This is a genomic window from Pseudomonas sp. HMSC066A08 (genome assembly GCF_001813025.1).
Lineage (GTDB): Bacteria > Pseudomonadota > Gammaproteobacteria > Pseudomonadales > Pseudomonadaceae > Pseudomonas > Pseudomonas aeruginosa.
Genome location: NZ_KV811290.1, coordinates 180109 through 235236 on the forward strand (window position 1 = coordinate 180109; position 55128 = coordinate 235236).

Genomic DNA, 55128 nt, shown 5'->3' on the forward strand with positions numbered 1-55128 from the left:
CGGTAGGGCGAATAACCGCTTGCGGTTATCCGCCGGCACGTAGCGGGGCATCAGCCCGCCAGCATGCTCAGCATCACCGCCGCCAGCAGGCCGACGTACACCCGTGCATGCAGCGCATCGGGAATCCGCCCGATCAGCGGGGTCGCCAGGCGGATGCCGAGCCAGCCGCCGCCGGCCAAGGTGGCGAAGGCCAGCAGGTCGATGTAGCCGACGAAGCCTCGGCCCAGGCCTTGCTCCTGGTAGCCGGCCAGGACCAGGTAGGTAAGGGTGCCGCCAAGAGCCACCGGCAGGCTCAGCGGGTTGGCCATGGAGGTCGCCTGGGTCATGCTCAGCCCGCAGCGGCGCAGCAGCGGTACGGTCATCACGCTGCCGCCGACGCCGAGGAAGGTGGCGATCGCACCGATCAGCGTTCCGCCCAGGCGCGTCTCGCCGACACCCAGCGGCCGCGCCTGGCGTTCCTCGGCGCGGCTGAGGAAGCCGCGACGCAACAGGCAGTCGAGGATGGTGATGGCGAGGTAGGCGACGAAGGCCAGGCGGATGAAGTCGCCGCTGGCCAGCCCGACCAGCGCCGCGCCGAGCACCGCGCCGACGCCGATGTACGCGCCCAGCGGCCAGACATAGGCGCGCAGCAGGCTGCCGGCGCGCCGGTGGCGATAGGTGGCGAGGGCGGCGTTGACGATCATCACGCAGGTCGAGGTGGCCACCGCGACCTGCATGGCCGCCTGGGCCAGCGGGTCGTCGGCGGCGCGACCGAGTTGCAGCAGGTGGTAGAGCAGCGGCACCACCACGAAGCCGCCGCCAAAGCCGAACAGCACGGCGCTGACCCCGGTGAGGCAGCCGCAGAGAAAGAGCAGGAGATAGAACATGGCGGGTTTCCGGAGCGAGAGCGGAAGGCCAGCTTAGGCGTCCCGGGGCTGGCCCGCTTCGCGAGGTTGGCCAATACTGTTCGCGTTTCGGCCAGGTGCTTCGACCATGCGCAACGCTTCCATCGAGCAGTACGACGCCACGCCCCGGGCCGTGGTGGCCATGGGTACCGACTATCCCGACGGCTACCTGCTGCCCCGCCATCGGCATCGTCGCGCGCAACTGCTGTACGGTGCCAGCGGGGTGATGCAGGTGCGTACCGGCGATGCCGGCTGGGTGGTGCCGCCACAGCGCGCGGTGTGGATTCCGCCGGGCGTCGAGCACGAGGTGCGGATGCTCGGAGTGAGCACCCGCAGCCTGTACATCGAGCCCGGCAGCGCCACGGCGATGCCGCTGCACTGCCAGGTGCTGGCGGTCTCGCCGCTGCTGCGGCAACTGTTGCTGGCGGCGGTGGACATGCCGCTGGAATACGACACCGAAGGTCGCGACGGCGCGTTGGCGACGCTGTTGCTCCATGAGCTGGCGGCGGCCGAGACGCTGCCGCTGCACGTGCCCTTGCCGCCCGAGCCGCGCTGGCTGGCGCTCTGCGAGGCGTTCCTCGTCGAGCCCGACATCCGCGCCAGCGCCGAGCGCTGGGCCGGGTTGCTGCATACCAGCCTGCGCAGTTTCAACCGCACCTTCCGTCGCTACACCGGCCTCAGCTTCGGTGCCTGGAAGCAACGCGCCTGCGTGGTGCAGGCACTGGCGCGGCTGGCCGGCGGCGAAACGGTCACCGCCATCGCCCTGGACTGCGGCTACCAGAGCCCGGCAGCCTTCTCGACCATGTTCCGCCGGGTCCTCGGCCAGCCGCCCAGCGCCTTCCAGGCGGGCGCGCTCAGATCGCCAGGAGGTCCATGAAGCGGTTCACCGGCGTGGCTTCCAGCGATGCCTGGTGGCTGCACAGGTCGAAGATCCTCTGGCAGCGCTGCGGCGGGAAGCGCGTGGCCAGGTTGGCCTTGAACTTCTCCTGCAGCAGCGGGATGCCTTCGGCGCGCCGGCGGCGATGGCCGAGCGGGTACTCCACGGCGACCTGGCCGGTGCTGCTGCCGTCGTCGAAGAACACTTCCACGGCGTTGGCGATGGAGCGCTTGTCCGCCTCCAGGTATTCGCGGCTGTAGCGCGGCTCCTCGACGATCTCCATCTTCTCGCGCAAGCGGTCGATCAGTGGGTGGGCGGCGTGGAAGGCGTCCTCGTAGTGCTCGGCCACCAGGTCGCCGAAGATCAGCGGCACGGCGGTCATGTACTGCAGGCAATGGTCGCGGTCGGCGGGGTTGGCCAGCGGGCCGACCTTGGAAATGATGCGGATCGCCGACTCGTGGGTGGTGATGACGATGCGGCTGATCCGTTGCAGGCGGTCCTTCACCAGCGGATGCAGGCGCACGGCGGCCTCGGCGGCGGTCTGCGCGTGGAATTCGGCGGGGAAGCTGATCTTGAACAGCACGTTTTCCATCACGTAGCTGCCGTAGCCCTGGGGGAAGCTGAAGCGCCGCTTGTCCTCGGGCTTGGTCGCCAGGTCCTTGCTGGTGTGGCTGAACAGGACATCGTAGAAACCCCACTGCGGCGCGCTGAGCACGCCGGGAATGCCCATCTCGCCGCGCAAGGCGATGTCCGCCAGGCGCACGCCGCGGCTCGTCGCGTCGCCAGCGGCCCAGGACTTGCGCGAGCCGGCGTTCGGTGCGTGACGGTAGGTGCGCAGGGCCTGGCCGTCGACGAAGGCGTGGGAGAGGGCGGCCAGCAGTTGCTCGCGGTCGGCCCCCATCAGCTTGGCGCAGACGGCGGTGGACGCGACCTTGACCAGCAGCACATGGTCGAGGCCGACGCGATTGAACGAGTTCTCCAGGGCGATCACGCCCTGGATCTCGTGGGCCATGATCATCGCTTCCAGTACCTGGCGCATGCTCAGCGGCGCTTCGCCGTTGGCCAGGCGTTTCTGCGAGAGGTGGTCGGCGACGGCGAGGATGCCGCCGAGGTTGTCCGAGGGATGGCCCCACTCGGCGGCCAGCCAGGTGTCGTTGTAGTCCAGCCAGCGGACGATGCAGCCGATGTCCCAGGCGGCCTTGACCGGGTCGAGCCGGAAGGAGGTGCCCGGCACCCGCGCGCCGTGCGGGACCAGGGTGCCCTCGACCAGCGGGCCGAGGTGCTTGGTGCATTCCGGGAAGCGCAGCGCCAGCAGGCCGCAGCCGAGGGTATCCATCAGGCAGTTGCGGGCGGTGTCCAGGGCCTCCGTGGAATCGATGCGGTAGTCCAGCACGTAGTCGGCGATGTCCTGCAGGACGGCGTCGTAGTCGGGACGTTGGTTGAGATCGACGTTGGCACTCATCGCGTACTCCAGTGGTTCGTAAGTGGTGGGTTTCCTCTCGGGTCAGGCTGGGTCGGGGATGGTTTTTCTTGTCGTGGCTGCAAGACGCCCCGGCCTTTCGCGGTGGCGGAAGGCCGGAGCAAGGATAGGTCGGTTCAGAAGGCGTCGCCGGGTACGCGCACCCAGCCTTCCATGAGGATTCGCGCGCTGCGGCTCATGATCGCCTTGGTCACCGTCCATTCGCCGTTCGCCTGGCTGGCCTCGGCGCCCACTCGCAGGGTGCCGGAGGGATGACCGAAGCGTACCGCGCTGCGTTCGCCGCCGCCGGCGGCGAGGTTCACCAGGGTGCCGGGAATGGCCGCGGCGGTGCCGATGGCCACCGCCGCGGTACCCATCATCGCGTGGTGCAGCTTGCCCATGGACAGCGCGCGGACCAGCAGGTCGATATCGCCGGCCGCCACCAGCTTGCCGCTGGCGGTGCGGTAGTCGCGGGGCGGGGCGACGAAGGCGATCTTCGGCGTGTGCTGGCGGGTCGCGGCTTCCTCGGGGGTCTTGATCAGCCCCATGCGCAGGGCGCCGGCGACGCGGATCCGTTCGAAGCGCGCCAGTTGCTGCGGGTCGCCGTTGATCTCTTCGCGCAGCTCGGTGCCGCGGTAGCCGATCTCCTCGGCATTGACGAACACCGTGGGAATCCCGGCGTTGATCATGGTCGCCTTGAAGGTGCCGACCCCCGGCACCTCCAGGTCGTCCACCAGGTTGCCGGTGGGGAACATGGCGCCGCCGTCCTCGCCGTCGTCGGACGGGTCGAGGAACTCCAGCACGATCTCGGCCGCCGGGAAGGTCACTCCGTCCAGCTCGAAGTCGCCGGTTTCCTGGACTTGGCCGCCACTCACCGGCACGTGGGCGATGATGGTCTTGCCGATATTGGCCTGCCAGATGCGCACCTCGCAGATGCCGTCTTCCGGTATCCGCGCCGGATCCACCAGCCCGGCGTGCAGGGCGAAGGCGCCGGCCCCGGTGGAGAGGTTGCCGCAGTTGCCGCTCCAGTCGACGAAGGGCTTGTCGATGGAGACCTGGCCGTAGAGGTAGTCGACGTCATGGCCCGGCTGGCTGCTCTTCGAGAGGATCACGCACTTGCTGGTGCTGGAGGTGGCGCCGCCCATCCCGTCGATGTGCGCGGCATAGGGGTCGGGACTGCCGATCACCCGCATGAACAGCCGGTCGCGCGCCTCGCCGGGGACCCGGCAGGATTCCGGCAGGTCTTCCAGGCGGAAGAACACGCCCTTGCTGGTGCCGCCGCGCAGGTAGGTGGCGGGGATGCGGATCTGGGGTGGATGGGCCATGCGTCGTCGTCCTCGGCAATCGAATTCAGGGGCAGCGGCTGCGTTCGGCAGCTGCTGCCGGTCGTCGGCGGATGACGCTACGCGTCGTCCGTCCTACCAGGGTGTTTCGCCGGCGCCATCAGGCGCCGGCCGCCTCCAGGAAGTCCTGGGCGAAGCGTTGCAGTACGCCGCCGGCTTCGTAGATGGAGACTTCCTCGTCGCTGTCCAGGCGGCAGGTCACCGGCACTTCGAGCCGCTCCCCGTCGCGCCGGTGGATGACCAGGGTCAGGTCGGCGCGCGGCCGGCGAGCGCCGAGCACGTCGAAGGTCTCGCTGCCGTCGATTCCCAGGGTCAGGCGGGTGGTGCCCGGCTTGAACTCCAGCGGCAGCACGCCCATGCCGATCAGGTTGGTGCGGTGGATGCGCTCGAAGCCCTCGGCGACGATCGCCTCCACCCCGGCCAGGCGCACGCCCTTGGCCGCCCAGTCGCGCGAAGAACCCTGCCCGTAGTCGGCGCCGGCGACGATGATCAGCGGCTGCTTGCGCTCCATGTAGGTCTCGATGGCTTCCCACATGCGCATCACCTTGCCTTCCGGCTCGACCCGCGCCAGCGAACCTTGCCTCACGCTGCCGTCGGCGTTGCGCACCATCTCGTTGAACAGTTTCGGGTTGGCGAAGGTCGCGCGTTGCGCGGTGAGGTGGTCGCCGCGGTGGGTGGCGTAGGAGTTGAAGTCCTCTTCGGGCAGGCCCATTTTCGCCAGGTACTCGCCCGCCGCGCTGTCGGCGAGGATCGCGTTGGACGGCGACAGGTGGTCGGTGGTGATGTTGTCCGGCAGCACCGCCAGCGGACGCATGCCGCGCAGGGTGCGTTCGCCGGCGAGGGCGCCTTCCCAGTACGGCGGGCGGCGGATATAGGTGCTCGTCGGGCGCCAGGCGTAGAGCGGGTCGACCTTTTCGCGCTCGCCCTGGGTGATGTCGAACATCGGGATGTAGACCTGGCGGAACTGCTCGGGCTTCACCGCCGCCTTGACCACCGCGTCGATCTCCTCGTCGCTCGGCCAGAGGTCCTTCAGGCGGATCTCCTTGCCGTCCACCACACCGAGCACGTCGCGCTCGATGTCGAAGCGGATGGTCCCGGCGATGGCGTAGGCCACCACCAGCGGCGGCGAGGCGAGGAAGGCCTGCTTGGCGTAGGGGTGGATGCGCCCGTCGAAGTTGCGGTTGCCGGAGAGCACCGCGGTGGCGTACAGGTCGCGCTCGACGATCTCCCGCTGGATCGCCGGGTCGAGGGCGCCGGACATGCCGTTGCAAGACGTGCAGGCGTAGGCCACCACGCCGAAGCCGAGGGCTTCCAGGTGCGGCAGCAGGCCGGCTTCGCGCAGGTATTCGGTGACCACCTTGGAGCCGGGTGCCAGCGAGGTCTTCACCCATGGCTTGCGGACCAGGCCGAGGCGGTCGGCGTTGCGCGCCAGCAGGCCGGCGGCGATCACGTTGCGCGGGTTGCTGGTGTTGGTGCAACTGGTGATCGCGGCGATGATCACCGCGCCGTCCGGCATCAGGCCCTCGGCTTCCTCGGCGCGGGCCCGCTCGAGGTTGCCGGCGATGCCTTTCGCCGCCAGTTCGCTGGTGGCGACCCTGGCGTGCGGATTGGACGGGCCGGCCATGTTGCGCACCACGCTGGACAGATCGAACTTCAGTACCCGCTCGTACTCGGCGTCTACCAGGCTGTCGGCCCAGAGTCCGGCGGTGCGCGCATAGGCCTCCACCAGGGCGACCTGCTCGTCGTCGCGGCCGGTGAGGCGCAGGTAGTCGATGGTCTGCTGGTCGATGGCGAACATCGCCGCGGTGGCGCCGTATTCCGGAGCCATGTTGGAGATGGTCGCGCGGTCGCCGAGGGTCAGGCTGGAGGCGCCTTCGCCGTAGAACTCCAGGTAGGCGCCGACCACCTTCTGCTTGCGCAGGAACTCGGTCAGGGCCAGCACCACGTCGGTGGCGGTGATGCCCGGCTGGAGACGGCCGCTCAGCTCGACGCCGACGATGTCCGGCAGGCGCATCCAGGAGGCGCGGCCGAGCATCACGTTTTCCGCTTCCAGGCCGCCGACGCCGATGGCGATCACGCCCAGGGCGTCGACGTGCGGGGTATGGCTGTCGGTGCCCACGCAGGTATCGGGGAAGGCCACGCCGTCGCGCGCCTGGATCACCGGCGACATTTTCTCCAGGTTGATCTGGTGCATGATGCCGTTGCCCGGCGGGATCACGTCGACGTTGCGGAAGGCCTGCTTGGTCCAGTCGATGAAGTGGAAGCGGTCCTCGTTGCGGCGGTCCTCGATGGCGCGGTTCTTGGCGAGGGCCTCGGGGTCGTAGCCGCCGCATTCCACCGCCAGCGAGTGGTCGACGATCAGTTGCACCGGCACCACCGGGTTGACCTGGGCCGGGTCGCCGCCCTTGTCGGCGATGGCGTCGCGCAGGCCGGCGAGGTCGACCAGCGCGGTCTGCCCGAGGATGTCATGGCAGACCACCCGCGCCGGGTACCAGGGGAAGTCGAGGTCGCGCTTGCGCTCGACCAGTTGGCGCAGCGAAGCCTCCAGGGTCGCCGGGTCGCAGCGGCGCACCAGATTCTCGGCGAGCACGCGGGAGGTATAGGGCAGCTTGGCGTAGGCGCCGGGCTGGATCGCCTCGACCGCCTCGCGGGCGTCGAAGTAGTCCAGGCGGGTGCCGGGGAGCGGTTTGCGGTGTGCGCTGTTCATGGCTCGGACTCAATCACGGGGTGTTCGGAAGCGTGTCGCTCGCGCCGTGGCGCAGCCCACGCCGGCCTTTCGAATTCTGGGTGCGGCAACCGTCCGGCGCGCTCGCGTTCGGCGCGCCGGACGGCGTGGATCAGCGTTGCTCCAGCGGCACGAACGCGCGCTGCTCGACGCCGGTGTACTCGGCGCTCGGGCGGATGATGCGGTTGTTGGCGCGCTGTTCGAAGACGTGGGCGGTCCAGCCGCTGGTCCGCGAGCAGACGAAGATCGGCGTGAACAGCTTGGTCGGGATGCCCATGAAGTGATACGCCGAGGCGTGGTAGAAGTCGGCGTTGGGGAACAGCTTCTTCTGCTCCCACATGGTCTTGTCGATGGCCTCGGAAACCGCGAACAGGACCTTGTCGCCGACCTCGTCGGCGAGCTGCTTCGACCAACCCTTGATCACTTCGTTGCGCGGGTCGGAATCCTTGTAGATGGCATGCCCGAAGCCCATGATCTTGTCCTTGCGCTCGAGCATCTTCAGCAGCTCGGCGGTGGCTTCCTGCGGCGAAGAGAAGCGTTCGATCAGTTCCATCGCCGCCTCGTTGGCGCCGCCGTGCAACGGGCCGCGCAGCGAGCCGATGGCGCCGGTGACGCAGGAGTACAAGTCGGACAGGGTCGAGGCGCAGACCCGCGCGGTGAAGGTGGATGCGTTGAACTCGTGCTCGGCGTAGAGGATCAGCGAGACGTTCATCACCTTCACGTGCAGCTCGCTGGGCTTCCTGCCGTGGAGCAGGGCGAGGAAGTGCCCGCCGATGGTCGGCTCGTCGCTGTTGCAGTCGATGCGCTGGCCTTCGTGGGTGAAGCGGTACCAATAGGTCATGATCGCCGGGAAGGCGGCGAGCAGGCGGTCGGCGACGTCGCGCTGCTGGTCGAAGCTCAGCTCCGGTTCCAGGGTGCCGAGGACCGAGGCGCCGGTGCGCATCACGTCCATCGGGTGGGCGTCCTTCGGAATCCGTTCAAGGACTTCCTTCAGCGCCTGCGGCAGGTCGCGCTGGCCCTGGAGCTTCTTCAGGTAGGCGTCGAGCTGCTGCTTGTTCGGCAGCTCGCCGTAGAGCAGCAGGTAGGCGACTTCCTCGAAGATCGCCGCCGCCGCCAGGTCGCGGACGTCGTAGCCACGGTAGGTCAGGCCGGCGCCTTCCTGGCCGACGGTGGACAGGGCTGTCTGACCGGCAACCTGGCCACGCAGGCCGGCGCCACTCAGTACTTTTGCTTCAGCCATTGCTCTCTCCTTTCTTGAACTTTTTCTGGATGCTGCAACTCGGTTTCACGGGGTTCGCGGACCGGCGCTCAGGCGCACGCCGGGCTCGATGCTCAGGCGTTCTTCTTCTGCGCGAAGAGCGCGTCGAGCTTCTGCTCGAAGCTGTGGTAGTCGATGCGATCGTACAGCTCCATGCGGGTCTGCATGGTATCGATCACATTCTTCTGGGTGCCGTCGCGACGGATCGCGGTGTAGACGTTTTCCGCCGCCTTGTTCATGGCACGGAAGGCCGACAGCGGGTAGAGCACCAGGGACACGTCGGCGGAGGCCAGTTCGTCGGTGGTGAACAGCGGGGTGGCGCCGAACTCGGTGATGTTGGCCAGCACCGGCACCTTCACTGCGGCGGCGAATTCCTTGTACATGGCCAGTTCGGTCATGGCTTCCGGGAAGATCATGTCGGCGCCGGCCTCGACACAGGCGCAGGCGCGGTCGATGGCGGCCTGCAGGCCTTCCACGGCCAGCGCGTCGGTGCGCGCCATGATCACGAAGGAGTCGTCGCTGCGGGCATCGACGGCGGCCTTGATGCGATCGACCATCTCCTGCTGCGAGACGATTTCCTTGTTCGGCCGGTGGCCGCAGCGCTTGGCGCCGACCTGGTCCTCGATATGCATCGCGGCGGCGCCGAACTTGATCATCGATTTCACCGTACGGGCGACGTTGAACGCCGAGGAGCCGAAGCCGGTGTCGACGTCCACCAGCAGCGGCAGGTCGCAGACATCGGTGATCCGGCGCACGTCGGTGAGCACGTCGTCGAGGCCGCTGATGCCCAGGTCCGGCAGGCCCAGGGAACCGGCGGCGACGCCGCCGCCGGACAGGTAGATGGCCTTGAAACCGGCGCGCTTGGCCAGCAGGGCGTGGTTGGCGTTGATGGTGCCGACCACCTGCAGCGGGTGCTCGGTGGCCACGGCTTCGCGGAAGCGCTGGCCGGGGGTAAGGGACGTCTGGCTCATCACGGACCTCTTAGACGGTGGAGGAAGCGGAGGCGAGCTTTGCCGGCTGGGGTTCCAGCTGGCGCTCGATATTGCGGCGCGACGCACTGATGTGGCGGCGCATCAGCAGCTCGGCCAGTTCGCCGTCACGGTCGGCGATGGCGTCGAGAATGCGGTGGTGTTCGGCGAAGGCCTGGCGCGGCCGGTTCGGCGTGGTCGAGTACTGGATGCGGTACATCCGCACCAGTTGGTAGAGCTCGCCGCAGAGCATGCGGGTGAGGGTGGCATTGCCGCTGCCCTGGATGATCCGGTAGTGGAAGTCGTAGTCGCCTTCCTGCTGGTAATAGCCGCGCCCGGCCTGGAACGCCTCGTCGCGCTCGTGGGTGTCGAGCACCCGGCGCAGTTCGTCGATCTCGGCCTGGCTCATGCGCTCGGCGGCCAGTCGGCAGGCCATGCCTTCCAGGGACTCGCGGATCTCGTAGAGCTCGATCAGCTCGGCGTGGCTCAGCGACACCACCCGCGCCCCGACATGCGGCACCCGCACCAGCAGGCGCAGGCCTTCCAGGCGGTGGATCGCCTCGCGCAGCGGGCCACGGCTGATGCCGTAGGTGCGCGCCAGCTCCGGCTCGGAGATCTTGCTGCCCGGCGCGATCTCGCCGCTGACGATGGCGCTCTGGATCTTGCGGAAGACGTGTTCCGACAAGGTCTCGCCGTCGTCATGGGCAATCTCGAGAGGGGGCGGGTTCTGGGTCATGGTACGGGGTGTCCGGGTCGATGTGTCGACAATGTTTGCGAAAACTACCGCCTGGATTGCATGTGGTCAATCATTGGTCGCTTGATTGTCGACAATCGTCTAATGCTTCGCTGGTCTATGCTTTCTCCTCCAGCCGCTGTGCCAGGAGAGAGTTTCGTGGGCATCTATGACCGTTACGTGTTGCCGCGCCTGATCGACTTCGCCTGCGGCATGGGCGACGTGATGAAGCAGCGTTCGCTGCTGGTGCCGCGTGCCCATGGGCGAGTGCTGGAGATCGGCCTGGGCACCGGGCTCAACCTGGGCTTCTACGACGCGGCGAAGGTGTCGGCGATCGTCGGCGTCGACCCGGCCGCGCAGATGCAGGCGCTGGCCCGCGAGCGCGCGGCGCAAATCGGCATCCCGGTGGAAATGGTCGCCCTCGAGCTTGGCGCGATCCGCGCCGAGGCGGAAAGCTTCGACACCATCGTCTGCACTTTCACCCTTTGCTCCATCGCCGCGCCGCTGCCGGCGCTGGGCGAGATGCGTCGGGTGCTGAAGCGTGGCGGCGAATTGCTGTTCTGCGAGCACGGGCGCGCGCCGGACGCCTCGGTGCTGGCCTGGCAACGGCGCCTGACGCCCTGGTGGAAACCGCTGGCCGGCGGTTGCCACCTGGACCGCGACATGCCGGCCTTGCTGCGCGAGGCCGGCTTTCGCATCGACGAGCTGGAACAGGGCTACCTGCCGGGGCCGCGGCCGATGACCTACGTCTACCGCGGCGTCGCGCGCTGAATCCGGGCGGCGCTCAGAGCGCCTTGGGCAGGGGCGCGAACAGCGCGTCGATATCGGCCTCGTCGAGCTTCCAGCCGTCGCCGTTGCCTTCGCTGAACAGGCCGTCGGCGAGGGCGGCCTTTTCCTGCTGCAGGTGCTGGATCTTCTCTTCCACCGTGCCGCGGGCGATCAGCCGGTAGACGAACACCGGCTTGTCCTGGCCGATGCGGTAGGCGCGGTCGCTGGCCTGGTTCTCCACCGCCGGGTTCCACCAGGGATCGTAGTGGATCACGGTGTCCGCCGCGGTCAGGTTGAGGCCGACCCCGCCCGCCTTCAGGCTGATCAGGAACACCGGTACCTTGCCGCTCTGGAAGCGCTGTACCGGGGCGCGGCGGTCGCGGGTCTCGCCGGTCAGCAGGACGTAGTCGATGCCGCGCTGGCGCAGGGCGTCCTCGATCAGCGCGAGCATCGAAGTGAACTGCGAGAACAGCAGGACCCGGCGACCCTCGGCGATCAGTTCGTCGAGCATGTCGAGCAGGTAGGCCAGCTTGCCCGAGCTGAGCGCCCGGCCGCTGCGCGCGCCGTCTTCCTGGCGTTGCAGCAGGCGCGTGTCGCAGCAGACCTGGCGCAGCTTGAGCAGCGCCTCGAGGATCACGATGCGGCTGCGCGCCAGGCCGCGCCGGGCGATCTCCTCGCGGACCTTGCGGTCCAGCGCCAGGCGCACGGTCTCGTAGAGTTCGCGTTGCGCCTCGCTGAGTTCGACGAACTGGGTGAACTCGCTCTTCGGCGGCAGTTCCGAGGCCACCTGTTCCTTGGTCCGTCGCAGCAGGAACGGCCGTAGGCGCGAGGCCAGGTGGCTGAGGCGTGCCTCGTCGCCGTGCTTCTCGATCGGCGTGCGGTAGTCCTGGGCGAACTGGCGGGCGTCGCCGAGCCAGCCGGGCATCAGGAAATGAAACAGCGACCAGAGTTCGCCGAGGTGGTTCTCCAGCGGCGTACCGGTCAGGCACAGGCGATGCCGTGCCGCCAGCTCGCGGGCGGCGACGGCGGCCTTGGTGGTGGCGTTCTTGATGTTCTGCGCCTCGTCGAGGATCAGCAGGTGGAACCGCCGCTTGCCCAGTTCGGCGGCGTCGCGTGGCAGCAGGGCATAGGTGGTCAGCAGCAGGTCGTGCTCGTCGATACGGGCGAAATCGCGGCGCCGGCCGGCGCCGTGCAGGGCCAGCACGCGCAGATCGGGGGCGAAGCGCTCGGCCTCGTCCAGCCAGTTGGGGATCAGGCTGGTGGGCATCACCACCAGCGCCGGCGTGTCGAGCCGCCCGGCCTGCTTTTCCAGGAGCACGTGGGCCAGCGACTGCAAGGTCTTGCCCAGCCCCATGTCGTCGGCCAGCACGCCGCCGCTGTCGAGTTCGCGCAGGGTCTGCATCCAGCTCAGGCCTTCGAGCTGGTAGGGCCGCAGTTCCGCTCGCAGGCCTTGCGGCGGGGTCGCCGGACGAGCCTGGAAGCTGCGTAGGCGGCGGGCGAAGTCGCGCAGGTTGTCGCCGCCTTCCCAGGCCAGCGGCAACTCGTCGAGATCGGCCAGGCGCGCCGCGTCCGGTGCGCCCAGGCGCAGCTTGCGCTGCGGTTCGGGGTCGCCCAGATAGAAGTCGGAAAGCGCCGCCAGCACCGGCTTCAGGCGGCCGAAGGGCAGTGCCACGCGCAGCGGCGGGTTGAGTTCCAGGCGCAGCACCAGTTGCTCTTCGTCGGCGTGCCGGGCGAGGGCGCGCGGATCGAGCAGGGCCGGGCTGCGGCGGATCAGTTCGGTCAGCGCCGGAAGCAGGCTGACCCGCTGGCCGGCGACCTGGATGCCCAGTTCCAGCTCGAACCACTGGCGGTCATCGGCTTCCTCGACCTCGGCGTACCAGGCGTCGATGGGCGTCAGGTCGTAGGCGAAGTCGGCGCGGATGTCGATGAACCAGCCCTGCTGGCGCAGGCGCGGCAGGTCGTCCTGCATGAAGTGCAGCCAGGCGTTGTCGCCGGGCAGTTCGAACATCTCGCCGGCGCTTTCCTCGAGCGCGTCGCTGCGCCGGGTCGCCGGCTTGAAGCCGAGGCGGCGCAGGGTCTCGCGGTATTCCTGCTCGTGTGCCGGACGCCGTTCGATACGCCGCTGGGCCTCCCGTGGCTCGCTGCCGGGACGCCCGGAAACCGCCTCGCCGGCATAGATGAAGGCCAGCGCCGCGCGGTGCCGGGAAATGCTCTGCATGCGTCCGCTGCGCAGGTCGTAGCCGCTGTGCACGTGGCTGCCGAGGGTCAGCCGCGCATACGGCCGGGCCGGGTCGATGGCCAGGCTGAGCTGGGTGTCTGGGGCGGAGGGTGAAGTCATCCGGTATGTCCTTCGGCGAAACCAGCCGAAACCGCAAACAGCCGATATTACCAAGCTCGGCGCGCTTGCGCAGAGCGGAGATGGACGTATGGCGCGGCGGACGAATGCGACGGGGTACGACCCGCACTCGTCGGACCCCGGCAATCCCTGGCGCGACGCGACCTGGCGGTCGTCCGGAGCAAGTACAAATGCGAACGTAATTGAGATACAGTCGCAAACCTTCCGAATCGACGACCGCCTCGCCACCCGCGAGCGCGGCGTCGTCGTGCCAGCCAGACGAGGTAGCGACGATGCAAGGCCCTGTTTCCACCCGGGACGCCGCCCCATGACCAGCCAGGCCCTGGCCGGCGGCCTGTCCGTCACCGGCCGCATCCTCGTCGCGGTGCTGCTTGGCTACGCGCTGGCCTATGCGGTCACCGCCTGCCTGAGCATCTACCTGCCGCTGCCGCGTCCCGACCGGGTCTCGTTCGGCAGCCTCGGCTGCTTCGCCGTGTGGGTCGCGGCTATCGTCTACGCCTTCGCCGCGCGCAGCGCCTGGCGCGCCTGCTGGGTGCTGGCGCTGGCCAGCCTGGCGCTGGGCGGCCTGGCCTGGCTCGGCCTCGACTACGGAGCGCGTCCATGAACCTGCGTCAATCGATGTCCGGCCTGCATACCTGGTCGGGGCTGCTGGTCAGCTGGCTGCTGTTCGTCATCGTCTTCGCCGGCAGCCTGGCCAGCTTCGACAAGGAGCTGACCCGCTGGATGCAGCCGGACCTGCACCTGCCCGGCGCGCAGTCGCTGGGCGCCGACCAGGTGCGCGACTGGTTGCGCCAGCGCGCGCCCGATGCCCATGCCTGGTGGATGCTGCCGCCGAGCGCGCGGGCGCCCTACTGGAACGCCGGCTGGGAGCCGCGCGACGGCAGCGAGTTCAAGGTCTTCCAGCTGGACGCGGTGAGCGGCCAGCCGCTGCCGAAGACGGTCGGCGGCGAGTTCTTCTTCACCCTGCACTACGACCTGCACGCCGGCATGGTCGGCCTGTACATCGTCGGCATCGCCGGGATGCTGATGCTGGTGGCGCTGGTCAGCGGAACCATCGTGCACCGGCGGATCTTCAAGGACTTCTTCACCCTGCGCCCGCAGGCGGCGCGGCAGCGCGCCTGGCTCGACGCGCACAACGTGCTGGGGGTGATCGGCCTGCCGTTCCACCTGATGATCGCCTACACCGGCCTGGTGATCTTCATCGTCTACTACATGCAGGCGGGCCTGCAGGTGGTCTACCAGAACGACGGCGAGCGCTTCTTCCACGAAGTGCAGGGCTCCTACGAACGCGAGGAAGTCGGCCGTCCGGCGGGGCCGCCGGCGTCCATCGACGGCCTGATCGTCGAGGCCGGCAAGGTCTGGGGCGACGGCGGCGCACCGGGCTGGATCAGCGTCCACCATCCCTATGACGAGGCGGCCACCGTGGACATCCGCCGGCGCGACGCCTCGCGCATCCTCGACGACCAGCGCACGGTCAACTTCGATGCCTCCAGCGGTGAACTGCTGCATGCCCAGCCGTCCTATGCGCCCGGCTACGCTACCTACGGCTGGCTGACCGGCCTGCACATGATCCAGTGGGGCGGCCAGTTGGTGCGCTGGATGTACCTGTTGCTCGGGCTGTCCGGGGCGATGATGATCTTCGGCGGGCTACAGGTCTGGCTGGCCAAGCGCGAGGCTCGCGGCAGTCGTGGCGTTGGTCTGGTGCGGGCGCTGAACCTGGCGGTCTGCGGCGGCCTGCCGCTGGCCAGCCTGGCGCTGCTGTGGGGCAACCGCCTGCTGCCGACGCAACTGGCCGGCCGCGACGCCTGGGAGATCCGCGTGTTTTGCGCCAGCTGGGCGCTGGTCGCGCTGTGGGCCATCCTCCGCCGCAACAGCGGGACCCTCGGTCGCACGCAACTGCGCCTCGCCGCCGCGCTGGCGCTGGGCCTGCCGCTGCTCGGCCTGCTACGTAGCCCGGAAGGCAACCTGCTGGCCAGCCTGCAGCGCGGCGACTGGGTGCTGGCCGGCGTCGACCTCAGCCTGCTGGGCCTCGGCCTGCTCTGCGCCTGGCTCGGTTGGCGACGCCGACAAGCGTCGAGCAAGCCCGCCCGGCGACGCCTGAACGTCCAGGAGGTGGCCTGATGCTGCTGGTCTTCGGCCTCAACCTGCTGGCCTTCACCGCTCTCTGCCTGGCCATGAACCGCCACCACAAGAACCTCCTCGGCCACGAGCCGCCGGCTTCCCGGGTGCTTCTGCTACGCGGCGTGGCGCTGCTCGACCTGGGCCTGGCGCTGGCCTTCTCGATCCACCGGCAGGGCGTGGAGATCGGCATCGTCTTCTGGTCCTGCCTGCTGATGCTGGCGGCCGGCACGCTGGTCCTGCTGCTCGCCTGGCGGCCACGCTGGGCATTGCCTTGCGCCGCCGGAGTGCCGTTGCTCGGCGGGGTGCTGGCGCTGCTGCGCTGAAGGGCGCGCCGCCCATCCGTGCCTCGGGGGCGGCCCGGTCCAGCGTCTATGCTGGTGGTCGTGCTTTCCCCGGAGGTATGCGCCATGTACACGCCCGCCAGCAACACCGTCGCCAGCGTCATTCCCTGCCTGCGTTACCGTGATGCGCCGGCCGCCATCGACTGGCTGTGCCGGACCTTCGGCTTCCAGCGCAAGCTGGTGGTGCCCGGCGAGGACGGACAGGTGCTCCACGCCGAGTTGACCTACGCCAGCCCGAACGGCGCCAACGGCATGCTGATGCTCGGCTCGAGCGTCCGTGACAACGCCTACGGCCGGCTGATGCGGCACGTCGACGAAGCCGGCGGCAATACCCAGAGCCTCTACCTGGTGGTCGCCGATCCCGACGCCCTGTTCCGCAGCGCCCAGGCCGCCGGCGCCGAGATCGTCATCGACATCAAGGACGAGGACTACGGCGGTCGCGGCTTCACTTGCCGCGATCCGGAGGGCCACGTCTGGAGCTTCGGCAGCTATGATCCCTGGGCATGAGGCCCCGTCCATTCACCACAGGAGACGCTGCATGAAAACGCTCACGCTGATCGATGGCCAGGAGGTCGCCGCCATCGGCCAGGGTACCTGGCATATCGGCGAGCAGCCCGGCGAACGCAAGCGCGAGATCGCGGCGCTGCGCGAAGGCATCGAGCTGGGGATGACGTTGATCGATACCGCCGAGATGTACGCCGAGGGCGGCGCCGAGGACGTCGTCGGCGCGGCTATCGGGGGACGCCGCGAAGAGGTCTTCCTGGTCAGCAAGGTCTACCCGCACAACGCCAGCCGCAAGGGCCTGCCGGCGGCCTGCGAGCGCAGCCTGCGCCGGCTCGGTTGCGAAACCATCGACCTCTACCTGTTGCACTGGCAGGGCCGGTATCCGCTGGAGGAAACCATCGAAGCCTTCGAGCGGTTGCGCGACCAGGGCAAGATCCTGCGCTGGGGCGTGTCCAACTTCGACCTGGGCGACATGTACGAACTGGACGGCAGCACCTGTGCCGCCAACCAGGTGATGTACAACCTGGAGGAACGCGGTATCGAATACGACCTGCTGCCCTGGTGCCAGGAGCGCGGCATGCCGGTGATGGCCTACTGTCCGGTGGGGCAGGGCGGCCGGCTGCTACGGCACCCGGCGCTCGGCGAGATCGCCGCGCGCCACGACGCCAGCAGCGCCCAGGTCGCCCTGGCCTGGCTACTGGAGCAGGGGGTGATCGCGATCCCGAAGGCGGTGACGTCCGCTCACATCCGCCAGAATGCGGCGGCGGCCGACCTGGAACTGAGCGCCGACGACCTGCGGGCGCTCGACCAGGCGTTCCCGCCACCTACCCGCAAGCGAAACCTGGCGATCGTCTGAATGGAGTACGGGAGAAACGGCCTGCGTTTGTTTCCCCTGGCCGCAGGAATATGACGAAGTTGCCGAGGAAATATTTAAAAAGGAATAAGTAAATATTTATTTCCTGTGTGGGAACTTTCTTCAACTTAACCTGTATTTTTCGCTGTCCCACAAAAAAGCCCCGTCGGGGACGGGGCTTTTCCTTGCATTCGCGCTGATGCTTGCATGATTCAGGCAGCCAGTGTTTTCTTGCGAACTCGATTGATCACTTCTTCCATTTTGCCGGAGTCGTCGTACTGCTCCGGATACAGGCGCTCGCTGTGGCAGGCCACGCCATGCTGGTCAACGATGGTGAAACTGAAGTTTCCTTTACGAGTTGCCTGGATCAGGCAGTCGAACGGCGCAAATGCGGCGGTTAGGGTGCGAATTGCATCCTGAGTACGATGTTGAATAGACATATTCTTATGTTCCTTTACTTTCACGCTTATGGAGCAGCGTATATTGCAAATGTTCCCGCTCCGTGACAGTGCCAAGAAAGCTTTGTGTCGGGGGAACGTACTGGTTATGCCGGCTTTTTTCGAAAAGAGCAAGCTGGCAGTTCAGGTACTAATCAGAGGATCGATTGGCAGGAAAGTTTCCAGGCCAGGATCCTGATCAATCTGCGGGTGGTATTGCGGGACGCCGGTCTTCCCATCGGCCCTGCGTGGCAGGGGATTGCTTCAGAAGAGTGGCGACCGAAGAACCATCGGAAGGCTGTAACCCTGATGGTAGAGCCCTTTTCATCTGTGGGCCCGGTCGTGGGGTAAAGCCTGATTGACTTTCAGTTTGGTACGCAGTCCCGGATTGTATGTCTTTCGACGAAGAAAGGCCAGGATATTTTTTGAGCAGATGTCGTCCCGGCGGCGGGAATGTTTGAGCATTTGTTTCGGCGGACGCTTGCCAACCGGGCAAAGGTTATGGGCCTGGCGTCGGCGGCGCGTGGCAGGATTGCCGTTCCATCGCCGCGCCGAGGTTTATCCATGCCGTCGCCCGCTCGCACGCTGCTCGTGGCCTTCGTGTCCGCCTGGTTCCTGCTGGGTGGGCTGGGCCACTTCGTCTTCACCGATTTCTTCGTCGGCATCGTCCCGCCCTACGTGCCCTGGCCGCTGGCGGCGGTGTGGGTCAGCGGGGTCTTCGAACTGCTCGGCGCCGCCGCCCTGCTGTTGCCGGCATGGCGCCGGCTGGCGGCGTGCGGGCTGTTCATCCTGACCCTCTGCGTGACCCCGGCCAACCTCTACATGTGGCAGCACCCCGACCTGTTCCCATCCTTCCCGCCGACGCTGCTGGCCGCTCGCCTGGCGCTGCAGGCGTTCCTCCTCGCCTGCATCCTGGCGCTGATGCTGGCGCGGGACGAGGCGTCGCTGGCACGGCGCTAGGCGCAGGCGAAAAAAAGCCACTGTGCGGGGGTGGACAGTGGCCGGGAATGCCAGGAGATGGAGGAGCAATCGGACCTGGCGTGGATAGAGTAGTAGCCGCTCTGTCGAGGGTCTGTATGGCTATTGGTGAACTTTGTGAAGAAGTGCAAAGTAGAGCGGCCAACGGACGAACGGTGTTGCACGCGGCGGGACGCTCGCGGTAGTTTTTTCCCATGATCACGTTTCCCGTGGTCGCCCTCGAAGCCCGGCCCCAGCGCCGGGCTTCGTCGTTTCTGCCCGCCGCGCAACCGGACGCAGCGGGCGGCGACCGGTGCGAAAGGCTCTGGGGTGCGCCCGTATGGCCTCCGGCCAACTTAAAGTTCGGTTGTGCCGGGTGCTGTCATAACGCCATCGTTCAGTGGCCTCGGTGAGCCCCCGTACCCCCAGTTCGCTGGGGCTTGCCTTTGGTGTATCCCTTTTGCCCGGCCGCGTGCCGGGCTTTTTTATGCCCGGTCTTCTTCGTTCCGGTTTAGCCGGGGCCCGCGTTTCCTCGGCCGGCCCCTGAACCTCATCGCTGCATCGACGTCCCTAGCTACAGGCGAGCCTGTGGCCGGGGGCTTTCCATCATCCGCAAAAAGGTGAAAACCATGCTGACCATCGACTACAACAGTTATCGCACCACTACCCCCTACGGCAAACGCGTGCGCTTCCTGGTGCTGCACTACACCGCGCTCGACTTCGCCGCCTCGGTCAAGGCGCTGACCACCGGCGCCGCCAGCGCCCACTACCTGATCCCGGCGCCGCACGACCCCAGCTACAAGGCCGCCGGGTTCAAGGGCCAGCGCATCTTCAACCTGGTCGCCGAGGAAGACCGCGCCTGGCACGCCGGCGTCAGCGGCTGGGCGCGCCGCGACAACCTCAACGACACTTCCATCGGCATCGAGATCGTCAACCTCGCTCGCGACGACGACGGCGTGTTCACCTTCCCCGACTACGAGCGCTCGCAGATCAACGCACTCAAGCAACTGGCGAAGAACATCCTGCAGCGCTACCCGGACATGACCCCGAAGAACGTGGTCGGCCACTCCGACATCGCCGTCGGGCGCAAGTCCGACCCGGGGCCGAAGCTGCCCTGGAAGGAACTCTACGAGGCCGGTATCGGCGCCTGGTACGACGACGCCACCCGCGATCGCTATCGCGAAGGCTTCGAGCGCGACGGCCTGCCGCCGCGCGCCGACCTGCTGGAGGCGTTCCGCCTGTACGGCTATGCGCTGCCGGCGACGGTCGACGACGCCTACTTCGCCAGCCTGCTGCGCGCCTTCCAGATGCATTTCCGCCCGGAGAACTACGATGGCGCGCTGGATGTGGAGACTGCGGCGATCCTCTACGCTCTGAACGAGAAATACCCGGCCTGAGCCACCAGCCACGAGCGGCCGCCCGATGCGGCGGCCGCTTCCTTGCCCAACTCCATGGAGCACTTGCCATGACTGCCGTCGCACAGGTCGTCGCCAAGGCGGAAATGCTGATCCGCCGCCCCATCGCCGAGGTCTTCGAGGCCTTCGTCGATCCGGCCATCACCGCCAGGTTCTGGTTCAGCCGTGGCGATGCCCGCCTCGAAGCCGGGAAACGGCTGCGCTGGCACTGGGACATGTACGGGGTTTCCCAGGAAATCGAAGTGAAGGACCTGCAAACGAACCGCCGCATCCTCATCGAATGGCCGAATGGCGATAGCAACCCTTCCCAGGTGGAGTGGTTGTTCGAGGAACTGCCCGGCGCCGGGACCTTCGCCAGCATCCGCAACAGCGGTTTCGTCGGCACCCCGGAAGAGGTCATCCCGCGGGTGGTCGACGCCACCGAAGGTTTCACCCTGGTGCTCGCCGGGCTCAAGGCCTACCTGGAGCACGGCATCGCCCTGAACCTGGTGGCCGACCGCTTTCCCCGCGGTCTCGATGGCTGAGCATTGCCTGAGTGCGCGTCCCGCAGCGCGCTGCGTGCCCTCAGGCAATGCTCAGCCGAACGCGAAGTCGGCCAGCAATTGCAGGTTCAGGCCGACGATCGCCAGCGCTACCGCCCAGGCCAGCCACCGGGTCCCGGCGCCGATCGCCAGCGGGCCCATCAGGCGCCGGTCGGAAACGAACCGTAGCAGCGGGATCACTGCCAGCGGCAACTGCATCGACAGGACCACCTGGCTGAAGATCAGCAGCCGCGCGGTGCCGTCCTCGCCGTAGAGCAGGGTCACCAGCAGCACCGGCAGCACCGCGACGCCACGGGTCAGCAGGCGCCGCGCCCAGGGCGCCAGGCGCAGGCGGAGGAAGCCCTCCATGACGATCTGCCCGGCCAGGGTGGTGGTGACCGTCGAGTTGAGGCCGGACGCGAGCAGCGCCACGGCGAACAGCAGCGAGGCGAGTTCCAGGCCGAGCAATGGCGAGAGCAGCGCGTGGGCCTGCTCGATATCGACCACTTCGGTGTGCCCGTTGCGGTGGAACACGCTGGCGGCGACGATCAGGATCGCCGCGTTGACCAGCAGCGCCAGGGTCAGCGCCAGGCTGCTGTCGGCCACCGCCCAGCGCAGCGCCTGGCGCTTGCCGGCAAGGCTGCGCGGGTAGGCGCGGCTCTGCACCAGTGAGGAATGCAGGTAGAGGTTGTGTGGCATGACGGTCGCGCCGACGATGCCGATCGCCAGGTACAGGGCAGCCGGGTCGCTGAGCACCCGCGGGCTCGGCAAGAACCCTTGGAGCACCTCGCCGAGTTCGGGGCGCGAGAGCAGCAGCTGTACCGCAAAGCAGGCGAAGATCAGTGTCAGCAACGCCACCACGAAGGCCTCCAGCGGCCGCTGGCCACGTCCGATCAGGACCAGCACCAGCAGCGCGTCGCCCACGCAGAGCAACGCGCCCCAGGCCAGCGGCAGGCCGAACAGCAGCTTCAGGGCGATGGCGGTGCCGATCACCTCGGCCAGGTCGCAGGCGATGATCGCCGTCTCGCAGGCCAGCCACAGCAGGCGGCAGGTGCTCGGCGAGTAGCGTTCGCGGCAGGCCTGGGCCAGGTCCAGGCCGCTGGCGATGCCCAGGCGCGCGGACAGCGCCTGCAGCAGCATCGCCATCAGGCTTGAGAGCAGGATCACCGAGAGCAGCAGGTAGCCCAGCTGCGCGCCGCCGGCGACGTCGGTGGCCCAGTTGCCCGGGTCCATGTAGCCCACCGCGACCAGGTAGCCGGGGCCGGCGAAGGCCAGCAGGCGGCGCCACCAGTGGCCGCCGCCGGGGACTTCGACCGGCTGGGGGCGGCCGGGCTCGGCGGCCTGGGTGGCCGGGGTCTCCTTCGCGGACATGACGAAGCTCCTGCCGGACGCGTGCCGGCGCTGCTCGCGCGCCTTTCCCGGCGCGGCGTGGCACGTGGGTAGGCGAGCGGTTCAGGGGGGCAGGAAGGAGGAAGTCGGTCAGGCCGAGGCCGCCAGTTGCCGGTGCAGGTCCGGCAGGTCGCTGGCGATCAGGTCCCAGTCCTGCTCGGCGGCGAGGTCCTGGGTCTGGTCGGGGCCGTATTCCAGCGGCCGGGCGATGAACGCGGTCTTCAGGCCGAGGGCGCGCGCGGCCTTGAGGTCGTAGTTGTGCGCCGCGCAGAGCATCACCTCCTGCGGCGGCAGGTCGAGCAGGCGGCAGGCGCCGAGGTAGACCTGCGGGTCGGGCTTGTAGTGGCCGAACAGGTCGGCGCACAGCAGCATGTCCCAGGGCAGCCCGGCGTGCCGCGCGACGTCGAGCATCAGCGCGGTGTTGCCGTTGCTCAGCGCGGCGAGCCAGTAGTCGGCCTTCAGTGCGTGCATCCCGGCGAGCGTGTCCGGCCACGGCCGCAGGCGGTGCCAGAAGCCAGTGATGCGTTGCAGCAGGGCCTCGTCCAGCGCCAGGCCGAACTCTCCGGCCAGGGCTTCGAGACTCTGCCGGTGCAACTGGTCGAGGTGCTGCCAGGGCGCCTGGCCGTTGCGTACCCGGTCCATCGCCGGCTTGTATTGCTGGCGCCAGCGGTCGGTCAGTTCCACGCAGGGCAGGGTTCCGCCGAGTTCGCGCTCCAACGCCTGGAACTGCTCGATCAGGCTGGAACGCCAGTCCACCAGGGTACCGAACACATCGAACAGGATCGCGCGCATCATGCCTCCTCGGCCGTGGCCGTCATCGCTTCAGTGCTTCTGCGGCAGCGCCGTGGGCAGGCCGCGGCCGCTCCAGGCGGTGACCACAAGGGCTACCGCCGCCATCAGGCAGAGCGCCAGCCAGCCGGGGACGAAGCTGTGGCTGAAGTCCTTGAGCAGCCCCAGTGCCGGCGGCGCGAGAACGATCGCCAACTGGTTGATGGCCATCGCCAGGCCGAGGGCGAAGCCGGTCTTGCCGACCGGCGCGGTATCCGCCACATAGGCCACCCAGGGACCGTACCAGCCGAAGCCGAAGAAGCCCAGCCAGGCCACTACCAGACCCATCCCCAACGGTGATTGCAGGGGCTGCAGGACCAGCGCCAGCAGGCCGAGGATCACCGCGCCGAGGCAGACCATCACCGGGAAGTAGCGCCCGGCGCGGCAGCGGTCGCTCCAGGCGGCCAGCAGGATGCGCCCGGCGACGCCGCTGCCCTGGGCGACGAACAGCAGGGTCGCGGCCATGCCGATGCCGATCTCCAGGGTCTCGTGCAGGTAGAGCACGGTGAACACCAGGATGCCGTACTGCACCGAGATCAGCGCCACCCCGGAGCAGACGATGTTCTTCATCGCCGGGTCGGCGATCATCGCCAGCCGCGACTTCACCACCGCGCCCAGGTCGCGTTCGGCGGGGTTCGCGCCGGGCGCCGGGGCGTCCGGCGGGGTGCGGTAGAAGAGCATGAAGGCCAGCGCGCCGAGGAAGGCTACCAGGCCGCCGGCGAGGAATGCGCTGCGCCAGCCGTAGATTCCCGCCAGGTACGGCAGCAGCGCGGCGGACAGCGCGCCGCCCAGCGGCAGCCCGGCCTGGCGGATGCCCATGGCGAAGCCCAGCTGGGTCTTGGCGAACCAGCGTGACACCGACTTGCTGCCGCCCGGCTGCGCCGTGCTGTAGCCGGCGCCGACGACCACCAGGAACAGCAGGATGGTCAGGTAGTCGCTGGCCCACAGCGAGGCGCAGAGGGCCAGCGCGACGATCAGCGTGCCGAGGCCGACCACCAGCCGCTCGGAGTAGCGGTCGAGCAGCTCGCCGGCCACCAGCAGGCCGACGATCGGCACCAGCTGCGCCGCCGACACCAGCAGGCCGATCTGCAGCGACGAGAGTTGCAGGTCGTTCTGGATGAACACGGCGATCGCGCCGATGCCCTGGACGAAGAAGCAGGCGCAGGCCTGGGCGAAGGTGGCGATCAGCAGGATGACCCAGCGGTAGCGCTGGGTCGGGTTCGCGGCGAGGGCGGCGGTCACTGGACGAACTCCCGTGCGAGGGTGAAGTTGGCTTCGCCGAGCGGATGCAGGCGCTGCAGCGACAAGTATTCGCCGAGGGTGCGTTCCATGCCCATGCGCTGGAAGATCCGTTCGCCGTCGAGCTCGGCCTCGGCGCCGTTGGCGCGCAGTTCGTCGAGGGCCTGGCGCAGCAACTGGCAGTTGTCGCTGAGCGTCACCCGGCCGTCATCGTCCACCGCGTAGGGCGTGTCCTCCATGCCGACCCGCAGCACGTCGACCTGGCTGTCCGCCTGCGCGGCGTAGGCGGCCAGCCGGCGCACCGCGCAAAGTGGGGTGCCGGCGCGAAGGCCGACGTCGAGCGGCCGGAAGTGCTGCGCGGCATGCTGCGGCATCACCGCCGCGCCCACCGTGATGCTGACCTTGCGCTTGCGCACGTCGGGTTCGCCGATGTCGTACTCCAGGCTCTTGGCGCTCTCGATCACCGCGCGGAACTGCTGGTAGGTGTCCGGGAACGGCAGGCGCGGCGAGAAGCCGAACAGCAGGATCACGTTCAACTGCCCGGAACCGCCCAGGCGCAGACGCGGGTGCTCCACCGCGAAACGGGTCATGGCGTAGCTGCGCACATGCTGCACCCACTCCACCTCGTGGAACAGACCGAGCTTCTGGCGCGCCTGGATGGCGTTGCGGTAGACCTGGAACTGGGTCATCGGCGAGGTCACCCCGTAGTCGGCGCCCTTGCTGGTGGAGTGGGTCTGCAACTCGGCCTTTTCCAGCGCCGTCGACGGCTGGTAGTCGCGCAGGTCGGCGAGGAAGGCCGGGCTCGAGGCATAGTCGAGGTCGAGCTTGCGCCTTTGCTTCTCCAGCTCGCAGATCACCTGTAATTCGATGGCCGCCTGGATCGTCACGAAGTGCGCACCGCCCAGGTGCAGCGGGATGGCGCAGTGGCTGACCCGCTCCCACTCGCCGAAGCGGTGGATGTTCTCCTGCACCTCGCTGCCGTTGCGGCTGGCGCCGAAGCTCAGCATCAGGTCGGGGAAGCGGTTCTGCAGGGCGCGGCTGACCGCCTGGTAGATGTCGTTGTCGGTGGTCTGTTCCTGGGTCAGCGGGTTGCGCGCGTGATAATGGTAGTAGCGGCAACCCATCTCGTAGAGCTGGCGCGCTTCGTCCAGCAGTTCGCCGGGGGCGGTGCGGATGGTGGCGCCGGTGCAGATGCTGTCGAGCAGGTGGTCGCCGGTGGCGGCGTGGTTGCGCGGGGTGAACTTGGCGCCGGTGGAGGCGCATCCGAGAATCAGGGTTTTCCGGGATCCGGTCATGGTCGTCTTTCCTCCATTCATCATTCCATTGAGGGCGGAGCGGTCCGCGGCGGACCGAAAGGCTGCCCAGGGCGTCGAAAGTCGTCGGTGTCTCAGGCAGGTGAAAGATGTCGCTGGCGGGATCGTTATGCGTTGTTCTACGAGAGGGATTTAAACCGCATGGCGGCGGCCGTGCGCGGCGCATTCGGCAACGCTCGTTGCCGCCGGCACAAAGACCTTGCGCAAATCGCCCGGCGTTGCGCCAACCGCCGGCACGGCGGTGCAACGTTGCCATTCGCGCAAGGTCGCTCAACTGGCGGCGCGCTGTCGCAGGCAATCCTCCAGGGCCTCGCCGAGGCGCTCGATCTCGCCGTCGTCGGTCAGGTAGTGCGGAGTCAGGCGCAGTACCCCCGGCAGCGCCTGCTCGCGCAGCGCCCAGCGGGCATACTGCGGGCCGATGTAGGAAGCGTTCACGCCGCGCGCGTGGAGGCGCTTCAGCCATTGCTCGCCGCTCAGTTCGGGGGCCGCGTAGGTCATCAGCGCGCTGGCGTGCGGCCCTTGTTCCAGCGGCGTCCAGCCGAGCCGGCGGTAGAGCTGCTGGGCGATGCGTTCGCGCAACTGGCGGTTGCGCCGGGCGATGCGCCGGACGTCGGTCTGCAACAGGTAGTCGCAACTGGCCTTGAGCGCCAGGCGCAGCCCCGGGTTGAACTCCGAGCATTCGAAGCGCCGCGCGTCATCCCGTGCCTGCAGGGCGAAGGCGTCGCTCCATTGCGCGCCGCCGACGTCCAGCCCGTCGGGCAGGGCCAGGCGCTCCAGGGCGCGTTCGCCGAGATAGAGCACGCCGAGTCCCTTCGGCCCGCGCAGCCACTTGCGCGGCGGGAACACCAGCACGTCGCAGCCGATCGCCTCCACCGCCAGCGGCAACTGGCCGACCGCATGGCTGGCATCGAGGAAGAACAGCCCGTCATGGGCGCGGATGCGCTCGGCCACGCCCTCCAGCACGGTAGCCGCGCCATGCCCGGTGGGCACCGCGCTGAGCGACAGCAGCGGCGTCTGGCCGGGGGCAAGGTCGTGCAACTGCTCGTCGAGCCGCTGCAACAGCTGTGCGGCGTCGCCGCGCGCGTCGATCAGGCGCAGCTCCAGCCCGCGCTGCTGGCGCGCGGCGAGCAGGCACAGGCTGTTGGAACCGTATTCGTCGAAGCTGCTGATCGCCCGTATCCGTGGATGGGCTGCCAGGGCCGCGGCGAAGGCCACCGACCAGGCGCGGCTGGCGCAGTCGAGCAGGGCGATGTGCTGTGGCTGGGTGCCGAGCACCCGCGCGACGCTGTCGCGGACCGCCTGCAAGGGCTCGGCGAAATGCTCGGCGGCGCGCTGCACGCCCCAGCACCGCTCGGCTTCCAGCCAGCTGTCGAGGGCGTCGTAGAGCGCCTGCGGCGGCAGGCTGGCGGAGCCATGGGCGAAGTGCGCGTAGCTGCCCCAGGCCGGGGTCTCGCGGCGCAGGCGCAGCAGTTCGTCGGCGCCGAAGGCGTCGGGGGCGGCGGGGAAGAGCGCGCTCATGGCCGCACCGCCGCGATCAGTTCCACCTCCACCGCGGCGCCGCGCGGCAGCTCGGCCACACCGACGGCGGCGCGGGCGTGGCCGCCGCGCGCGCCGAGCACCTCCTCGAAATATTCGCTGGCGGCATCGATCACCGCCGGCTGCTGGACGAAACCCGCCGCGCTGGCGACGTAGCCGGTCACCTTGAGCAGCCGCTCGACCCGTTGCAGGCCGCCCAGTGCCTCCTCCAGCGCCTGCAGGCAGCGCGCCGCGCAGAGCCGGGCGGCCTGGCGGGCCTGTTCCAGGTCGAGTTCGCTGCCGACCTTGCCGGTCCAGCGCAGCTCGCCGTGCTGGCGCGGCAACTGGCCGCTGACGTAGGCGATGCCGGCGTGGAGCACCACCGGCTGGTAGGCGCCGCCGGCGACGATGGCCGGAGCGGGGGATGTCTGCATGGTCCTGTCCTCGTGGCGGACCCGCCCGGCCACGATGCACGGGCGGGTCGATGGCTGGAAAAGCGCGACCTCACTACTGTGGGCCGGTTTTCCCGGTCTGTTTTGCGGGAGTCGACGAGTTGCTTGCCAAATCGGCAAAACAAACCGAACTTTAGCCTTGCAACAGGCACCGCCGCGCGAAGTAGACTGAAAACGCCCGACCGTTGAGGAACGCGCAACGATGATCGACCTGGTGATGCTCAAGGACTTCCTCGTCCTCTGTCGGATCAAGAGCTTCAGCCGTGCGGCGCAGGAGTGCCATGTCTCCGTGTCCGGGTTGAGCCGGCGTATCCAGACCCTGGAACAGTGGCTCGGCGCGCCGGTCTTCGAGCGCCACAAGCACGCCCTCGAACTGACCGAGGCCGGCCGCCAGCTGCAAGGCGTGGCGCAGGACGCGGTGCGTGCCCTGGACAACCTGCGCCAGTCGATCCGCGAGCGCGACGAAGACGCCCAGCGGCGCATCCGTTTCTGCGCCCCGCACATCCTCTCCTCGGTGTTCTTCCCGCACTGGATTCCGCGCCTGCAGGCGGACTTCCGCAGCGCCAAGTTCAGCGTCGACTGCGATTACCTGCCGCAATGCCTGTCGCGCTTGCGCGACGGCTCGGTGGACTACGTGGTGGCGTTGCTCGACGAAGGCGAGGCGGTGTCGCGCCGCCTGGGCATCGATAGCGAAGCCGAGTTCCAGCGCCTGGAGCTTGGCCACGAACAACTGGTGGCGGTCTGCGCGCCGGACGCCGCCGGCCAGCCGCTGTTCAACCTCGACCGCCTGCAGACCGAAGCGCTGTCGTTCCTCGGCTACTCCGAGGAATGCCACCTGGGCTGGGCTCTGGAACCGCTGCTGCGCGACAGCGGCCTGTTCCTCCAGCGCCATCACAGCTCCAGCCAGACCGAGGGGCTGCGCTTCTTCGCCCAGTCGCGCCTGGGCGTCGCCTGGCTGCCGCATACCCTGGTCCGCGAGGACCTCGCCAGCCGTCGCCTGGTGCGCGCCGGCGGCCAGCGCTTCGACGTGCCGCTGCGCTACACCCTGATCCGTCGCCGCCTGCCGTTACCCGGCGAGGCCGAACGCCTGTGGACCTTCCTCGGCGAGCTGGCGCGCCCGGCGCCGCGCTACGCGGTGGTCGGCGCGGCCTCCTGAGCCGCCGTCTCGGCGAGCAGGGCGCGGCGGAACTCACCGACCAGGTCGTCCTGCGCCGAACCGCTGCGGCTGACCATCACCAGCTCGCGCTGGAATTCCAGCGCGCCCAGTTCGATCACCCGTACCCGCGCCGGCTCGCGTAGCCACAGCCCAGCCCGGGGCAGCAGCGCCACGCCGAGACCGTTCTCCACCATCCGCGCGATCGCGTCGATCTCGTCCAGCTCCATCACCTGGCGTGGCCTGAGCTGTTGCGCCTCGAGGAAATCGCCCACCAGGCGACCGCCGAAGGACACATGGTCGTAGCGGATGAACGGTTGCGTGCGCAGCAATTCCAGCGCATCCGTCGCGGTGCATTGCGGCGGCGCGATCAGCACGAACGGCTGGCGCTCGACCCGTTGCGCGGAGAGCCCGCGCGGCAGGTTGAACGGCGGGCGGATGAGGATCGCCAGGTCCAGTTCGGCGGCGTCCACCTGGTCCAGCAGGTGCAGCGAGACGCCCGGCACCACCTGCGGCTCGATGTGCGGCGCCTGTTCGGCGAGGCGCTTGAGCACCTCCGGCAGCAGCCCGGTCTGCGCCGTGTTCACCGCACCGATGCGCAGGCGTCCGCGCGGGCTGTCGCCCTGGCCGATGCCGTCGAACAGCGCGAGGATCTGCTCGGCCGTACGCACCGCCTGCCGCCCGGCCTCGTTCAGGTGCGCCGCGCGCGGCGTGCGCTGGAACAACTCGACGCCGACGCTGCGTTCCAGCGCGCGGATCTGCGCACTCACCGCCGACTGCGTCAGCCCCACCTGTTCCCCCGCCGCGGCGAAGGAGCCCCGGCGCGCCACGGCGACCAGGGTGCGAAGTTCGCGGATCATCCAAGCCTCGAAAAAAGTGTTGCTCAGGCGAAATATTATGCGCTTTCCATCGAAATCGGAACGGCAAATAATCCCGGCACACCCACAGAGGAACCGCGCCATGAGCCTGATGCCCTTCCACCTCGCCATCCCCGTCCACGACCTGCCGGCCGCCCGGCGCTTTTATGGCGAAGTCTTCGGCCTGAGCGAAGGTCGCTCCGCCGAGCACTGGGTCGACTTCGACTTCTTCGGCCACCAGTTGGTCATCCACCAACACCCGCAGACCGACTCCCAGCGCCACGCCGGCAGCAACCCGGTGGACGGCCACGACGTGCCGGTGCCGCATTTCGGCGTGGTCCTCGCCTGGGACGACTGGCACGCCCTGGCCGAACGCCTGAAGCAGCGCGGCACCCGCTTCGTGATCGAGCCCTACATCCGCTTCAAGGGCCAGGTCGGCGAGCAGGCCACGCTGTTTCTCTTCGACCCCTGCGGCAACGCGCTGGAGTTCAAGAGCTTCCGCGACATGGACCAGTTGTTCGCCAAGTGAGATTGCCGGCGCTCCGCCTGGAGGCTGCGCTCATTGTGCGCAGTCCGTGCAGAACTCCAGCGCCGCGCAGCTGGACTGCTCGTCCGGCAGGCTCGACGTCGCGCATTCTTTCTTGCGCACCACGCTGCCCAGCGGCGCCAGCTTGAACCGCTCCGGCGGCGGGCTGGCCGGCTTTGCGCTTTCCGTTCCGTCGAGGTCGGGCTTGAAGGCGTGTTCAAGGTCGCCCAGGCGTTCGTCCAGGGTGGCGGAGGAGGCGAGGGCGGGCGTCAGGGCCAGGATGAGCAGGAGAACGCGGTAGGGCATGGGGTTTCCGGTGTGGGTGGCGATGCGCTGGAGCCGGGCACGGCATCCCCGCATGACGAGGAATCGAAGCGGCCATTCAAGTCGATTGCGTGTTGGCGATGGGGCTCTTTTGCCTACTGTTCGGAATTCTGTGAAGCGTTTCGCGCCTTGCCGGGGCGGCGCCTTGTCCGAGCGGAACCACCATCGCACCGCGTAGAACCCTTGGGCCCTTCAAAGTCAGAGGCTTGATGGCGGAACAGGGATTTCGGATGACCCAAAGCATGAGCCGACGGGGAAACTGCCACGACAATGCACCAATGGAGAGGCTGTTTCGTAGTTTGAAAACGGAGTGGGTGCCGGCGGTGGGTTACATGACGACAGCGTTGGCCGAACAGGACATAGGCCGCTATCTCATGCAACGCTGCAACTGGACAGGCCGCATCAGCACAACGGTTTCGTGGCGCCGGCTGTTGCGGAAGAAAAACTCAATTCTGTGTCCGGGAATCGTTGACCACTACACTTGGGTTTCAGCGAGCGTCTTCCGAAGAAAGCTCAAAGCATCCTTGAAAACCTGATGCCATTTTTCAGAGGGCTCACTCATGAGGGGATGCCAGAAAAATGTGAATTCATGTCCTCCATCATCTTCTGCAAAATGCACCCAGGTATCTGGAAGGACTTGTGCAACATGACATTCATGAAATGTCCATTTGTGCCCAGTTACGATGGAGCGCCACTCCCCCAAATTTCGCTTAACTGTCGACTGAATCCCTGCTTCTTCTTTGAGTTCTCGGATTGCAGCCAGGTCGGTTGGCTCTCCTGGTTCAACGCTGCCTTTGACCAACTGCAAGCCTGCTAATGGATGCTCGAACGCTAAGATTTCCAGCGTTTCGCGGCCTCGCAGGACTACAGGACAAGATTTATCTGCTTCCATGCCATCACACCTGTTTCGATCATCTTTACACGTGAGTCGAGAAACATAAGCGAAGCAATCCACTATCGAAACCAGAGGGAGCGAAAGATTCGCAAGGTGTCCGTGTCCGTGTTAACGGGGTAGTACCCATCTGTAGCTTGCATAGCTACGACCTTATTTTCGCTGCCAGCAATCTTCTTGCAGGCTTCCGTTTGTTTTGTATTGCGTGGATCAGGCGGAAATTTCATCTCCACCACCTGTTTGATATTGTCCTGGGTTGGCGGCCTGTTGGGATTCTGAACGATTATCACGTCGGGCCTGCGAATCATTCCTTTCCCTGGGCCGCTGTGCCACGCACACCTGCTTGAGGCTTTTGCCATCCTGGCTGAGGTTGGGCGTGCTGCTGCAATGGCAGACCGCCGAGCACAGCACCTTCTTGTCCTGCGGATCGAGCCTGGGTTCCAGGGTGCCGGCGGGGGTGGTCCTGCCTTAGGGGCTCATGCCGCCCCGGGACAGGCTGGGCTGGTCGCTCGTGCGTCGCCCTCTGCAGCAGGTCGATATAGAGGGTCTCCGAGGTGGGGCGCTCGATCCAGGAGGTCATGCCGTCGGCATCCGTGGTGTCGAACGCATTCCAGCCGCCACTCGACCAGACCCTGACCCGGCGTCCGGCGGCGGGCTTGCCCGTTTCGTGGTCGATGAGCTGGAAGCGCCCGGAACAGGGCACGCTGTTGCGGTTAAGGGGAAGGGCGGGAGCGCGCGGGGCGGGCGTGAAGACGTCGCCGATGAGTACCGTCCCCGAGCCGCCGATCACCACGTTGCCGTGCGCCCCGATACTACCCAGCGTCACCGCCGGTAGGCCGTTGATGAGTACCGTCGACGAAACGGCTGAGATCATCGGGCTTCCGCAGGCTGAGGTGTCGCCTTGCCGTGCTGCCGGCAGGCCGTCGAAAACGACGTCGGGAGAGCCCTGGACGATGGGGTTGCTGCCATGCCCTGGCACTGGGCAGGTCGTTGGATCGGTGACGCGGGCGGCGGGTTTTCCACTCATGTGCGGGTCCTTGCATCAGTGAGATGTGCTGGCCGCTCTGGCGGCCAATTCGGGATTGAACGAGTCGGCACCTATCGCCAGCGGAAGAAACGCAGAAGGGGACTTCTCCTTGTCCCACCTCCCGGCATTGATTTCTTCTCCGGCCCGCCGAGGACCGTAGCGAGGTGCGCCGGTCAGTCTTGAGGGTGCGACGCGGAAGCGCCGGCTACCTGCAGCGCAGCAACTTCCAGCCGGGCGTCGCGGCGGGTCTGCTCCGTATGGCCCTGGATGATGCCGGGAATCAGGAAGGCATCGACGATCCACCAGATGCCGGTAATGATCAGGGGGAACAGGGTGAAACAACCGATCAGCGTGATGATCAGTTGGGTAACCGCCGTGCCGGTTTTCCCCAGGTAGAAGCGGTGTGCGCCGAAACCGCCCAGGAAGAACCACAGAAGATAGGCGGTGCCGGTGGATTTCTGGGCGTTGGAAACTTTCTGCTCCACGAGCATTTCAGACTGTAGTGACATGAGTTTTCCCACTGATCCATGCGGAAGACATGGTGGGAATTGAAACGTTGCCAACGGTGTTTTTTCAAGCGTCCAGTCTGAGGATGTTTTTGATTTGTAGTTTTATTGCGGGGCTCTGGAAGAGTCGGCCAGGAGTCGGAATTCCTGGACTTCGTAGAAGTGCTTAAAACAAACTGGCGAGTGGCTGGAGTTTATTGGCGAAAGGCGTCCGGCCGGGCGCCTTTCGCTTTTGTCCGTTAACTTCATAGTGGCGTGGTTTCGAACTTTATCTTTTGATAGTTCTCGAAAATGAACCTGTCTTCCGGCGACAGGGCCGTTTCGTCGAAGGGCAGGATCGCGCCGTCATGCATGACCTTGTAGTCGCGAGAGGTGATTTTCGTCTCCGCCGTGGTGAATGTACTCATGAAGCGCTTATGGGCATCCCCCTGGAACTCCTTCCTGTGCTGGAGGAAGTAGGCGAAGTCCATGTGCCCAACCATGAAGACGATGCTCCAGTCCTTCCTGGCGGCTATGTCCCATTTCCACATGGCGGAGAGTTTCCGCCTAATGGCCTGGTCGGACTCCCTCAGGGCCTTCTTGAGACAGTCGAAGGCGTAGGTACTGTCTATGTCGAATTCGCAGATGGTCAGGTAGTTCACGAACTTTTCGCCGAAGACACAACTGGAGCCGAGGGTGAAAACCTCGTATCCCGGGTAATACCTGCGAAAGAAATCAAGTTCCGTCAGGAACCAGTCTTCCAGTGCGGGTCGGCTGCTCTTTCCGTAGACGTTCTTGACGATGTCTGGCGTATATTCGAACCCTTCGCTGGTGCAGGTCAGAACGTTCTTCTCATCTTTGGCGATGACTATCCTGTTTTTTGCTCCTTTCGGTTCCTTTTTCATTTTTCTTGTCCTTCGAGCGTCTGTGGAGGCCGGTTTATCGTGATTTGGAATCTCTGTTTTAGGTTTCGCTTTCCAGGGATATAAGACGCCTGCTTACCCTGGTAGTGAGTGTCTAGCTCAAATTTTTTTTCTGTGCTTGACGAAAAGTATGCGTCGGTTTCTCGGAGGCTCGTTTTCTTGGACGGGGAGTTTCGAACGTGAATCCATGAATGTTTTCCTGCCAGCGTTCCAGAGCCTTGTTGGCGGCGGAATCGAACGGTCTCATTAACAGATTCGGGAAATATCATTCCGCGCGTCCGCAGCCAAAAGGGCGGGCTGGCGAAGCTCGCCGGGTGCCGGTCACGGTAGGGGAGGGAGCAGCAAGGCGAGCCGGCAACAGGAAAGGCCCGGCGCTGGAGGAGCAGGCAAGGAACTGGGCAAAGAAAAAGCCCCTGAAATTCACTAGGAAAATCAGGGGCTTATCGTTTGCGTTTGGTGGGCCGGGGTAATCTGAAACGAATTCATATCAATTTGAAAATAAAGGAAAAATCTCGGTTTGATTTTTCCGTGGAATACCTTTTGGAATACCGCTTTGAAAAGTCTGAGGTCGGGGTCCTGGGCCGAGTGGAAGGGACATCGCTGCCCGAGCTTTGTCTTCAGGAGTTGACAGGGGCATGCCAGATTAGGTCGGAAGAGTCACCGCAGCAGCTATTCCATATTGGTGTGCTGTATAGCTTTCATCTTACAGACATAAAATCGCCCGGTCAGCGTTGAGATGACTGACCGGGTGTAAGATGCAATTGGTCAAACGACCAATTGCAGGGCGGTATCCAGGGCTCGTTGCTTGATCTGCGCTCCCTGCCCGAACCAGGCCGAGTCTAGCCGGTACTCGTTGCTACGTGCGCGACGTTCATGGTCGACATATTCGGTCACCGCGTTGAGCAGGCCCCAAGCAGTGCCGCGAGCTGAGTACAATTGGCTGCCTCGTCCACGTCCTTCGTACAGCTCCTGCACTTTGCGCAAGGCGCGCTCATTCGGCAGAACTTCTGGCAAGTTGCCGGTCGGTGAGGTTTCGCACATCACGTTCATGAAAAACCCCAAGGCCTCATGCCACTGCACTTTGCGTTCGGCCAGAGCACGCATGCGATACATGAAGTCGTCCCATTGCGAGACGGCGATGCCGAGTTGCTTCTTTACCGCCTTCGGATCAAAGCGGGTGTTGTGCGGCACCTTGATCGCACGAGTAGTACCGTCCAAAGCGACAGTGAGGGTGTTGTTGCACACCACGCGCACAGTGGTCGGCGTTGCCGTCGTGGCCAATGTACCGTCGCAGGACGTGGCCAACAGCAGGTAACCGTTGACCTGGTCGTTGCCCTTGAGGGCAGACCCTTGTCCGGTACGCGCCAGCGCCCAGAACTTACGACCGCCCTTGAGCACGCCGGCTGTTTCCAGCTCGTAGCCGGAGACCTCGGTCAGGTCGCGGTAGAATTCCAAGACCTCCCGAGGTTGTACCGTGTGATAGCGCTGGGAAACCACCGACAACGGTGCCTTGGTGTCTGAGCGGAAGAGGACCTTCTGTTCAGGGAAGGAGTGGATGGCACCCAGATGGCCGACGGCATCCGACTTGAAGTGCACAGGGCTTTCCAAGATTTGCCAGTTCATACCGGCTTCGCGCTGCCAGACTTCAATGGATTGTTTACGCGGCAGATTGTTGCCCAGGCCGTGCCAGGGGGTAGTCCCAACATAAGCCATTTGTTCGATTTGATGAGCCATGGGAGATATTCCTTTGAGCAATAGCCGGCATAAAGCGCTGCGCATCGCACAGCACCGGCAGAAATAGGGAGTGGAAAGGTGGCGGATAAGCGGAATAGGGATCGCGCGGCGTCAGTCGTAGAGGCTGAACTCGTGCCCGCATTCCAGGCACTGGTAATTGTTCAACACTCTCTCATCGATTTGAGAGCCAATCGCTGCACCAGCTACCGCTCCGGTGGCGCCACCTACGAGCCCTCCGAAGATGGCTCCGGTAATACCGCCCAGGGCAATGCCAACAGGGCCGGCAAAAGCACCGACAGTCGCGCCAGCCTCGGCACCTGCTAGTACGCTGGACACGCCACTGGCGGCACCACCAATCGATCCGATGACACCACCGGCCTTTTTGCCGAGATCCTTCGTTGCAATGCGTGCAGAACTACATACGGGACAGTTCATGAGAGAAATTTCCTATATCAGGCTGATTTAACCGCGGGAGAAGGCCTACTGCTAGGTCTTCAAATTAATGATATAGGTTTGAAAATTATTTGAATCTAATTTGCTGGTGGTTTTGGCTGGGAGTGGTTGCCTTCTTAGCATTGATAGACTTGGCGTTGGTATGTTTCGGTCGTTATGCCTGGTTTGGACTAAGTGTTGCGAAGCAGTTTAGAGTTTTGCAGCTTTTCAGAAATGTATAAGCCTTTTTTAGCCTCTATCTCTACGAGTATTTCTAGTGCTCGTGCTCGACTGATTTCGTGCTGTTCTGAAATTCTGTCTAGCATTTCTATGGTCTTGTCTGAAAGGACGAAGTTGTACTGTGATTTTCCCTTTAGGGTGTTTCTGTATTTTCTTTGGTTCCATAGTTTTTTAATTTTCCCAATATAAAGTTCTTCTTGTTCGCGGGTGTGGTTCGCGTTGTCGAAAAAGATCAGTAGATCCTCATATGTTTCGATGGGCGTGCGGAAAATGGAGAGGTATGTGTTTTTTTGTAGCCACTCGTAAGCGAGTGAGCATTTTTGATTGTCGTCTTTAAACCATGAGTATTTTTTGTCGTGGGCTTTGTGCTCGCGCCACCGCTGCTCCAGATTTTTGATTAGAGATGTCTTTTCGGTAAGGTCTCGTTCCCAGACGTCAAGTATTGCTATAGGGAGATCCCTTCCAGAAAGATTGAATGGGAAGTTAAGTTGGCTGTGTTTGGTTGAATTTTGAATTTCTTTTGTTAGCCATTCCACTAGTCGACGTTCGTTCGTAATCCACTCTAAGTGTTTTTTGGAGATGAGTTGCTCTCGTCTTCTTTGCAATAGTGGATCGACCTTCCATTTGTTTGCTTGGAGGTATCGAGCCATCTTGTCTCGCATTCCATAGCCTGGGAGTGCTTCTTTATTGAAACTTTGTTCGAAGAAAACGAGTGTGTACCAAAGCCATATGTCATGGCGCTCGCTGTACTCGGAATCGCCGAGAACCTGGCTTAACTCATCGTTGTAACGTATCGCCATGCTAGGATCACTCTATGCAAACTCAAGGGTGAAGCTAGATTTACCCTATCGTGATTATTGAGTCAATCTAGGTGTACTCTAGTAGTACAAAATTATCTTAGGTACACGTTTTCACTGGGTCTGTAGGTGTGTTTGTGGCTATTTTCGTTTGAAAATGGCAAGTCCTCTGAGACGAACATGATCCCCCAGAAGGGTGCTGAGGGCAGGAGGCAATGGACGGATGTCGAGAGGGCGGCGTGCCGACAAGGTGTGGGGTGGGTTCGTCGTCCGTCAAATTTTACTGGCCTTGCCAATCCTCTGGACGAATACAGGAGCTACGTTCATGAGGATAATCCGCCTGAAAGAGGTCATGGATCTTACTGGTCTTTCCCGATCCACGATCTATAAGTACATCGCAGAAGGTCAGTTTCCAATTCCGGTGGCATTAGGGGATCGATGTGTCGGCTGGGTAGAAAGCGAAGTTCACGACTGGATTCTCGCTAAGGTGGCTGAACGTGATAAAGCTTTAGGCCTGGCTGGCTGATAATTTGCGTTGACGAGCATAGTCGCCATCATGATCCGACATCAATCGGATCATGATGGTTTTTTGCCGGAGTTGAATGAGTGAAGTGTTTTTTTGGTTTTTATAATGGTTTGGTCAGTATTGGCGGGTAATGTGTCGTCATTTTGTTTTCGGTATGGGTAGTATGCTTTTACTAAGTGACTATACGCTATGTTGTTGGAGCAGCTAATACTTGCTTCTGCAGATGGCTGTCTGTATCTATATCCATCTGATGTGAGAATGGCTAGTCGTACTACTGGCTATCGGTATCTATCCTGTGCCTAGAATGGTATTGGCTATCAGAAGTGTATCCACTCTCTGACAAATACCTTGGTGCCTAGAATCTACCCATTGCTTCACATACTACCTAAATACTCATCTCCCTGGTGTTTCTCTTCAGGCTGGGTGATGTGCATGAAGTTTAATTAGGGATGGTTGGCAGGGTGTAACTCGTAAACAAATACCACGCTTGCTGAGTATATGAGTCTTAGCAAAGAGAGTGGTTACCATGCTGCGTCATCCCGATAACACCAACCTTCATATTCACACTGGCGACCTGTTTGAAGGTCTTCCAGTAATGGTCGACAAGGGGCCGTTTTTAACTGAGTATTTGGCTGCATTGAAACGCACCGTTGAAAACGCGCTTAGCCAGTATCCGAGACTGTTAGCCTTTAGAATCGATTTACGTCTGCCAATCGGTATCGACTTGCCTGATTACGCATACACCAACCAAGTCATCAGCAGATTTATTGAATCGTTCAAGGCCAAGATCGAGCACAACCGACTGAAGGCTCGTGAGCAGCATTCCTATGCTCACGGATGTAAGGTTCGCTACGTGTGGGCCAGGGAGGAGGGGACAAGGCAACGTCCGCATTATCACGTTCTGATTCTGCTCAATCGTGATGCCTTCTACACGGTTGGTAAGCTGCAGTCTGCTAATGCCAACATGATCAGTCGCTTGCAGGAGGCGTGGGCCAGTGCCTTGGGGCTGCGGCTCGATCAGGTGGCAGGTTTGGTGGAGATCCCGGACAACCCGACGTACAGAGTGGATCGCGGGGACACTGGAGCGTTGTCCGGCCTGTTCCACCGTGCCAGTTACCTGTGCAAGGTCGCTTCCAAAGCCTATGGAAATGGCCAGCATGGCTTTGGATGCAGTCGGGGGTAATGCCGCTCCTGCTGAGAGCCAAGATGGCCAAAATTGTAAGCGGTTTGGCGTGATTCGCTACCAGTGCTCAAGGCCGCTCAATGAGCAGCCTATTTATTGTACGTCAGGTATGGCGCGTTGAGCTTAAGCGCAACCAGCTTGTAGGAGCCATCGTTTCATGCACTACGCCGATGATTCGAAACATCTACGTCTGTAGTCAGGGCTGGCGGACGGATGACGGATAGTGTCGAGCGCCTCTTGAAGCATCGCCTGAAGCTGACGGTGGTCGGCGGCACCGCGCCTCTGCTTGCGATCTGGTTGATCAGCCACACCGACAGCAATCTTACTCAGGCCTTCTACCTGGTTCTGATTGTCTTGCTGGCCATGGCAGTATGGCACTGCCGGAAACCACCGTATCTGGTTGCACGAGGCGCCAGATGCGGGACAAGCCGCTGGGCTCAAGCGCGTTCGCCCCAGTCTGATCGGCGCACAGACGATGTCCAGGGTAGGCCTGTGCATCTTTGGAACGAAGCGAGCGACATTCGGAGAGGAGCGACGGCGACGGGTACCACTGAGGACGAAAGTACGACGACGATATGCCGATTCATACGGGTGAGGCTGCCCTGCCTGGCCCTCACACAGCGCGGGACATGTGCCTTCTTGAATCAGCTTAAAATGGCCTCGCCGGTTACACACCGGCGAGGCCTCGCTGCATTCAGAACTTGTTGGCGAGGTCGATGCCGGACTTGCCTGGGGAGAGGATGTTGTTCGGATCCAAGGCACGCTTAATGGCGTGTTCCACCTTGCGCTTGACGGTGCCGTAGCTCTGCGCCACGCGCTCCTGGAACGCGGTGTTGACGCGGTAGACGGCGTAACCGTGCTTCTCGAACTCGTCCAGCAGTTCGGCGAAGCATGCATTGGCGCGCTTGGTTTCCTCGGGGTTGCTGCGGTCGTACAGCACGTCGATTACGTGGTGCATGTCGCGCCAGCCGACGATGAACTCACCGACGTAGTCCAGCCCGTGCTTGTTTATGACCTTCTTGGCCAGTGCCTGCTGCTTTTCGCACTCGCTGCCGCGGGCCTGGCTCACCGGGGCGAACCACATGGAACCGCCGCCCCCACGCCAGTTGTACAGGCCGAACTCCTGTAGGTTTGGCACGCCGGACATCAGCTGAGCGCGATACCGGAATGGCTGGGTATCGCCAGCTTCTTCCTGGGTGACGATCCTGCCCTTGCCCAGTTGCTCGAAGGCGCCGGTGACGATCTTCCAGTTCACGTCGACCTGCTCCTCGGTGCCGTACAGCGCGGCGTAGACATTCCAGGCGCCGAGATTCTTGTCCTTCTGGATCTGCTTGAGGATGGCTTCGGGAGTCGCGCCCGGCTCGGTGGTGTAGTCCGCGCGACGGGTGTTGCAGGTCGCGGCCTCCCACAGCACGCCAGCGATCACCACGGAGTTCGGGATGACCTGGGCGATGCGCAGCGGACGGATGAATTCGACGATCTCGCTGATGTCGGACTCGTTCTCGAACTTGATCTCGAACGGCTTGAACACGGGCGGCTTCGGCATCAGCCAGAAACCCATCTTGGTACAGATGCCGTAGTTGGCTTGGGTGAACATGCCATCCAGCGTCGGGCCGTAGCCCCACTTGAACACCTGCCAGGCGTTGTCGCCTTTCACGCCGCCCATGCCGGTGCGGTACACATCACCGTTGGCCAGTACCACTTCCATACCGCACTGCATCAGGAAGTGCTCGCCATAGGGGGTGTAGCCCACGCCACGGTCCATGGTGTTGCCCAGCGGCCCGGCGATAGCCGATGGCGCCGAGAACGACAGCATCAGTGGCAGGTTCTTCTCCTGCAGATAGTCGTACAACTGCTGGTAGGTCACACCCGGCTCGACCAAGGCGGTGCACAGATCCGGGTCGACGTGGATGATCTTGTTCATCTTTTTCAGGTCGAGGATTACCTGGCCGCGCTGGCCGGGCGCCGCCGAGCCGTAGCCGAAGTTGCGTCCGGTGGAGATGGTCCACACGGGAATCCTGTGCTCGTTGCAGATCTTCACCACGCCTTGCACCTGTTCGACGCTGGTGGCGGTAACGACGGCGGATGGCGCGTGTTCGGCGTTGTCCACCGCCATCATGATCTTGTTGTAGGGAATCAGTTGGTCGTCCCTGGTCAGGACGTTTTCCCCGCCCAGCAGTTTGCGGAACTTGCCGATGGCTTGCTGGAAGTTGGCGGCATCCACGCCGCGCGGGAGCAGGGAACTGTTGTTTTGCTCGGTCATTTGGTTAGCTCCTTCAAGCCTCGATCGAGAACGAAACGAAAGTGCCGGTCAGCGGCGAGCGGCGGCTGACGGCCAGTGGCGGCTGTGTGCCGGCATCGGAGCCGAGCATGGCCAGGGTGTGCCCAAGGGTGGCCGCCCACTGCTCGGAAACGGCGCCATTGCGAGCGCCTGCGGCCAGTTGCAGGGGCGGTTGATGGCCGAGTAGACGTTGCTCCGTGAGGTTGAAACCGGCACCGGAAGCGTTCAGTTGAAGACCTAGCTGCAACGCGCAGCCATGGGCGGCCTCGCTGCTCAGCAGGCGGTGTTGCGAACCGGCAGCGCTCGCAGTGTGCTGGCCGAGCCACTGCACCCTGGCGCCGCTGCTGCGGGACAGGTCGATGACCAGCGCGGCGCTGGCATCATCCAGCAGGCCGATGATGCGTGGCGGCTTGCCATTCTTCAGGCGCTGCTCCAGGGCCAATAAGAAGTCCAGGCCGAGATCGGTGCGCTGCACCTCGGCAAGCCGGCCCGCGGGGCTGGCGTTTATGGCCTGGAGGAATGCGGAACCGGCCACGGCGCCGTTGACCAGGACCAGGGTGGCGGGAAGCCGTGACGAAGGAGCGATAAAAGCGTTGGCCATGGCCAGGCCAGAGCTGCCCATGGCGGCACTGGCCAGTCCGCCCAGGGCCATGCTCTTGAGCAGAGAGCGACGTTCGACGTTCATCCTCGGCACCTCAAGGCTTGGCAGCCGGAGCCGGCGACTTGGCGATGTACTCGCCGACCTGCTTCAGGGCGTTGTCATCGATGAAGCTGGCGGGAAACGCGGGCATGGCGCGGAAACCGTTGCGCACCACTGCGCTGATGTACTCCGGTGGCAGCTCGCGACCCTTGATCACCGGTCCCACGCTGTGTTCGTGGCAGTGACCGCAGACTTTTGCGTAGACGTTCTCGCCGCTTTTCCAGACCCCGTCGCCATCGGCACTGGCATGACCGGCAAGCAGGACGGAAGGCAGGGCAAGGCAGGCCGCAAGGGCCCGTTTCACAACTGGGCTGTGGGGGAGTGTGGACATTTCGTACTCCATTCTCTTATTGGCTGTGCGGGTTGATCGGAAGCCGTTTGTAGGTCAGAACGGGTATGCCCGTGGCGCGTGCTGCAGGGTGATCCAGTGGTCAGTGGTGAACTCCTCGATCGCCCAGTCACCGTTGAAGCGGCCGAGCCCGGAGTTCTTCTCGCCGCCGAACGGTGCGTTGGGCTCGTCGTTGACCGGGATGTCGTTGACATGGGTCATGCCGGCATGGATGCGCTGGGCGAACTGCGCGCCGCGCTCCAGGCTGGAGGTGAACACGGCGCTGGACAGGCCGTATTCGCTGCTGTTGGCCAGCTCGAGCGCATGCTCGGCATTGCGCGCGGACTGGATGCCGACTAGCGGGCCGAAGATCTCTTCGCGGGCTATCTCCATGTCCGCGGTGACGTCGCCGAACACATGTGGCGGCATCACGTTGCCCTGCACCTCACCGCCGAGCAGCAGCCTGGCGCCCTCGGCACAGGCGGTGGCGATCTTCTGCTGCAGGCCGGCCAGCTGCCTGGCATTGATCACCGGGCCGACCACGGTTTCCGGCTGGCGCGGGTCGCCGTAGGGGAGGGCCCTGACGCGTTCGACGAAGCGGCGACTGAACTCTTCCAGCAGCGGCTGCTCGATGATGATGCGGTTGATCGCCATGCAGATCTGCCCCTGGTGCAGGAACTTGCCGACCACGGCGGCGTTCACCGCCTGTTCCACATCGGCATCGGCCAGGACCACGAAGGGACTGTTGCCGCCCAGCTCGAGGGCTACGTGCTTGAGGTGCTCGCCGCCGCTGGCGATGCGGCCGATGTTGCGGCCGACTTGGGTCGAGCCGGTGAAGGAGATGAAGGCCGGAACGGGGTGCTCGACGAAGGCATCGCCGATTTCCGCACCGGCGCCGACCACCACGCTGAGCGCTCCCGCCGGCAGCCCGGCTTCTTCGAAGATCCGCGCCAGCAGCAGGCCACCGGTGACCGGGGTGTCGCTGGCCGGTTTGACCACGACGGTGTTGCCCAGGGCCAGGGCGGGGGCCAGGGAACGGGCGGTCAGGTGCAGCGGGAAGTTCCACGGGCTTATCACGCCAATCACCCCCAGCGGTACGCGATACACGCGGCTTTCCTTGTCCGGGATGTTGGAGGCGACGATGCGGCCGTGCACGCGGTTCGGCAGGCTGGCCGACTCCAGGATGATGGCGCGCGCGGCGCCCCACTCGATCTGCGCCTTGATGCGTGTGCTGCCGGACTCGCGGATGATCCAGCCCATGATCTCTTCACGACGCTCGTCGAAGATTTTCACCGCATCGAGCATCACCCGGGCGCGCTCGGCCGGCGGCCTGGCAGCCCATTCGCTCTGGCACTCTCGGGCCTTGCGGTAGGCCGCATCGAGATCTTCGCGATTGGCCAGGGTCAGGCTCAGCAACCTGTCCTGGGTATAGGGGTCGAACACGTCAAGCTGGCGTCCGGCGCTCCCGGCGCGCCATTGGCCGGCAATCGGTTGCAGCTGCAGGTTTTCATAGGCAAGGCGGTTGCTGCTCATGGTTTTCCTCTTTTGGCTGGGCGAGGGGGGGCGACCACCACTGGTGCAAGCGACGGTCATGGATCAGGGGTGTTGCGCCACAGGTGGCCTAGGAGTCGACGGCAGGCCGTCGGCGGGAAATCGGGGGACTGGTGCACGGCATATGCACGGGGATGGAAAGAGGCCGAAAGGCAGGCAGTGGTCATGTCGAGGTCACCAGGTTTCTTGTTATGGCGTTGCACGTTATCTACCCATAACAACTATCGTGCCAGTGCCTAAAATATTGATTATTCCTTTAAAAACAGATGGTTAGCTTTATTCTGGGCGCCGCTCAGCAAGCGCTCCGGGAGTTGCCTGCGGAAAATTGTGTAGAGAAAATTGCGGGTCCGCGGAAAGCTCTGCAGCGGCGGCCGCGGGTGAAAGTCAGTGCGGTTACCGGACGAATTCCGTCTCGCAAGCGCGCCCCGGCATTGGTTGCATTGACCGCGAAGGGTGGGGCGTCATACTGCTGTGCATCTCAACCTGCCTTTCTTTTCCCCTGCCTATGACCAATACAATCCCGGGTAAATACGGACGATCGATGGAGGGAGACTTCCTCAGGCACATTCTCGGCCGGCAAAAGAGCCTGATCGTGGATCGCGCCAATCAGTTCGATCCCAAGGGGCTGCCGACGGCCGAGCAACTGGCTGAAACCGTTGCCTTCGCCCCTCAGGACGGGACCATCTGGCTGTGCGGTCAGCGGGTGATGCTGCTGCAGGGCTCCGCATTCGGCGCCATCCGCCGTGAACTGGTCGAGGCGCTGGGCTTCGACAAGGCGCGCGGGCTGCTAACTCGTATCGGCTGGCAGGCCGGCGCCCGTGATGCCGCTCAGGTCAGCGAGCAGTGGCCAGAGGGCGACCACGCCAGCCTGTACAGCGCCGGTCCGCGCCTGCATATGCTCGAAGGCATGGTGAATGTCGAGGTGGTGCGCTTCGAGATCGACTCCAGCATCGGCCATTTCTATTCAGAATTCCTCTGGCACAACTCGCTGGAGGATGATGAGCACATCGCCACCTATGGCCTGGGTAACGAGCCGGCCTGTTGGATGGAAATCGGCTATGCCAGCGGTTATGCCTCGTCGCTTCTCGGCCGGCTGGTGGTCTTTCGCGAGCTGGAGTGCCGCGCAACTGGCCACCACGCGTGCCGCATCGTCGGCAAGCCGATTGAGCAGTGGGACGACATCGATGCCGAGTTGGCCCACCTGGATGCCGAAGGTTTTCTTGGTCGCAGTACCTATGCCTCGGCTAACGAGACAGCGGTGGCTGCGCTTCAGGAGGCCCCCGAGGGCAACCAGATGGTTGGCGTATCCGCCGCCTTCGTCGCGGCCAGCCAGCTGCTGCAGCGTGTGGCGTCCACCCAGGCGACTGTGTTGCTCACCGGCGAGTCCGGGGTTGGCAAAGAACTGTTCGCCCGCACCCTGCACCAGGCCAGCACGCGCCGGGAGGCGCCGCTGGTGGCCCTGAACTGCGCGACCCTGCCGGAGAACCTTGTCGAGGCGGAGCTGTTCGGCGTCGAGCGCGGTGCCTTTACCGGGGCCGAGCGTTCGCGCCCCGGACGCTTCGAGCGGGCCAATGGCGGCACCCTGTTCCTCGACGAGATCGCGATGCTCAGCCTCGGCGCCCAGAGCAAGATCCTCCGCGCTCTGCAGGAGGGCGAGATCGAGCGCGTCGGTGGCGCCACGCCGATCCGCGTGGACGTACGCGTGGTGGCGGCGACCAACCTGGACCTGCGCCGCGAGGTCGAGTCCGGGCGTTTTCGCGAAGACCTGTTTTATCGGCTGAATGTCTTCCCAATCCACCTGCCACCGCTGCGCGAGCGCCGGGAGGACATCCCGCTGTTGATGAGCTACTTCCTGCGCAAGTTCAGCGCCCGCCACGGGCGCCGCCTGGCAGGGTTCAGCACGCGGCTGGTGAACTCCCTGCTGACTTATCGCTTCTCCGGCAATATCCGCGAGCTGCAGAACCTCATCGAGCGAGGCGTGATTGCCGCGGGCGATGGCGAGGTGATGGACGTCAACCATCTGGCCGAAGGTGGTGCGTCGCCGGTTTCCATGCCGGTTGGCCTGACTGCGGAGGGGCGCCTGAGCTCCCCGTCGGAGATGTCCGGGTGGCAGGGCAGCGCTTCTGCGGCGCGGGATGTCGAGTCCGGCATGGCTGCTCCCGCGGCTGCCGGTGAGCCGGAGCTGGCTAGCCTGATGGCCTTCGTCAGTGGGCGCGAACAGGCACTGAGCACCTCTCTCGAGGATATCGAACAGCGCCTGGTGCAGCTTGCGCTGGAACGCTCCGGCGGCAACATCACGGCAGCCGCGCAGATGCTCGGCATGAGCCGCGCCCAGGTCAGCTACCGCCTCAAGGGGCGCTGAACCCGGAGGAGGCCCGCCACACTCCCGTGGCGGGTCTGCCGAGCGGATTACAGCGGTACGGTGAACTTCAGCCACTAGGTTTGGCCTTCAGGGGGATTGCGCACGCCGGATTCGTCCTGCCATTTGGCACTGAGGAGCCAGCCGTCCTTGCTAGCGTACTGCACGGCCGGACCGATGGAGAAGGTGCTCCCGCGGTTGCTGTCGCCGACCAGGTGGCCGTCCTGCTTGCCGTCGCTGATCTGCTTGTAGGCATGGCCACCTACACCCACCACCCAGCCGTTGTCCAGGCCCCAGTTGCCGACGAATACCTGCCCATAGGTACCGGGTGGTGGCAGTACGCCCATGCCGTAGAGTTCGATGCCCATCGGCCAGTCCAGATCTTCGCCACACAGCTTGAAAACGGGGATGTTCGAAGGGCTGATTTTCATGATGCATAGGCGGAGTCGGAGCAGGTGGAGGGGGGCACTGTCCGATAAGCGGACGACTTTATCAAAAGTGCATTTTCTCGTTGGAATATCACCTTCTTTTAGCCGTTTTTCTAGAAAAAAGCAGGAGTAATCTGTCAGCCCAGTCAATGAACGGTCAAAATGATGGCTTCGTCGATGGTGTCTGGTGAAGTTTTAAACGCTCGGCTTTGAGGCGCTTGAGCCAAAGGCAGAGGTTGTTGCGCTCTCAATAGATGATTTTGACTCTATTGCGGTGGTAATTCAGAAAAACGAAGCACGCAGGGTGGGACTCCGTGGCCGTGATGCTCATTTCGACCAGAGCGGCAAGGCGGACTAGTGCTTCCATCAGCTTGGGATAGAGGAGACATTTTCGTTATGGCGTCGGGGCGCATCATGTGTGCAAGCTTCAGAAAGAGATCGGAAGCACAGCTTCGGAGATCAAGGGATTGCTTAGATTGTGGTGTTCCTGGATAAATTACTTGTCAATCATGGTGATGGTACCTCCGCAGATGGGGCGCAAGCCCAGGGTATTAGAATAAAGCGTTAAATTTAATTTGCTAACTTATTGCAGGTATGGAGAAAGTGTGGGGGATATTGAGAAAGAATTATGACAGTGACCAAGGCGAGTGGGTTTCTAGAGTTGATTGGCCCTTTGGGCGTTTTTGGGTCAGGGGAAACCTGCTGGTTGAAATTGCAAAAAATAATATGGCCATCCTCTCTACTACCCAATGGGCGCGGAGAGGGTAGAGATTATGACGCCGGTAAAGGTTGTTTATCGTGTTTCGCTCCGCAACGTACGCAAAGGCAGTCGTTGCCTAAGAAATGAAAGCGATGGACGTCTCGAATGAAGTCGTTGGTGCGTTTTTTTCGATATGCCGATATCGGATAATCCTTCCTGAATAAGTTATAGGGTGCAGTTCAATGGATGCTCGCAGTGGATCAGAGGGTGGTGTTTTCGCTTTGATAGATGCGCGCTGAGTTTGTTAAGTAAAGATGTTCAGCACTCCCAAGGTATGTATCAGGGTTCGGCTGTTTCTCTGGTAAATACTTCGAATGATTTGCAGATCAATCATCGTGTGATCATGCAGAGATACCTTTTGAGGTGTATTGGAAGTTTGCGTCAGGACTTCACTTGGATTCCGATTCGGCTGAGAAACCAGTTGAATAGAGCGAGAGTCAAAATCAGGATCAGCAGGACAGGCCAGAACCGTATGGCAAGTACTAATAGCGCGATGACGATGGTGCATCCGGCTAGCATGCAGATGAACACGAAGAGAAGGCCTAAAAAGCGGATCAGGTTCATTCGGGGACTCCTTTCTTTAGATCCAGCCCAACTGAGCAAGGGATACATAGCCTTCACTGCTAACAACAATATGGTCCAGCATGCGGGTGCCAATTAAGTCAAGTGCGATTTTTAGTGTTTGAGTGATCAAGCGATAATCGGAATTGGGAGTCGGGCTACCCGATGGATGGTTATGAACCAGTATGACAGCGGAACTATTGTGCCTGAGCGCCATCCTTACCACTTCACGGGGGTAGATGCTGGCGCTATCCAGAGTGCCTCGGAACACCTCCTCAAAAGCGATTACGCGGTATCTTGTATCGAGCATCAGTAGTGCAAAGACTTCATACTCATAATCCTGTAAAAGCATTTGGAGATGTTCAGTTACTTGTAATGGATCAGTTAACGGCTTCCCTTTAGACATCCGTCGGGCTGCTAGCTGCAAGGCTAAGCGCAGGATTTCATTTTCGGTAACAGGTGAGTGAACGATGTAGCTGCCAGCGTCTTCGCCAGCTTTGATTTTCTGATATTTCATTTACATGCACTCCTTCGGACAGCAAGGCGCAAACGACCTGCTATCAAATGATTATTGGACGCTGGACAGGGGGCGCTGCGCCTTGCTTGGGATTCCAGTTTTTCGGCGAGAGAGGGGCGTGTAGCGGAGTCTTCTGGTTGATCTTTCGGCATGATCGCTTTGAGGTAGAACTCCTCAACGACGCTGCCACATTTTTCGGTGTCTTCCTCGAAAGCGTCGTTACCAAACCCCTGCCGGGCAGCCGCGTCCAGTACGGCCTGATCGATACCGGCGGCTCGGCGGCTCTCCTCTAGTTTGGCGAGCAGCCTGCAAGGTCTCCTCCACCGCCATGGCTCTGCCGGGTGGATTTACCGTGCAGGCGTAGTTCCAAGGGCAGGCACGCCAGCCGGTCGCTGGAGATGGCTCGGGAATACTGCAGCCGTGCGGCCAAGCTGCGGATGCTGTTGAAGCCGGCGGTGCGGAACACGTAGGTGCCCAGCGGGTCGTCGTCGCCGATCATCACATTGAGACGACTGTAGGGTTTACAGGCGTGGCCCTTGGCCAACGGACAAGCGGGGAGGGCAGGCCCAGTGTCGCTATACTGATAAGGGTTAGGCGAGTATTCACTTTGTACTCCTTACGTCTGTAAAACGACTGGGTTACTGCATTCCCGGGTCGGTCCGCGCCGACCCGGGAATGCATCACTTCAGGCTTGCAAGTGGCGTGGAAGGCTGAGCATCCCAGCCGCCACCGAGCGCCTTGAACAGGCTGACTTCGCTGCTGAGCTGGCTCAGGTGGTCCTCGAGCAATTGCTGTTGGGCAGCAAACAGTTCGCGCTGCGCATCGAGCACTACCAGGTAGTTGTCCACCCCTTCGTCGTAACGCTGGTTGGCCAGTTTGTAGTACTCCTGGTTGTTGTCGACCAAGTCGCGCTGAGCCTGCAACTGCTCACCGAAAGTACCGTGCGCTGCCAGCCCGTCGGCGACCTCACGGAAGGCGTCTTGGATGCTTTTTTCGTACTGGGCGACATTGATGTCCTTGACCACCTTGCGGTAATCAAGGTTGGCGCTCAGGCGACCGGCGGTGAAGATCGGCAGGTTGATCTGCGGCACGAAGCTCCAGACCCCCGAGCCACCTTCGAACAGGCCGTCGAGATCGCGGCTGGCGGTACCGGCCGCTGCGGTGAGGGTGATGCTGGGGAAGAACGCCGCACGTGCCGCGCCGATGTCGGCATTGGCCGCCAGCAGCCGGTGTTCGGCCGCACGGATGTCCGGCCGGCGCAGCAGCAGGTCGGCTGGCATGCCCGCCGTCAGCGACGCCAGGGGTTGCTCCAGGGGGGCGCGGGCCGGCAGGTCGCCCGGCAGCTTGGTGCCGAGCAGCAACTGCAGGGCGTTGACATCCTGCGCGACCTGGCGGGTGAAAAGCGCCTTCTGCACGCGTGCGGTTTCTACCAGGCTGCGCGCCTGGCGTACATCCAGCGCCGAGGCGGTGCCCACTTCGTTGCTCGAGCGGATTAGATCCAGGCTGTACTGGTAGCTTTCCAGGGTGGAGCTGGCCAGCTCCAGTTGGGCCTGGTCGCTGCGCCAAGTCAGGTAGGCAATGGCAACGTCGCTGACCAGGGCAATCTGCACGGCGCGTTGGGTTTCGGCGGTGGCCAGGTATTGCTGCAGCGCGGCACGTTCCAGGCTGTGCAGGCGGCCGAACATGTCCACTTCGTAAGCAATGCCCAGCGTCGCCGAGTATTGGCTCTGGATCTCGCTATCGTCGGTGGTGGACAAGTCGTCGGGCACCCGCTGGCGCGATCCGCCAACGTTGGCATCGACCGTCGGGAACAGGGCCGAGCGCTCAATGCGGTGCAGCGCCCGGTAGGCCTCGACGTTCAGTGCTGCCTGGCGCAGGTCGCGGTTGTTGTACAACGCGACGCCGATCAACTGGCGCATGGCAGGGTCACGGAAGAACTCCTGCCAGCTCAGCGTGGCCTCTTGCCCAGCTTGCGCCTGGTCTTTCGCGTAGGCCGGGCCCCCAGGCCAGTCGGCCTGCACGGGCGCTTCAGGGCGATGGTAGTCGGGGATCAGGCTGCAGCCTGGAAAGGTCAGGCCCAGCGCAATCGAGAGGTATCGCAGCTTCATGCCGACTCTCCTTGGGCTGCTGCCACTCGTTGCTTGCGTTCGAACAATTTCACCACCACCACGTAGAACAAGGGGACGAAGAACACGGCCAGGACCGTGGCGGTGATCATCCCGCCGACGACACCGGTCGCGATTGAGTGCTGGCTGCCGGCACCGGCGCCGGTGTTGAGCGCCATGGGCAATACGCCGAAGGTAAAGGCCAGCGAGGTCATGATGATCGGGCGCAGGCGCAGCTTGGCCGCTTCGATGGCCGCCTTGGCCAGCGGCATGCCTTCCTTCTCGTACAGTTCCTTGGCGAACTCGATAATCAGGATGGCGTTCTTCGCGGTCAGGCCGACCGTGGTCATCAGGCCTATCTGGAAGTACACGTCGGCCTCCAGGCTGCGCATCAGGGTGGCGAGCACGGCGCCGAGGATGCCCAGTGGCACCACCATGATCACCGACACCGGTACCGACCAGCTTTCGTACAGTGCCGCCAGGCACAGGAACACGATGATGACGGTCAGGGCATAGAGCATCGGCGCTTGGTTACCAGTCTTGATCTCCTCGTAGGACAGGCCGTTGTAGCTCAGGCCAATACCGGGTGGCAGCTGTTGCATGATCTCGCCGATCGCCACCATGGCGTCGCCGGTACTGTAGCCTGGCGCCGGCTCGCCGAGGATCTGCACGGACGAGATACCGCCGTAGCGTTCCAGCTTGGGCGAACCATAGACCCATTCACCGGCGGCGAACGCCGAGAACGGCACCATCTCGCCCAGAGCGTTACGCACATACCATTTGTCGAAGTCTTCCGGCGAGATACGCGAGCTGTCGACGCCTTGCAGGTACACACGCTTGACCCGGCCAAGGTCGATGAAGTCGTTGACATACATCGAGCCCCAGGCAGTGCTCATGGTTTCGTTGATTGAGGCGATGCTGACCTGCAGGGCGCGGGCTTTCTCGTCGTCGATGCGCACCTGGAACTGCGGCTCGTCATCCTTGCCGTTGGGGCGTACGGCCTTGAGCTTGGGATTTTGTGCCGCCAGTTCCAGGAACTGGTTGCGTGCCTTCATCAGGGCTTCGTGGCCCAGGCCAGAGTTGTCTTGCAGGTACAGGTCGAAGCCCATCGCGTTACCCATCTCGAGGATCGCGGGGGGCACGAAGGCTATGGCCTGGCCGTCCTTGACATGGGCTAAGCGTTCATTGGCGCGCTTGGCCAGGCTGAACACGTCCTGCCCCACACCTTGGCGTACAGCCCAGTCCTTGAGCACGATCAGCACCAGGCCGGAGTTCTGTCCGCGGCCGGCGAAGTTGAAGCCGTTGACCGTCATGACGTGCTCGATCAGGTCGCTTTCGTCGTTAACCAGGTAGTCCTTGACCTCCTGCAGCACCGCTTCGGTACGTTCGGCCGAGGCGTTCAGTGGCATGCGCACTTCCGCCATCATCAACCCCTGGTCCTCGTTCGGCAGGAAAGCCTTGGGGATCTGAGTGAACAGGTAGCCGGTGCCGGCGGTGACCACGGCGAAGATAAACAGGTAGCGGCCACGGTGCTTGAGTATGCCGCCCACGCCGCGTTCGAAGCGTGCGGTGCCGCGGTCGAAAACGCGGTTGAACCAGCCGAAGAAGCCTTTTCGCTCTTCGTGCCCGTGACCTTGCGGGGCCTTGAGAATGGTGGCGCACAAGGCCGGGGTGAATATCAGCGCAACCAGTACCGACAGCGCCATGCAGATGACGATGGTGACGGCGAACTGCTTGTAGATGATGCCCGCCGAGCCGCCGAAGAAGGCCATGGGCACGAACACCGCGGACAGCACCATGCCGATGCCGACCAGGGCGCCGGAAATCTGCTGCATGGACTTGCGTGTCGCTTCGAGTGGCGACAAGCCTTCCTCGTGCATCAATCGTTCGACGTTCTCCACCACGACGATGGCATCGTCCACCAGCAATCCGATCGCAAGCACCATGGCGTACATGGACAACACGTTGATCGTTATGCCGAAGCTCGGCAGCAGGGCAAAGGTTGCCAGCAACACCACCGGCACCGCCAGGGTCGGGATCAGTGTCGCACGGAAGCTCTGCAGGAACAGGAACATCACCAGGAACACCAGGATCACCGCTTCGCCGATGGTATGCACCACTGACTCGATGGATGCCTCGACGACCGGGGTGGTGTCGTACGGGTAGATCACCTCGACGCCTTCTGGCAGGTAGGCTTTCTGTTTTTCCAGCTCCGCCTTGACCGCTTTTACCGTCTCCAGCAGGTTGCCGCCGCTGGCCAGGCGCAGGGCGAGGCCAGCCGAGTACTGGCCGCGGTACTTCGACGAGATGGCGAAGTTGTCGGAAGCCAGGGCGACCTTGCCCAGGTCCTTGACGCGTACCTGGGAGCCATCGGCCTTAACCTTGACCAGGATCTCCTCGAACTCGGCCGGGGTGGTCATGCGGGTCTTGCCCAGTACCGTGGCGTTTAGCTGCACACCGGAGCGGGTCGGCAAGCCGCCGAGCTGGCCGGAGGACACCTGCACGTTCTGCTCGCGAATGGCTTGGGCCACATCGCCTGGGGTGAGCTGGTAGCTGTTGAGCTTGATCGGGTCTAGCCAGATGCGCATGGCATAGGGCGAGCCGAACAGCATGTAGTCGCCCACGCCATTGATACGCGAAATCGGGTCCTGCAACTGCGAGGCAATCACGTTGCCCAGGTCGAAGTTGGTCATCTTGCCGGTCTTGTCCACCAGGCCGATGATCAGGAAGAAGTTCATCTGATACTTCACCACCCGCAGGCCTTGGCGTTGCACTTCCTCAGGCAGTCGCGGGGTGGCCAGCTGCAGTTTGTTCTGCACCTGGACTTGGGCGATGTCCGGGTTGGTGCCCTGCTCGAAGGTCACGATGATGTTCATGTTTCCGTCCGAGGCGCTCTCGGCGGACATGTAGCGGAAGCCGTCGAGGCCGCTGAGCTGCTGCTCGATGACCTGGACCACGGTGTCCTGCACCGTCTGGGCCGAGGCACCAGGGTAGGTGACCTGGATCGACACGGCGGGTGCGGCAATGTTGGGGTACTGGCTGATGGGCATGTTCATCAGCGACAGTGCCCCCGCCAGCATGGCGATGATCGCCAGCACCCAGGCGAAGATCGGCCGGTCAATGAAAAAGCGAGACATGGATCACTAACTCCTCAATTGGCCTGGGTGTCCGCCTGCGGCGCGAAATCGGCGACCAGGTTGACGTTCTTGGCGTCCACCGGCTTGACCTTGATTCCTGTGCGGGCCAGTTGCACACCTTCGGTAATCACGCGTTCGCCATCTTTGATGCCGTCACCGATCAACCAGGCATTGCCCACTGTGCGCAAGGTTTCCACCTCCCGCCGTTCGACGGTGCTGTCGGGCGTGACCACCCATACGGTCGGGGTACCGCGGGCATCGCGGCCCACCGCCTGCTGCGGAACTAGGATGGCGGCCTGCTGTTCGCCTTCGCTGAGCAGGGCGTGGACGAACATGCCTGGCAGAAGCTTGCGGTCGGGGTTGGGGAACTCGGCCCGCAGAGTCACCGAGCCGGTGGTGGGGGCGACGCTGACTTCAGAGAAGCGCAACACGCCCTTAAGTGGATAGAGGGAACCGTCATCCAGGGTCAGGCTGACCTGCGCCCGGTCTTCACCCACGCGCTGCAGGCGCCCGGATTCCAGTGCGCGCTTGAGCCCGAGCAGACGGGTGATGGGTTGATTGACGTCGACATAGATCGGGTCGAGCTGGGTGACGGTGGCCAGCTCCTGCGTCTGGCCATTGGTGACTAGCGCGCCCTCGGTCACGGCCGAACGGCCGATGCGCCCGGAGATCGGTGCCAGCACCTGGGTGTACTGCACGTCGATACGCGCCACCTGAACCTCCGCCTGGGCCTGCTTCCAGGCGGCCTGGGCATCGTCGTACTGCTGCCGGCTGACCGCGTTGGTCTTGAGCAGGCGCTCGTAGCGCCGGGCCAGGTTCTGCGCGGTGGTCAGGTTGGCCTCGGCGCGCGCCAGGCGCGCCTCGTAGGTGCGCGGATCGATCTGGTACAGCGGCTGTCCCTTCTTCACCTCCGAGCCTTCGGTGAACAGCCGTTGCTGCAGGATGCCGGACACCTGCGGCCGGACCTCGGCAACACGGTAGGCGCTGGTACGTCCCGGCAGGTCGGTCGTCAATGTCAGCGCCTGTGCCTTCACGGTATAGACCCCGACTTCGGGTGGCGGCTGCTCATTCTTCGCGGCCTCCTGGTTACCGCAACCCGCCAGCAGCCAAAGGGCTGCCAGGGGGATCAACTGTCTTGTGGGGAAGGTTTTGTTGAGCTTCACCGCATGTCTCCTGCGCAAGGTTGGCCAATCAGGTATTGGTCGTTGAATTTTTGATCCGTATTGTGGTACAGTGTATCGCTATGTGGTTCTGTAAAGTCAAGTATTGCTGGCACAGAGGAGGCACTCGCACTGCCGAACAGGTGCCGGCCACTGCACGCGGCTGGCTGGATTACGCGGTTGGCACTAAAGTGGCGGCGCAAAAAAGCTGCGCAGCGCAGCAGGCCGATACATAGAGGGCGGTATGACGGATATGGAAGAAAGCATTGGAAAGCATGGCGGGATACAGGTCATTGCCCGTGCCGCATCGATCATGCGGGCGTTGGGCAGCAATCCCCAGGGTCTGAGCTTGGCCGCGATCGCCCAGTTGGTCGATCTGCCGCGTTCGACGGTGCAGCGCATCATCAATGCACTAGCGGTGGAACATTTGGTGGAAGCACTGGGGCCGAGTGGTGGTTTTCGACTGGGGCCGGCGTTCGGCCAGCTCATCACTCAAACCCAGATGGATATCATTTCATTGGTCAGGCCACATCTGACCGCGTTGTCGGAGCAGGTTGAGGAGTCGACATGCCTATCCTCCCTTTCGGGTGATAAGGTTTATGTGATGGATCGAATCGTGGCTGAGCGCGAATTACGGGTCGTTTTTCCGATTGGCATTCATGTACCGGCTAGCGCGACATCAGGTGGCAAGGTGCTGCTTGCCGCACTTCCCGAAGAGGCCCAACACGCTTTGCTACCGGATCCATTGCCAATGTGCACCGCTAAAAGCCTGAAACGTGAGGTGTTATTGGCTCAGTTGAAAGAGGTCAAAGTCAGCGGCGCGGCAACGGATGAAAACGAATATATCGAGGGTCTGTGTTCGTACGCAGCGCTGCTCGATACCTAT

At 63.9% G+C, this 55128-nt stretch carries 49 protein-coding genes and 4 pseudogenes (1 of these 53 only partly in view); 17 read left to right on the forward strand and 36 right to left on the reverse strand.

The window, feature by feature from the left end; genetic code table 11:
* Nucleotides 1–50 precede the first annotated feature (50 nt).
* Nucleotides 51–866 (reverse strand): sulfite exporter TauE/SafE family protein, encoded by an 816-nt coding sequence (locus tag HMPREF2886_RS10070; RefSeq protein ID WP_003085615.1) that lies wholly within the window; start codon nucleotides 864–866, stop codon nucleotides 51–53.
* Nucleotides 867–972: 106 nt separating this feature from the next.
* Here HMPREF2886_RS10070 and HMPREF2886_RS10075 point away from each other — a divergent pair, with 106 nt between their 5' ends.
* On the forward strand, nucleotides 973–1761 hold the full coding sequence (locus tag HMPREF2886_RS10075) for an AraC family transcriptional regulator (RefSeq protein ID WP_057388540.1): 789 nt from the start codon (nucleotides 973–975) through the stop codon (nucleotides 1759–1761).
* Here the strand turns inward: HMPREF2886_RS10075 and prpD are convergent.
* The 6 genes from prpD to HMPREF2886_RS10105 all read right to left on the reverse strand — a co-directional run bounded on the left by prpD (nucleotide 1739) and on the right by HMPREF2886_RS10105 (nucleotide 10250).
* Nucleotides 1739–3223, reverse strand: coding sequence for a 2-methylcitrate dehydratase (gene prpD, locus HMPREF2886_RS10080; protein WP_003103059.1), 1485 nt, complete (start codon nucleotides 3221–3223; stop codon nucleotides 1739–1741). The genes HMPREF2886_RS10075 and prpD overlap by 23 nt on opposite strands.
* A 134-nt stretch (nucleotides 3224–3357) precedes the next feature.
* Nucleotides 3358–4545, reverse strand: coding sequence for a 2-methylaconitate cis-trans isomerase PrpF (gene prpF / locus HMPREF2886_RS10085; RefSeq protein ID WP_003103056.1), 1188 nt, complete (start codon nucleotides 4543–4545; stop codon nucleotides 3358–3360).
* A 118-nt stretch (nucleotides 4546–4663) separates the two neighbouring features.
* The gene (gene acnD, locus HMPREF2886_RS10090) at nucleotides 4664–7270 is read right to left on the reverse strand and encodes a Fe/S-dependent 2-methylisocitrate dehydratase AcnD (protein ID WP_070747229.1); all 2607 of its coding nucleotides are present in this window, start codon (nucleotides 7268–7270) and stop codon (nucleotides 4664–4666) included.
* 130 nt (nucleotides 7271–7400) lie between these two features.
* A complete protein-coding gene (prpC, locus tag HMPREF2886_RS10095; RefSeq protein ID WP_003085628.1) occupies nucleotides 7401–8528 on the reverse strand; it encodes a bifunctional 2-methylcitrate synthase/citrate synthase in 1128 nt (375 codons plus the stop codon).
* A 92-nt stretch (nucleotides 8529–8620) separates the two neighbouring features.
* Nucleotides 8621–9517: a methylisocitrate lyase gene (prpB, locus tag HMPREF2886_RS10100; protein ID WP_003103044.1), complete on the reverse strand. Its 897-nt coding sequence runs from the start codon at nucleotides 9515–9517 to the stop codon at nucleotides 8621–8623.
* A gap of 10 nt (nucleotides 9518–9527) precedes the next feature.
* Nucleotides 9528–10250: a GntR family transcriptional regulator gene (locus HMPREF2886_RS10105; protein ID WP_003085635.1), complete on the reverse strand. Its 723-nt coding sequence runs from the start codon at nucleotides 10248–10250 to the stop codon at nucleotides 9528–9530.
* Between the two features lie 117 nt (nucleotides 10251–10367).
* On the opposite strand from HMPREF2886_RS10105, the gene HMPREF2886_RS10110 reads away from it, so the two are divergent.
* Entirely contained in the window at nucleotides 10368–11018 is a 651-nt protein-coding gene (locus tag HMPREF2886_RS10110; RefSeq protein ID WP_079387667.1) for a class I SAM-dependent methyltransferase, read from the forward strand.
* Nucleotides 11019–11031: 13 nt separating this feature from the next.
* Here HMPREF2886_RS10110 and HMPREF2886_RS10115 read toward each other — a convergent pair whose 3' ends face one another.
* A complete protein-coding gene (locus HMPREF2886_RS10115) occupies nucleotides 11032–13023 on the reverse strand; it encodes a DEAD/DEAH box helicase (protein ID WP_083318544.1) in 1992 nt (663 codons plus the stop codon).
* A gap of 655 nt (nucleotides 13024–13678) precedes the next feature.
* On the opposite strand from HMPREF2886_RS10115, the gene HMPREF2886_RS34720 reads away from it, so the two are divergent.
* The 5 genes from HMPREF2886_RS34720 (at nucleotide 13679) to HMPREF2886_RS10140 (ending at nucleotide 17193) form a co-directional block, all read left to right on the forward strand.
* On the forward strand, nucleotides 13679–13975 hold the full coding sequence (locus tag HMPREF2886_RS34720; protein WP_003085639.1) for a DUF3649 domain-containing protein: 297 nt from the start codon (nucleotides 13679–13681) through the stop codon (nucleotides 13973–13975).
* Nucleotides 13972–15492, forward strand: coding sequence for a PepSY-associated TM helix domain-containing protein (locus tag HMPREF2886_RS10125; protein WP_057388538.1), 1521 nt, complete (start codon nucleotides 13972–13974; stop codon nucleotides 15490–15492). The genes HMPREF2886_RS34720 and HMPREF2886_RS10125 overlap by 4 nt, the downstream gene beginning before the upstream one ends.
* A complete protein-coding gene (locus tag HMPREF2886_RS10130; protein WP_057388537.1) occupies nucleotides 15492–15815 on the forward strand; it encodes a DUF3325 domain-containing protein in 324 nt (107 codons plus the stop codon). The genes HMPREF2886_RS10125 and HMPREF2886_RS10130 overlap by 1 nt, the downstream gene beginning before the upstream one ends.
* An 84-nt stretch (nucleotides 15816–15899) precedes the next feature.
* A complete protein-coding gene (locus HMPREF2886_RS10135; protein WP_033972567.1) occupies nucleotides 15900–16340 on the forward strand; it encodes a VOC family protein in 441 nt (146 codons plus the stop codon).
* Between the two features lie 31 nt (nucleotides 16341–16371).
* Nucleotides 16372–17193, forward strand: a complete 822-nt coding sequence (locus HMPREF2886_RS10140) for an aldo/keto reductase (protein WP_070747231.1) — start codon at nucleotides 16372–16374, stop codon at nucleotides 17191–17193.
* Nucleotides 17194–17402: 209 nt separating this feature from the next.
* Here the strand turns inward: HMPREF2886_RS10140 and HMPREF2886_RS10145 are convergent, their stop codons facing one another.
* Nucleotides 17403–17630 (reverse strand): hypothetical protein, encoded by a 228-nt coding sequence (locus HMPREF2886_RS10145; protein WP_003085644.1) that lies wholly within the window; start codon nucleotides 17628–17630, stop codon nucleotides 17403–17405.
* 561 nt (nucleotides 17631–18191) lie between these two features.
* Here HMPREF2886_RS10145 and HMPREF2886_RS10150 point away from each other — a divergent pair.
* The 3 genes from HMPREF2886_RS10150 (at nucleotide 18192) to HMPREF2886_RS10160 (ending at nucleotide 20523) form a co-directional block, all read left to right on the forward strand.
* Nucleotides 18192–18587: a DoxX family protein gene (locus HMPREF2886_RS10150; RefSeq protein ID WP_033972571.1), complete on the forward strand. Its 396-nt coding sequence runs from the start codon at nucleotides 18192–18194 to the stop codon at nucleotides 18585–18587.
* A gap of 626 nt (nucleotides 18588–19213) precedes the next feature.
* Nucleotides 19214–19981: an N-acetylmuramoyl-L-alanine amidase AmpDh3 gene (gene ampDh3 / locus HMPREF2886_RS10155; protein ID WP_003114198.1), complete on the forward strand. Its 768-nt coding sequence runs from the start codon at nucleotides 19214–19216 to the stop codon at nucleotides 19979–19981.
* A gap of 68 nt (nucleotides 19982–20049) precedes the next feature.
* A complete protein-coding gene (locus HMPREF2886_RS10160; protein WP_039027253.1) occupies nucleotides 20050–20523 on the forward strand; it encodes an SRPBCC family protein in 474 nt (157 codons plus the stop codon).
* Nucleotides 20524–20574: 51 nt separating this feature from the next.
* Here the strand turns inward: HMPREF2886_RS10160 and HMPREF2886_RS10165 are convergent, their stop codons facing one another.
* The 6 genes from HMPREF2886_RS10165 to HMPREF2886_RS10190 form a co-directional block, all read right to left on the reverse strand.
* Nucleotides 20575–21891, reverse strand: a complete 1317-nt coding sequence (locus tag HMPREF2886_RS10165; protein ID WP_033972575.1) for an Nramp family divalent metal transporter — start codon at nucleotides 21889–21891, stop codon at nucleotides 20575–20577.
* Nucleotides 21892–21999: 108 nt separating this feature from the next.
* Nucleotides 22000–22701 carry a haloacid dehalogenase type II gene (locus HMPREF2886_RS10170; RefSeq protein WP_033972577.1) on the reverse strand — a complete coding sequence of 234 codons (702 nt, stop codon included), beginning with the start codon at nucleotides 22699–22701 and terminating at the stop codon, nucleotides 22000–22002.
* A gap of 30 nt (nucleotides 22702–22731) precedes the next feature.
* Complete coding sequence (locus HMPREF2886_RS10175; RefSeq protein WP_070747233.1) at nucleotides 22732–23979, reverse strand: MFS transporter; 1248 nt, start codon at nucleotides 23977–23979, stop codon at nucleotides 22732–22734.
* Nucleotides 23976–25271 (reverse strand): 3-keto-5-aminohexanoate cleavage protein, encoded by a 1296-nt coding sequence (locus HMPREF2886_RS10180; protein ID WP_070747235.1) that lies wholly within the window; start codon nucleotides 25269–25271, stop codon nucleotides 23976–23978. The genes HMPREF2886_RS10175 and HMPREF2886_RS10180 overlap by 4 nt, the downstream gene beginning before the upstream one ends.
* A gap of 288 nt (nucleotides 25272–25559) precedes the next feature.
* Nucleotides 25560–26807 (reverse strand): aminotransferase class V-fold PLP-dependent enzyme, encoded by a 1248-nt coding sequence (locus tag HMPREF2886_RS10185; RefSeq protein WP_070747237.1) that lies wholly within the window; start codon nucleotides 26805–26807, stop codon nucleotides 25560–25562.
* Complete coding sequence (locus tag HMPREF2886_RS10190) at nucleotides 26804–27238, reverse strand: RidA family protein (RefSeq protein WP_058178199.1); 435 nt, start codon at nucleotides 27236–27238, stop codon at nucleotides 26804–26806. The genes HMPREF2886_RS10185 and HMPREF2886_RS10190 overlap by 4 nt, the downstream gene beginning before the upstream one ends.
* A 220-nt stretch (nucleotides 27239–27458) precedes the next feature.
* On the opposite strand from HMPREF2886_RS10190, the gene HMPREF2886_RS10195 reads away from it, so the two are divergent.
* Nucleotides 27459–28412, forward strand: a complete 954-nt coding sequence (locus HMPREF2886_RS10195) for a LysR family transcriptional regulator (protein WP_003085661.1) — start codon at nucleotides 27459–27461, stop codon at nucleotides 28410–28412.
* On the opposite strand, the gene HMPREF2886_RS10200 is transcribed toward HMPREF2886_RS10195, so the two are convergent.
* Nucleotides 28385–29269, reverse strand: coding sequence for a LysR family transcriptional regulator (locus HMPREF2886_RS10200; protein WP_003111828.1), 885 nt, complete (start codon nucleotides 29267–29269; stop codon nucleotides 28385–28387). The genes HMPREF2886_RS10195 and HMPREF2886_RS10200 overlap by 28 nt on opposite strands.
* Before the next feature lie 100 nt (nucleotides 29270–29369).
* Between HMPREF2886_RS10200 and HMPREF2886_RS10205 the strand changes: the two genes are divergently transcribed.
* On the forward strand, nucleotides 29370–29795 hold the full coding sequence (locus HMPREF2886_RS10205) for a VOC family protein (protein WP_003116492.1): 426 nt from the start codon (nucleotides 29370–29372) through the stop codon (nucleotides 29793–29795).
* A gap of 30 nt (nucleotides 29796–29825) precedes the next feature.
* Here the strand turns inward: HMPREF2886_RS10205 and HMPREF2886_RS10210 are convergent, their stop codons facing one another.
* Complete coding sequence (locus HMPREF2886_RS10210) at nucleotides 29826–30098, reverse strand: hypothetical protein (RefSeq protein WP_033972598.1); 273 nt, start codon at nucleotides 30096–30098, stop codon at nucleotides 29826–29828.
* Between the two features lie 242 nt (nucleotides 30099–30340).
* Here HMPREF2886_RS10210 and HMPREF2886_RS34970 point away from each other — a divergent pair.
* Nucleotides 30341–30588, forward strand: a pseudogene (locus HMPREF2886_RS34970) (integrase core domain-containing protein); the annotation flags it as partial.
* 3 nt (nucleotides 30589–30591) lie between these two features.
* Here the strand turns inward: HMPREF2886_RS34970 and HMPREF2886_RS33120 are convergent.
* The 8 genes and pseudogenes from HMPREF2886_RS33120 to HMPREF2886_RS33135 form a co-directional block, all read right to left on the reverse strand.
* Nucleotides 30592–31008, reverse strand: a complete 417-nt coding sequence (locus tag HMPREF2886_RS33120; protein ID WP_083318535.1) for an NUDIX hydrolase — start codon at nucleotides 31006–31008, stop codon at nucleotides 30592–30594.
* Nucleotides 31009–31136: 128 nt separating this feature from the next.
* A pseudogene (locus HMPREF2886_RS35295) lies at nucleotides 31137–31452 on the reverse strand (VRR-NUC domain-containing protein); the annotation flags it as partial.
* A gap of 76 nt (nucleotides 31453–31528) precedes the next feature.
* Nucleotides 31529–32035: pseudogene (locus HMPREF2886_RS10215) on the reverse strand (PAAR domain-containing protein); the annotation flags it as partial.
* 173 nt (nucleotides 32036–32208) lie between these two features.
* A complete protein-coding gene (locus HMPREF2886_RS10220) occupies nucleotides 32209–32544 on the reverse strand; it encodes a TM2 domain-containing protein (RefSeq protein WP_003140884.1) in 336 nt (111 codons plus the stop codon).
* Nucleotides 32545–32786: 242 nt separating this feature from the next.
* A complete protein-coding gene (locus HMPREF2886_RS10225) occupies nucleotides 32787–33425 on the reverse strand; it encodes a hypothetical protein (protein ID WP_003163192.1) in 639 nt (212 codons plus the stop codon).
* Nucleotides 33426–34208: 783 nt separating this feature from the next.
* On the reverse strand, nucleotides 34209–35177 hold the full coding sequence (locus tag HMPREF2886_RS10230; protein WP_003159623.1) for a DUF932 domain-containing protein: 969 nt from the start codon (nucleotides 35175–35177) through the stop codon (nucleotides 34209–34211).
* 111 nt (nucleotides 35178–35288) lie between these two features.
* Nucleotides 35289–35612 carry a hypothetical protein gene (locus HMPREF2886_RS33130; RefSeq protein ID WP_014003959.1) on the reverse strand — a complete coding sequence of 108 codons (324 nt, stop codon included), beginning with the start codon at nucleotides 35610–35612 and terminating at the stop codon, nucleotides 35289–35291.
* 188 nt (nucleotides 35613–35800) lie between these two features.
* Nucleotides 35801–36649, reverse strand: a complete 849-nt coding sequence (locus HMPREF2886_RS33135; protein WP_023102658.1) for a hypothetical protein — start codon at nucleotides 36647–36649, stop codon at nucleotides 35801–35803.
* 322 nt (nucleotides 36650–36971) lie between these two features.
* Between HMPREF2886_RS33135 and HMPREF2886_RS33140 the strand changes: the two genes are divergently transcribed.
* Nucleotides 36972–37172 (forward strand): helix-turn-helix transcriptional regulator, encoded by a 201-nt coding sequence (locus HMPREF2886_RS33140; protein ID WP_031633308.1) that lies wholly within the window; start codon nucleotides 36972–36974, stop codon nucleotides 37170–37172.
* Nucleotides 37173–37698: 526 nt separating this feature from the next.
* On the forward strand, nucleotides 37699–38355 hold the full coding sequence (locus tag HMPREF2886_RS10235) for an inovirus Gp2 family protein (RefSeq protein WP_023102657.1): 657 nt from the start codon (nucleotides 37699–37701) through the stop codon (nucleotides 38353–38355).
* Nucleotides 38356–39049: 694 nt separating this feature from the next.
* On the opposite strand, the gene HMPREF2886_RS10240 is transcribed toward HMPREF2886_RS10235, so the two are convergent.
* Genes HMPREF2886_RS10240 through pchA form a run of 4 tightly spaced genes read right to left on the reverse strand, consistent with a single transcriptional unit; the run spans nucleotide 39050 to nucleotide 43197 of the window.
* Nucleotides 39050–40618, reverse strand: coding sequence for an FAD-binding oxidoreductase (locus HMPREF2886_RS10240; RefSeq protein WP_003159625.1), 1569 nt, complete (start codon nucleotides 40616–40618; stop codon nucleotides 39050–39052).
* Between the two features lie 13 nt (nucleotides 40619–40631).
* On the reverse strand, nucleotides 40632–41321 hold the full coding sequence (locus tag HMPREF2886_RS10245) for a hypothetical protein (RefSeq protein WP_023102656.1): 690 nt from the start codon (nucleotides 41319–41321) through the stop codon (nucleotides 40632–40634).
* A gap of 10 nt (nucleotides 41322–41331) precedes the next feature.
* Entirely contained in the window at nucleotides 41332–41667 is a 336-nt protein-coding gene (locus HMPREF2886_RS10250) for a c-type cytochrome (RefSeq protein ID WP_023102655.1), read from the reverse strand.
* A 54-nt stretch (nucleotides 41668–41721) separates the two neighbouring features.
* Complete coding sequence (gene pchA, locus HMPREF2886_RS10255) at nucleotides 41722–43197, reverse strand: 4-hydroxybenzaldehyde dehydrogenase (protein WP_003159628.1); 1476 nt, start codon at nucleotides 43195–43197, stop codon at nucleotides 41722–41724.
* 523 nt (nucleotides 43198–43720) lie between these two features.
* On the opposite strand from pchA, the gene HMPREF2886_RS10260 reads away from it, so the two are divergent.
* Nucleotides 43721–45577 (forward strand): sigma-54-dependent Fis family transcriptional regulator, encoded by a 1857-nt coding sequence (locus HMPREF2886_RS10260; RefSeq protein WP_031633306.1) that lies wholly within the window; start codon nucleotides 43721–43723, stop codon nucleotides 45575–45577.
* 74 nt (nucleotides 45578–45651) lie between these two features.
* On the opposite strand, the gene HMPREF2886_RS10265 is transcribed toward HMPREF2886_RS10260, so the two are convergent.
* The 7 genes and pseudogenes from HMPREF2886_RS10265 to HMPREF2886_RS10300 form a co-directional block, all read right to left on the reverse strand.
* Nucleotides 45652–45942 (reverse strand): transporter, encoded by a 291-nt coding sequence (locus HMPREF2886_RS10265; RefSeq protein ID WP_003159631.1) that lies wholly within the window; start codon nucleotides 45940–45942, stop codon nucleotides 45652–45654.
* A gap of 1201 nt (nucleotides 45943–47143) precedes the next feature.
* A complete protein-coding gene (locus HMPREF2886_RS10270; protein WP_023102654.1) occupies nucleotides 47144–47326 on the reverse strand; it encodes a hypothetical protein in 183 nt (60 codons plus the stop codon).
* A 16-nt stretch (nucleotides 47327–47342) separates the two neighbouring features.
* Nucleotides 47343–47840 (reverse strand): JAB domain-containing protein, encoded by a 498-nt coding sequence (locus HMPREF2886_RS10275; RefSeq protein ID WP_023102653.1) that lies wholly within the window; start codon nucleotides 47838–47840, stop codon nucleotides 47343–47345.
* Nucleotides 47837–48405 (reverse strand): annotated as a pseudogene (locus HMPREF2886_RS34985) (hydrolase or metal-binding protein); the annotation flags it as partial. The pseudogene HMPREF2886_RS34985 and the gene HMPREF2886_RS10275, both read right to left, overlap by 4 nt.
* 115 nt (nucleotides 48406–48520) lie before the next feature.
* On the reverse strand, nucleotides 48521–49948 hold the full coding sequence (locus tag HMPREF2886_RS10290) for an efflux transporter outer membrane subunit (protein ID WP_003159634.1): 1428 nt from the start codon (nucleotides 49946–49948) through the stop codon (nucleotides 48521–48523).
* Complete coding sequence (locus HMPREF2886_RS10295) at nucleotides 49945–53082, reverse strand: efflux RND transporter permease subunit (protein WP_003159635.1); 3138 nt, start codon at nucleotides 53080–53082, stop codon at nucleotides 49945–49947. Before HMPREF2886_RS10295 ends, HMPREF2886_RS10290 begins: the two co-directional genes overlap by 4 nt.
* Nucleotides 53083–53096: 14 nt before the next feature.
* Nucleotides 53097–54245, reverse strand: a complete 1149-nt coding sequence (locus HMPREF2886_RS10300; RefSeq protein WP_023102651.1) for an efflux RND transporter periplasmic adaptor subunit — start codon at nucleotides 54243–54245, stop codon at nucleotides 53097–53099.
* Between the two features lie 241 nt (nucleotides 54246–54486).
* Here HMPREF2886_RS10300 and HMPREF2886_RS10305 point away from each other — a divergent pair, with 241 nt between their 5' ends.
* A protein-coding gene (locus HMPREF2886_RS10305) for an IclR family transcriptional regulator (RefSeq protein ID WP_003159637.1) crosses the window boundary here: on the forward strand, nucleotides 54487–55128 show its 5' portion. Its footprint extends 156 nt past the window's final position; 642 of the gene's 798 nt are visible here — the first part of the coding sequence; its start codon is at nucleotides 54487–54489; its stop codon lies off the right edge, out of view.

Excerpts from the sequence above, each read along its gene's own strand:
- acnD (WP_070747229.1), bottom strand. The coding sequence starts at position 7,270 with ATGAACAGCGCACACCGCAAACCGCTCCCCGGCACCCGCCTGGACTAC.
- HMPREF2886_RS10240 (WP_003159625.1), bottom strand. The coding sequence starts at position 40,618 with ATGACCGAGCAAAACAACAGTTCCCTGCTCCCGCGCGGCGTGGATGCC.
- HMPREF2886_RS10130 (WP_057388537.1), top strand. The coding sequence starts at position 15,492 with ATGCTGCTGGTCTTCGGCCTCAACCTGCTGGCCTTCACCGCTCTCTGC.
- HMPREF2886_RS10290 (WP_003159634.1), bottom strand. The coding sequence starts at position 49,948 with ATGAAGCTGCGATACCTCTCGATTGCGCTGGGCCTGACCTTTCCAGGC.
- HMPREF2886_RS10170 (WP_033972577.1), bottom strand. The coding sequence starts at position 22,701 with ATGCGCGCGATCCTGTTCGATGTGTTCGGTACCCTGGTGGACTGGCGT.
- HMPREF2886_RS10270 (WP_023102654.1), bottom strand. The coding sequence starts at position 47,326 with ATGAACCTGATCCGCTTTTTAGGCCTTCTCTTCGTGTTCATCTGCATG.
- prpB (WP_003103044.1), bottom strand. The coding sequence starts at position 9,517 with ATGAGCCAGACGTCCCTTACCCCCGGCCAGCGCTTCCGCGAAGCCGTG.
- HMPREF2886_RS33140 (WP_031633308.1), top strand. The coding sequence starts at position 36,972 with ATGAGGATAATCCGCCTGAAAGAGGTCATGGATCTTACTGGTCTTTCC.
- HMPREF2886_RS10110 (WP_079387667.1), top strand. The coding sequence starts at position 10,368 with ATGCTTTCTCCTCCAGCCGCTGTGCCAGGAGAGAGTTTCGTGGGCATC.
- prpC (WP_003085628.1), bottom strand. The coding sequence starts at position 8,528 with ATGGCTGAAGCAAAAGTACTGAGTGGCGCCGGCCTGCGTGGCCAGGTT.
- HMPREF2886_RS10140 (WP_070747231.1), top strand. The coding sequence starts at position 16,372 with ATGAAAACGCTCACGCTGATCGATGGCCAGGAGGTCGCCGCCATCGGC.
- HMPREF2886_RS33130 (WP_014003959.1), bottom strand. The coding sequence starts at position 35,612 with ATGAACTGTCCCGTATGTAGTTCTGCACGCATTGCAACGAAGGATCTC.
- HMPREF2886_RS10225 (WP_003163192.1), bottom strand. The coding sequence starts at position 33,425 with ATGAAAAAGGAACCGAAAGGAGCAAAAAACAGGATAGTCATCGCCAAA.
- HMPREF2886_RS10075 (WP_057388540.1), top strand. The coding sequence starts at position 973 with ATGCGCAACGCTTCCATCGAGCAGTACGACGCCACGCCCCGGGCCGTG.
- prpD (WP_003103059.1), bottom strand. The coding sequence starts at position 3,223 with ATGAGTGCCAACGTCGATCTCAACCAACGTCCCGACTACGACGCCGTC.
- HMPREF2886_RS10210 (WP_033972598.1), bottom strand. The coding sequence starts at position 30,098 with ATGCCCTACCGCGTTCTCCTGCTCATCCTGGCCCTGACGCCCGCCCTC.
- HMPREF2886_RS10220 (WP_003140884.1), bottom strand. The coding sequence starts at position 32,544 with ATGTCACTACAGTCTGAAATGCTCGTGGAGCAGAAAGTTTCCAACGCC.
- HMPREF2886_RS10190 (WP_058178199.1), bottom strand. The coding sequence starts at position 27,238 with ATGCAGACATCCCCCGCTCCGGCCATCGTCGCCGGCGGCGCCTACCAG.
- HMPREF2886_RS33120 (WP_083318535.1), bottom strand. The coding sequence starts at position 31,008 with ATGGAAGCAGATAAATCTTGTCCTGTAGTCCTGCGAGGCCGCGAAACG.
- HMPREF2886_RS34720 (WP_003085639.1), top strand. The coding sequence starts at position 13,679 with ATGACCAGCCAGGCCCTGGCCGGCGGCCTGTCCGTCACCGGCCGCATC.
- ampDh3 (WP_003114198.1), top strand. The coding sequence starts at position 19,214 with ATGCTGACCATCGACTACAACAGTTATCGCACCACTACCCCCTACGGC.
- HMPREF2886_RS10070 (WP_003085615.1), bottom strand. The coding sequence starts at position 866 with ATGTTCTATCTCCTGCTCTTTCTCTGCGGCTGCCTCACCGGGGTCAGC.
- HMPREF2886_RS10200 (WP_003111828.1), bottom strand. The coding sequence starts at position 29,269 with ATGATCCGCGAACTTCGCACCCTGGTCGCCGTGGCGCGCCGGGGCTCC.
- HMPREF2886_RS10260 (WP_031633306.1), top strand. The coding sequence starts at position 43,721 with ATGACCAATACAATCCCGGGTAAATACGGACGATCGATGGAGGGAGAC.
- HMPREF2886_RS10205 (WP_003116492.1), top strand. The coding sequence starts at position 29,370 with ATGAGCCTGATGCCCTTCCACCTCGCCATCCCCGTCCACGACCTGCCG.
- HMPREF2886_RS10185 (WP_070747237.1), bottom strand. The coding sequence starts at position 26,807 with ATGAGCGCGCTCTTCCCCGCCGCCCCCGACGCCTTCGGCGCCGACGAA.
- HMPREF2886_RS10115 (WP_083318544.1), bottom strand. The coding sequence starts at position 13,023 with ATGTTCGAACTGCCCGGCGACAACGCCTGGCTGCACTTCATGCAGGAC.
- HMPREF2886_RS10245 (WP_023102656.1), bottom strand. The coding sequence starts at position 41,321 with ATGAACGTCGAACGTCGCTCTCTGCTCAAGAGCATGGCCCTGGGCGGA.
- HMPREF2886_RS10135 (WP_033972567.1), top strand. The coding sequence starts at position 15,900 with ATGTACACGCCCGCCAGCAACACCGTCGCCAGCGTCATTCCCTGCCTG.
- HMPREF2886_RS10105 (WP_003085635.1), bottom strand. The coding sequence starts at position 10,250 with ATGACCCAGAACCCGCCCCCTCTCGAGATTGCCCATGACGACGGCGAG.
- pchA (WP_003159628.1), bottom strand. The coding sequence starts at position 43,197 with ATGAGCAGCAACCGCCTTGCCTATGAAAACCTGCAGCTGCAACCGATT.
- HMPREF2886_RS10180 (WP_070747235.1), bottom strand. The coding sequence starts at position 25,271 with ATGACCGGATCCCGGAAAACCCTGATTCTCGGATGCGCCTCCACCGGC.
- HMPREF2886_RS33135 (WP_023102658.1), bottom strand. The coding sequence starts at position 36,649 with ATGGCGATACGTTACAACGATGAGTTAAGCCAGGTTCTCGGCGATTCC.
- HMPREF2886_RS10230 (WP_003159623.1), bottom strand. The coding sequence starts at position 35,177 with ATGGCTCATCAAATCGAACAAATGGCTTATGTTGGGACTACCCCCTGG.
- HMPREF2886_RS10250 (WP_023102655.1), bottom strand. The coding sequence starts at position 41,667 with ATGTCCACACTCCCCCACAGCCCAGTTGTGAAACGGGCCCTTGCGGCC.
- HMPREF2886_RS10265 (WP_003159631.1), bottom strand. The coding sequence starts at position 45,942 with ATGGGCATCGAACTCTACGGCATGGGCGTACTGCCACCACCCGGTACC.
- HMPREF2886_RS10150 (WP_033972571.1), top strand. The coding sequence starts at position 18,192 with ATGCCGTCGCCCGCTCGCACGCTGCTCGTGGCCTTCGTGTCCGCCTGG.
- HMPREF2886_RS10295 (WP_003159635.1), bottom strand. The coding sequence starts at position 53,082 with ATGTCTCGCTTTTTCATTGACCGGCCGATCTTCGCCTGGGTGCTGGCG.
- prpF (WP_003103056.1), bottom strand. The coding sequence starts at position 4,545 with ATGGCCCATCCACCCCAGATCCGCATCCCCGCCACCTACCTGCGCGGC.
- HMPREF2886_RS10235 (WP_023102657.1), top strand. The coding sequence starts at position 37,699 with ATGCTGCGTCATCCCGATAACACCAACCTTCATATTCACACTGGCGAC.
- HMPREF2886_RS10275 (WP_023102653.1), bottom strand. The coding sequence starts at position 47,840 with ATGAAATATCAGAAAATCAAAGCTGGCGAAGACGCTGGCAGCTACATC.
- HMPREF2886_RS10160 (WP_039027253.1), top strand. The coding sequence starts at position 20,050 with ATGACTGCCGTCGCACAGGTCGTCGCCAAGGCGGAAATGCTGATCCGC.
- HMPREF2886_RS10125 (WP_057388538.1), top strand. The coding sequence starts at position 13,972 with ATGAACCTGCGTCAATCGATGTCCGGCCTGCATACCTGGTCGGGGCTG.
- HMPREF2886_RS10195 (WP_003085661.1), top strand. The coding sequence starts at position 27,459 with ATGATCGACCTGGTGATGCTCAAGGACTTCCTCGTCCTCTGTCGGATC.
- HMPREF2886_RS10165 (WP_033972575.1), bottom strand. The coding sequence starts at position 21,891 with ATGTCCGCGAAGGAGACCCCGGCCACCCAGGCCGCCGAGCCCGGCCGC.
- HMPREF2886_RS10145 (WP_003085644.1), bottom strand. The coding sequence starts at position 17,630 with ATGTCTATTCAACATCGTACTCAGGATGCAATTCGCACCCTAACCGCC.